Source organism: Conexibacter sp. DBS9H8 (assembly GCF_023330685.1).
In the GTDB taxonomy this organism is placed as follows: domain Bacteria; phylum Actinomycetota; class Thermoleophilia; order Solirubrobacterales; family Solirubrobacteraceae; genus Palsa-465.
Genome location: NZ_CP097128.1, coordinates 338,203 through 393,679, shown reverse-complemented (window position 1 = coordinate 393,679; position 55,477 = coordinate 338,203). Strand labels below are relative to the sequence as shown.

General features: G+C 67.6%; 57 protein-coding genes and 1 tRNA gene (2 of these 58 running past the window's edge). 34 read left to right on the top strand and 24 right to left on the bottom strand.

The window, feature by feature from the left end; translation table 11 throughout:
* Positions 1–385, bottom strand: partial view of a hypothetical protein gene (locus M3M55_RS01860; RefSeq protein WP_249011124.1) — the 5' portion only. Its footprint begins 17 nt before the window's first position; the window shows 385 of its 402 coding nt (coding positions 1–385); the start codon lies at positions 383–385; its stop codon lies off the left edge, out of view.
* A 108-nt stretch (positions 386–493) separates the two neighbouring features.
* Here M3M55_RS01860 and M3M55_RS01855 point away from each other — a divergent pair, with 108 nt between their 5' ends.
* The 4 genes from M3M55_RS01855 (at position 494) to M3M55_RS01840 (ending at position 2,634) form a co-directional block, all read left to right on the top strand.
* Positions 494–706: a twin-arginine translocase TatA/TatE family subunit gene (locus M3M55_RS01855; protein WP_249011123.1), complete on the top strand. Its 213-nt coding sequence runs from the start codon at positions 494–496 to the stop codon at positions 704–706.
* 24 nt (positions 707–730) lie between these two features.
* Entirely contained in the window at positions 731–1,723 is a 993-nt protein-coding gene (gene tatC / locus M3M55_RS01850; RefSeq protein ID WP_249011122.1) for a twin-arginine translocase subunit TatC, read from the top strand.
* Positions 1,724–1,762: 39 nt separating this feature from the next.
* Entirely contained in the window at positions 1,763–2,452 is a 690-nt protein-coding gene (locus M3M55_RS01845) for a hypothetical protein (RefSeq protein ID WP_249011121.1), read from the top strand.
* Between the two features lie 109 nt (positions 2,453–2,561).
* Positions 2,562–2,634: transfer RNA gene (locus M3M55_RS01840), tRNA-Lys, on the top strand.
* Positions 2,635–2,844: 210 nt separating this feature from the next.
* Here M3M55_RS01840 and M3M55_RS01835 read toward each other — a convergent pair.
* On the bottom strand, positions 2,845–4,302 hold the full coding sequence (locus tag M3M55_RS01835) for a hypothetical protein (RefSeq protein ID WP_249011120.1): 1,458 nt from the start codon (positions 4,300–4,302) through the stop codon (positions 2,845–2,847).
* Between the two features lie 132 nt (positions 4,303–4,434).
* Here M3M55_RS01835 and M3M55_RS01830 point away from each other — a divergent pair, with 132 nt between their 5' ends.
* On the top strand, positions 4,435–5,004 hold the full coding sequence (locus M3M55_RS01830) for a DUF6431 domain-containing protein (protein ID WP_249011119.1): 570 nt from the start codon (positions 4,435–4,437) through the stop codon (positions 5,002–5,004).
* Between the two features lie 129 nt (positions 5,005–5,133).
* Here M3M55_RS01830 and M3M55_RS01825 read toward each other — a convergent pair whose 3' ends face one another.
* Positions 5,134–5,667: a hypothetical protein gene (locus tag M3M55_RS01825; RefSeq protein WP_249011118.1), complete on the bottom strand. Its 534-nt coding sequence runs from the start codon at positions 5,665–5,667 to the stop codon at positions 5,134–5,136.
* Between the two features lie 264 nt (positions 5,668–5,931).
* Here M3M55_RS01825 and M3M55_RS01820 point away from each other — a divergent pair, with 264 nt between their 5' ends.
* Positions 5,932–6,435: a GNAT family N-acetyltransferase gene (locus M3M55_RS01820; protein ID WP_256469065.1), complete on the top strand. Its 504-nt coding sequence runs from the start codon at positions 5,932–5,934 to the stop codon at positions 6,433–6,435.
* 38 nt (positions 6,436–6,473) lie between these two features.
* Here the strand turns inward: M3M55_RS01820 and M3M55_RS01815 are convergent, their stop codons facing one another.
* Together M3M55_RS01815 and M3M55_RS01810 are read right to left on the bottom strand one after the other, a co-directional pair.
* Positions 6,474–6,896, bottom strand: coding sequence for an ASCH domain-containing protein (locus M3M55_RS01815; RefSeq protein ID WP_249011116.1), 423 nt, complete (start codon positions 6,894–6,896; stop codon positions 6,474–6,476).
* A 52-nt stretch (positions 6,897–6,948) separates the two neighbouring features.
* Positions 6,949–7,254: a helix-turn-helix domain-containing protein gene (locus M3M55_RS01810; RefSeq protein WP_249011115.1), complete on the bottom strand. Its 306-nt coding sequence runs from the start codon at positions 7,252–7,254 to the stop codon at positions 6,949–6,951.
* Between the two features lie 120 nt (positions 7,255–7,374).
* Here M3M55_RS01810 and M3M55_RS01805 point away from each other — a divergent pair, with 120 nt between their 5' ends.
* From M3M55_RS01805 to M3M55_RS17390, 3 genes are all read left to right on the top strand, one after another.
* On the top strand, positions 7,375–8,760 hold the full coding sequence (locus M3M55_RS01805; protein ID WP_249011114.1) for a hypothetical protein: 1,386 nt from the start codon (positions 7,375–7,377) through the stop codon (positions 8,758–8,760).
* A 567-nt stretch (positions 8,761–9,327) separates the two neighbouring features.
* A complete protein-coding gene (locus tag M3M55_RS01800; RefSeq protein WP_249011113.1) occupies positions 9,328–10,062 on the top strand; it encodes a hypothetical protein in 735 nt (244 codons plus the stop codon).
* An 816-nt stretch (positions 10,063–10,878) separates the two neighbouring features.
* Positions 10,879–11,010, top strand: a complete 132-nt coding sequence (locus tag M3M55_RS17390; RefSeq protein WP_256469030.1) for a hypothetical protein — start codon at positions 10,879–10,881, stop codon at positions 11,008–11,010.
* A gap of 443 nt (positions 11,011–11,453) precedes the next feature.
* Here the strand turns inward: M3M55_RS17390 and M3M55_RS01795 are convergent, their stop codons facing one another.
* A complete protein-coding gene (locus M3M55_RS01795; protein ID WP_249011112.1) occupies positions 11,454–11,651 on the bottom strand; it encodes a hypothetical protein in 198 nt (65 codons plus the stop codon).
* Between the two features lie 206 nt (positions 11,652–11,857).
* Positions 11,858–12,052 (bottom strand): hypothetical protein, encoded by a 195-nt coding sequence (locus M3M55_RS01790; protein ID WP_249011111.1) that lies wholly within the window; start codon positions 12,050–12,052, stop codon positions 11,858–11,860.
* A gap of 453 nt (positions 12,053–12,505) precedes the next feature.
* Here M3M55_RS01790 and M3M55_RS01785 point away from each other — a divergent pair, with 453 nt between their 5' ends.
* Entirely contained in the window at positions 12,506–13,969 is a 1,464-nt protein-coding gene (locus M3M55_RS01785) for an aldehyde dehydrogenase (protein ID WP_371878719.1), read from the top strand.
* A 541-nt stretch (positions 13,970–14,510) separates the two neighbouring features.
* Positions 14,511–14,699, top strand: coding sequence for an alpha/beta fold hydrolase (locus M3M55_RS01780; RefSeq protein ID WP_249011109.1), 189 nt, complete (start codon positions 14,511–14,513; stop codon positions 14,697–14,699).
* 16 nt (positions 14,700–14,715) lie between these two features.
* Here the strand turns inward: M3M55_RS01780 and M3M55_RS01775 are convergent, their stop codons facing one another.
* Positions 14,716–15,306 carry a GNAT family N-acetyltransferase gene (locus M3M55_RS01775; protein ID WP_249012436.1) on the bottom strand — a complete coding sequence of 197 codons (591 nt, stop codon included), beginning with the start codon at positions 15,304–15,306 and terminating at the stop codon, positions 14,716–14,718.
* A gap of 91 nt (positions 15,307–15,397) precedes the next feature.
* Between M3M55_RS01775 and M3M55_RS01770 the strand changes: the two genes are divergently transcribed.
* From M3M55_RS01770 to M3M55_RS01740, 7 genes are all read left to right on the top strand, one after another.
* Positions 15,398–17,146, top strand: coding sequence for a class I adenylate-forming enzyme family protein (locus M3M55_RS01770; protein WP_249011108.1), 1,749 nt, complete (start codon positions 15,398–15,400; stop codon positions 17,144–17,146).
* On the top strand, positions 17,146–17,934 hold the full coding sequence (locus M3M55_RS01765; protein ID WP_249011107.1) for an SDR family oxidoreductase: 789 nt from the start codon (positions 17,146–17,148) through the stop codon (positions 17,932–17,934). Before M3M55_RS01770 ends, M3M55_RS01765 begins: the two co-directional genes overlap by 1 nt.
* Positions 17,935–17,966: 32 nt before the next feature.
* A complete protein-coding gene (locus M3M55_RS01760; RefSeq protein ID WP_249011106.1) occupies positions 17,967–18,341 on the top strand; it encodes a hypothetical protein in 375 nt (124 codons plus the stop codon).
* 202 nt (positions 18,342–18,543) lie between these two features.
* A complete protein-coding gene (locus tag M3M55_RS01755; RefSeq protein WP_249011105.1) occupies positions 18,544–19,419 on the top strand; it encodes a hypothetical protein in 876 nt (291 codons plus the stop codon).
* A complete protein-coding gene (locus tag M3M55_RS01750) occupies positions 19,416–19,955 on the top strand; it encodes a GNAT family N-acetyltransferase (RefSeq protein WP_249011104.1) in 540 nt (179 codons plus the stop codon). The genes M3M55_RS01755 and M3M55_RS01750 overlap by 4 nt, the downstream gene beginning before the upstream one ends.
* Positions 19,952–20,911, top strand: coding sequence for an alpha/beta fold hydrolase (locus tag M3M55_RS01745; RefSeq protein WP_249011103.1), 960 nt, complete (start codon positions 19,952–19,954; stop codon positions 20,909–20,911). The genes M3M55_RS01750 and M3M55_RS01745 overlap by 4 nt, the downstream gene beginning before the upstream one ends.
* Positions 20,908–21,696, top strand: coding sequence for an SDR family NAD(P)-dependent oxidoreductase (locus tag M3M55_RS01740; RefSeq protein ID WP_249011102.1), 789 nt, complete (start codon positions 20,908–20,910; stop codon positions 21,694–21,696). The genes M3M55_RS01745 and M3M55_RS01740 overlap by 4 nt, the downstream gene beginning before the upstream one ends.
* Before the next feature lie 25 nt (positions 21,697–21,721).
* On the opposite strand, the gene M3M55_RS01735 is transcribed toward M3M55_RS01740, so the two are convergent.
* From M3M55_RS01735 to M3M55_RS01725, 3 genes are read right to left on the bottom strand one after another with little or no spacing between them, the layout of a single operon-like run.
* Complete coding sequence (locus M3M55_RS01735; RefSeq protein ID WP_249011101.1) at positions 21,722–22,489, bottom strand: SDR family oxidoreductase; 768 nt, start codon at positions 22,487–22,489, stop codon at positions 21,722–21,724.
* 54 nt (positions 22,490–22,543) lie between these two features.
* Complete coding sequence (locus M3M55_RS01730) at positions 22,544–23,284, bottom strand: SDR family oxidoreductase (RefSeq protein ID WP_249011100.1); 741 nt, start codon at positions 23,282–23,284, stop codon at positions 22,544–22,546.
* 23 nt (positions 23,285–23,307) lie between these two features.
* Entirely contained in the window at positions 23,308–24,264 is a 957-nt protein-coding gene (locus M3M55_RS01725) for an enoyl-CoA hydratase-related protein (RefSeq protein WP_249011099.1), read from the bottom strand.
* A 36-nt stretch (positions 24,265–24,300) separates the two neighbouring features.
* Between M3M55_RS01725 and M3M55_RS01720 the strand changes: the two genes are divergently transcribed.
* On the top strand, positions 24,301–25,989 hold the full coding sequence (locus M3M55_RS01720) for an NAD(P)/FAD-dependent oxidoreductase (protein ID WP_249011098.1): 1,689 nt from the start codon (positions 24,301–24,303) through the stop codon (positions 25,987–25,989).
* Here the strand turns inward: M3M55_RS01720 and M3M55_RS01715 are convergent.
* Together M3M55_RS01715 and M3M55_RS01710 are read right to left on the bottom strand one after the other, a co-directional pair.
* Positions 25,977–26,933: an alpha/beta hydrolase gene (locus M3M55_RS01715; RefSeq protein ID WP_249011097.1), complete on the bottom strand. Its 957-nt coding sequence runs from the start codon at positions 26,931–26,933 to the stop codon at positions 25,977–25,979. The genes M3M55_RS01720 and M3M55_RS01715 overlap by 13 nt on opposite strands.
* A 4-nt stretch (positions 26,934–26,937) precedes the next feature.
* On the bottom strand, positions 26,938–27,696 hold the full coding sequence (locus tag M3M55_RS01710; protein ID WP_249011096.1) for a cyclase family protein: 759 nt from the start codon (positions 27,694–27,696) through the stop codon (positions 26,938–26,940).
* Between the two features lie 78 nt (positions 27,697–27,774).
* On the opposite strand from M3M55_RS01710, the gene M3M55_RS01705 reads away from it, so the two are divergent.
* Genes M3M55_RS01705 through M3M55_RS01695 form a run of 3 tightly spaced genes read left to right on the top strand, consistent with a single transcriptional unit; the run spans position 27,775 to position 30,537 of the window.
* Entirely contained in the window at positions 27,775–28,962 is a 1,188-nt protein-coding gene (locus tag M3M55_RS01705; protein ID WP_249011095.1) for an acyl-CoA dehydrogenase family protein, read from the top strand.
* 31 nt (positions 28,963–28,993) lie between these two features.
* On the top strand, positions 28,994–29,767 hold the full coding sequence (locus M3M55_RS01700; RefSeq protein WP_249011094.1) for a hypothetical protein: 774 nt from the start codon (positions 28,994–28,996) through the stop codon (positions 29,765–29,767).
* The gene (locus M3M55_RS01695) at positions 29,764–30,537 is read left to right on the top strand and encodes a crotonase/enoyl-CoA hydratase family protein (protein ID WP_249011093.1); all 774 of its coding nucleotides are present in this window, start codon (positions 29,764–29,766) and stop codon (positions 30,535–30,537) included. The genes M3M55_RS01700 and M3M55_RS01695 overlap by 4 nt, the downstream gene beginning before the upstream one ends.
* 23 nt (positions 30,538–30,560) lie before the next feature.
* Here the strand turns inward: M3M55_RS01695 and M3M55_RS01690 are convergent, their stop codons facing one another.
* Positions 30,561–31,253: a TetR/AcrR family transcriptional regulator gene (locus tag M3M55_RS01690; protein ID WP_249011092.1), complete on the bottom strand. Its 693-nt coding sequence runs from the start codon at positions 31,251–31,253 to the stop codon at positions 30,561–30,563.
* A gap of 148 nt (positions 31,254–31,401) precedes the next feature.
* On the opposite strand from M3M55_RS01690, the gene M3M55_RS01685 reads away from it, so the two are divergent.
* Both M3M55_RS01685 and M3M55_RS01680 read left to right on the top strand, forming a co-directional pair.
* Entirely contained in the window at positions 31,402–32,979 is a 1,578-nt protein-coding gene (locus M3M55_RS01685) for a sugar ABC transporter ATP-binding protein (RefSeq protein ID WP_249011091.1), read from the top strand.
* On the top strand, positions 32,966–34,042 hold the full coding sequence (locus tag M3M55_RS01680; protein ID WP_249011090.1) for an ABC transporter permease: 1,077 nt from the start codon (positions 32,966–32,968) through the stop codon (positions 34,040–34,042). Before M3M55_RS01685 ends, M3M55_RS01680 begins: the two co-directional genes overlap by 14 nt.
* A 29-nt stretch (positions 34,043–34,071) precedes the next feature.
* On the opposite strand, the gene M3M55_RS01675 is transcribed toward M3M55_RS01680, so the two are convergent.
* Positions 34,072–34,317, bottom strand: coding sequence for a hypothetical protein (locus M3M55_RS01675; protein ID WP_249011089.1), 246 nt, complete (start codon positions 34,315–34,317; stop codon positions 34,072–34,074).
* A 22-nt stretch (positions 34,318–34,339) separates the two neighbouring features.
* Between M3M55_RS01675 and M3M55_RS01670 the strand changes: the two genes are divergently transcribed.
* The gene (locus M3M55_RS01670) at positions 34,340–35,293 is read left to right on the top strand and encodes a hypothetical protein (RefSeq protein ID WP_249011088.1); all 954 of its coding nucleotides are present in this window, start codon (positions 34,340–34,342) and stop codon (positions 35,291–35,293) included.
* 60 nt (positions 35,294–35,353) lie between these two features.
* Positions 35,354–36,124 carry an SDR family oxidoreductase gene (locus M3M55_RS01665; RefSeq protein WP_249011087.1) on the top strand — a complete coding sequence of 257 codons (771 nt, stop codon included), beginning with the start codon at positions 35,354–35,356 and terminating at the stop codon, positions 36,122–36,124.
* A 55-nt stretch (positions 36,125–36,179) separates the two neighbouring features.
* Here M3M55_RS01665 and M3M55_RS01660 read toward each other — a convergent pair whose 3' ends face one another.
* The 4 genes from M3M55_RS01660 to M3M55_RS01645 form a co-directional block, all read right to left on the bottom strand.
* A complete protein-coding gene (locus tag M3M55_RS01660; protein ID WP_249011086.1) occupies positions 36,180–36,995 on the bottom strand; it encodes a 3-keto-5-aminohexanoate cleavage protein in 816 nt (271 codons plus the stop codon).
* Positions 36,992–38,551, bottom strand: a complete 1,560-nt coding sequence (locus M3M55_RS01655; RefSeq protein WP_249011085.1) for a long-chain-fatty-acid--CoA ligase — start codon at positions 38,549–38,551, stop codon at positions 36,992–36,994. The genes M3M55_RS01660 and M3M55_RS01655 overlap by 4 nt, the downstream gene beginning before the upstream one ends.
* A 97-nt stretch (positions 38,552–38,648) precedes the next feature.
* Positions 38,649–39,500 (bottom strand): 3-hydroxyacyl-CoA dehydrogenase family protein, encoded by an 852-nt coding sequence (locus M3M55_RS01650; RefSeq protein WP_249011084.1) that lies wholly within the window; start codon positions 39,498–39,500, stop codon positions 38,649–38,651.
* A gap of 247 nt (positions 39,501–39,747) precedes the next feature.
* Complete coding sequence (locus M3M55_RS01645; protein ID WP_249011083.1) at positions 39,748–41,910, bottom strand: MMPL family transporter; 2,163 nt, start codon at positions 41,908–41,910, stop codon at positions 39,748–39,750.
* 239 nt (positions 41,911–42,149) lie between these two features.
* Here M3M55_RS01645 and M3M55_RS01640 point away from each other — a divergent pair, with 239 nt between their 5' ends.
* Positions 42,150–42,443 (top strand): SRPBCC family protein, encoded by a 294-nt coding sequence (locus tag M3M55_RS01640; protein WP_249011082.1) that lies wholly within the window; start codon positions 42,150–42,152, stop codon positions 42,441–42,443.
* A gap of 120 nt (positions 42,444–42,563) precedes the next feature.
* Here the strand turns inward: M3M55_RS01640 and M3M55_RS01635 are convergent, their stop codons facing one another.
* Both M3M55_RS01635 and M3M55_RS01630 read right to left on the bottom strand, forming a co-directional pair.
* Positions 42,564–43,391, bottom strand: a complete 828-nt coding sequence (locus tag M3M55_RS01635) for a heavy metal-binding domain-containing protein (RefSeq protein ID WP_249011081.1) — start codon at positions 43,389–43,391, stop codon at positions 42,564–42,566.
* A 12-nt stretch (positions 43,392–43,403) separates the two neighbouring features.
* The gene (locus M3M55_RS01630; RefSeq protein WP_249011080.1) at positions 43,404–44,336 is read right to left on the bottom strand and encodes a heavy metal-binding domain-containing protein; all 933 of its coding nucleotides are present in this window, start codon (positions 44,334–44,336) and stop codon (positions 43,404–43,406) included.
* A gap of 420 nt (positions 44,337–44,756) precedes the next feature.
* On the opposite strand from M3M55_RS01630, the gene M3M55_RS01625 reads away from it, so the two are divergent.
* Positions 44,757–45,065: a hypothetical protein gene (locus tag M3M55_RS01625; protein WP_249011079.1), complete on the top strand. Its 309-nt coding sequence runs from the start codon at positions 44,757–44,759 to the stop codon at positions 45,063–45,065.
* A 396-nt stretch (positions 45,066–45,461) separates the two neighbouring features.
* Here M3M55_RS01625 and M3M55_RS01620 read toward each other — a convergent pair whose 3' ends face one another.
* Positions 45,462–46,676, bottom strand: coding sequence for an endo-1,4-beta-xylanase (locus M3M55_RS01620; RefSeq protein WP_249011078.1), 1,215 nt, complete (start codon positions 46,674–46,676; stop codon positions 45,462–45,464).
* Positions 46,677–46,893: 217 nt separating this feature from the next.
* Between M3M55_RS01620 and M3M55_RS01615 the strand changes: the two genes are divergently transcribed.
* Complete coding sequence (locus M3M55_RS01615; RefSeq protein WP_249011077.1) at positions 46,894–47,544, top strand: class I SAM-dependent methyltransferase; 651 nt, start codon at positions 46,894–46,896, stop codon at positions 47,542–47,544.
* Positions 47,545–47,575: 31 nt separating this feature from the next.
* Here the strand turns inward: M3M55_RS01615 and M3M55_RS01610 are convergent, their stop codons facing one another.
* On the bottom strand, positions 47,576–48,349 hold the full coding sequence (locus tag M3M55_RS01610) for an MOSC domain-containing protein (RefSeq protein WP_249011076.1): 774 nt from the start codon (positions 48,347–48,349) through the stop codon (positions 47,576–47,578).
* Positions 48,350–48,412: 63 nt separating this feature from the next.
* Between M3M55_RS01610 and M3M55_RS01605 the strand changes: the two genes are divergently transcribed.
* A complete protein-coding gene (locus tag M3M55_RS01605; RefSeq protein ID WP_249011075.1) occupies positions 48,413–49,318 on the top strand; it encodes an NlpC/P60 family protein in 906 nt (301 codons plus the stop codon).
* On the opposite strand, the gene M3M55_RS01600 is transcribed toward M3M55_RS01605, so the two are convergent.
* Entirely contained in the window at positions 49,287–49,877 is a 591-nt protein-coding gene (locus M3M55_RS01600) for a GNAT family N-acetyltransferase (protein WP_249011074.1), read from the bottom strand. The two genes, M3M55_RS01605 and M3M55_RS01600, sit on opposite strands and share 32 nt — an antisense overlap.
* Before the next feature lie 46 nt (positions 49,878–49,923).
* Here M3M55_RS01600 and M3M55_RS01595 point away from each other — a divergent pair, with 46 nt between their 5' ends.
* The 4 genes in view from M3M55_RS01595 to M3M55_RS01580 are tightly spaced (at most 51 nt apart) and all read left to right on the top strand, a layout consistent with a single transcriptional unit that may run on beyond the window.
* Positions 49,924–50,886: a hypothetical protein gene (locus M3M55_RS01595; RefSeq protein WP_249011073.1), complete on the top strand. Its 963-nt coding sequence runs from the start codon at positions 49,924–49,926 to the stop codon at positions 50,884–50,886.
* Positions 50,883–51,527, top strand: a complete 645-nt coding sequence (locus M3M55_RS01590; RefSeq protein WP_249011072.1) for an iron transporter — start codon at positions 50,883–50,885, stop codon at positions 51,525–51,527. Before M3M55_RS01595 ends, M3M55_RS01590 begins: the two co-directional genes overlap by 4 nt.
* Positions 51,524–52,795, top strand: a complete 1,272-nt coding sequence (locus tag M3M55_RS01585) for a hypothetical protein (RefSeq protein WP_249011071.1) — start codon at positions 51,524–51,526, stop codon at positions 52,793–52,795. Before M3M55_RS01590 ends, M3M55_RS01585 begins: the two co-directional genes overlap by 4 nt.
* 51 nt (positions 52,796–52,846) lie before the next feature.
* Positions 52,847–55,477 carry the 5' portion of a protease pro-enzyme activation domain-containing protein gene (locus M3M55_RS01580; RefSeq protein WP_249011070.1) on the top strand. 18 nt of this gene lie beyond the right edge of the window, so the window shows 2,631 of its 2,649 coding nt (coding positions 1–2,631); its start codon is at positions 52,847–52,849; the stop codon falls past the right edge of the window.

Sequence of the window (55,477 nt, the reverse complement as noted above, 5' to 3'; positions counted from 1 at the left end):
GGATCACGTCGTGGCGCAGCGCGGCGACGAAGCTGTCCATCTCAGCGACCATGTTGGCGTGGGTGAGGCGGCGAAGGTCGTCGATCATCTCCTCGAGCCCGCTGTCGAGGCGGGCCTCGAGCTGCTCGACCGCCTCGGCAGGGTACGTCGCCGTCTCTGACCAGCCGCAGTTGGGACAGCCGAGCGTCATCCGCCAGCCGTGGTCGGCCGCCTCCGACCAGTCCGAGGGCTGTATGAGCTCGCAGGCACAGTCGGGGCAGACGTGAAGGGGGCGAACGCTCTGGTCGGTCTCCTGCTCAAAGCGGACGACCTCAATCGATCGTCCCGACGGCAGGAGGATGCGGCGGACGGCGTGACGGTGGGGGCGGGGGTGCGGGCGGGCCATGATGCTCTGCCCGAGGTATCGGCGTGGTGGCCGTCCGGCTTGAGCGCGCGGCCGGCGGGCCCGACGGGTTAGACTGGGCTGTCCTGGAAACCGCGAAGGAAAGCCGCAATGTTCCGTAGCCCGTTTGCCGACGGCATCATCATCTTGCTGATCATCCTGCTGTTCGTCGGGCCCAAGCGCCTGCCGATGCTGAGCCGGTCGATCGGAGAGAGCATCAAGGAGTTCAAGGGCGGGATCGCCGACGGCTCCGCCGACAAAACCCTTGACGCACCGTCGTCCCAGTCCGCTGAGACGACCGAGAAGCGCGAAACCGTCTCATAGGCCGCACGGCGGGGCGACCCTCCCATGAAGCTTCGCCCGATCAGCCATGAGGAGCGGCTCAGCGTCGTCGACCACCTCGACGAGCTTCGCAACCGCCTGATCGTCTGCGGCATCGCGGTCGTCATCGCGTTCTTTCTCTGCTTCTGGCAGAACAATGCGCTGCTGAACCTGCTCAACAACGCGCTGCCCCACGACGCCAACAGCGCGCTGACGAACACGGACAAGCAGAACCGGGTGGAGGAGAACCTCTTCTCGCGGATCGGCGCCGACGCCCAGTTGCTCAGCCGCGGCCTGACGGCCAGCCGTGGGGTCAGTCCGCTGGCGGTCGCCGGCGCCCAGGCCCTCGCCCATGATGCGACTCAAGCGGGGCGTCAGCTGCCGAAGGTGATCGCCTCGGAGAAGAGCAAGCCGCTGACGATCGGGGTCGGGGAGACCTTCACGTCCACCCTGACGGTCGCGGCCTACTTCGCTCTCCTCATCACTCTCCCGCTGATCCTCTACCAGATCTACGCCTTCGTCCTGCCGGCGCTGAAGCCTGAGGAGCGCCGGGCGGCGCTGCCGGCGATGATTGCCGCGCCCGTCCTGTTCACCATGGGCGTCGTCTTCACCTACTTCGAGGTGCTGCCGCCGGCGATCCACTTCCTCCAGGGCTACAACGCCAACCAGTTCTACGTTCTCGTCCAGGCCGGCAGCTACTACAAGTTCGAGGTGCTGCTGATGCTCGGCATCGGCCTCGCCTTCCAGGTGCCCCTGCTCCTGCTCGCCCTGCAGAAGCTCGGCGTCATCACCGCCTCCTCCCTCACCGGCAACTGGCGGTACGCGATCGTGATCATTGCGGTGGTCGTCGCCGCCCTGCCCGGGGTTGACCCGGTGACGATGACCGCCGAGACCGTGCCGCTGCTCGCCCTGTACCTCGCGAGCATCGGGCTGCTGCACTTCGTCGAGTACCGGACACGGCGCCGCGAGGCGGCCCTCCCGGCCGACCCCGAACCCGAACGCGACCTCGACCGGGTCTAGTCCGCGCTCCCTCCGCGCGACGGTAAGCTAGGCAGCGCAATGCTCTTTGACCTTCAGAGTCGCCGCCGCCGGACCGCGGTGAAGATCATCTACCTGTTCCTTGCCATCCTGATGGGCGGGGGCCTGATCCTCTTCGGTGTCGGGGCCGGCAACGGCAACGGCGGCTTCCTCAACTCCCTCACCGGAAACAGCTCGAGCGGCAACGCCGCTCAGAACAGCCTCGTCACCAGTGACCTCAAGGCGGCCGAGAAGAAGGTGACCGCCGACCCGAGCTCCCCCGCCGCCTGGCAGGCACTGATGCAGGCCCGTTACCAGGTCGCCGGGTCCGGGTCGAACTACAACTCGACGACCGCCACGTTCACCGCCTCAGGCAAGGCTGAGCTCGTCAAGATGCTCGCCGCCTGGAAGCGCTATGCGGCCCTCGTCAAGGGCACTCCGAATCAGAGCACCGCCCTGCTCGCCGCCCGCGCCTACTCGATCACCGGTGACTACGCCGGCGCGACGGTCGCCTGGCAGGATTTCATCGCCGGCTCCCCCGGTCAGCTCAAGGGCTATGAGTGCCTCGCCCTCACCGCCTACGCTGCCAAGCGGACGGCCCTCGGTGACGAGGCCGCCGCCAAGGCGGTCGCCCTCACGCCGAAGCTCGAGCAGCTCAACATCAAGCAGGCCTTCACCCAGGCCAAGTCGTCGGCTACGACCGCCCAGACCGCGGTCGCCGGCGAGTGCTGAGCTCGCCCGAGGTGGGTGGACCTGAGGCTGCATCGGCATCCCGCGGGCGAGGATGAGCCGGGTCGCTCCGAGGAAGCGTCGCGACGCCGCTAACATGCTCGTCTCCCTCGGGCCGTTAGCTCAATTGGCAGAGCAGGGGACTCTTAATCCCAAGGTTGCAGGTTCGATTCCTGCACGGCCCACTCCGACAGTTAGACGCAACTGTTTCCAATAGGCGTCTGAAGGTCACTCCACGGCGTGGAAGCGCCACCTGACACCTCGTGTGAGGCCGCTGACGATGGTGGTCTGCGCCGCGGAAGGGCGAGAACGGCGACGGCCGCCCAGGGGTGGTCCCCTCAAGCGGCCGGTCTGCTGGGTCTCGTTGTCGGTGTAGCTGCTCAGCGTCCCGGGGCTTACGCGTCCGGGATGTCGAGCGTGGTCTGCCCTACGGGTGCGCCACGCGGCCGGCGCGAGGGTGGGGTGCGCATCCCGAGCGCCAGCCGTTCGGCGGCCTCGCCGTAGGCACCCATGACGCCCATCCTGTAGCGCATCTCGGCGAGCCGGACCGCGATGCGTTCGGCGCGGGTCTTGAACTTGCGGGTCGCCTCGCGGGTGCGGCGGTCCGGATTGCCCAGCCAGCCGGCGACGTAGCAGATGCGTAGCCACTCGATGAGCGCGGCGGCGTTGGCGCGTAGGCGATGAAAGCCGATGTCGCGGACCTTGGGACGCAGGCCGAGGTCATCGGCGGCGACCTTGTAGCGGTCACGCCACCAGTCGTGTGCGCTCTCGTAGCTGCCGTGGGAGGCCCGGAGCTCGTGGTAGAGCTTGTCGGTGCGCCACAGCGGCACCAGCAGTCGGTAGTCGGTGGAGCAGGCGATGCTCTGGGTCTTGGCGCACGCAGGGGTGACGCCGGACATGCAGTTGAACCACAGCCGTGGGTGGCGCTGCTCGGCGGGCCGGTTGCGGTCGCCGGGGGAGAAGCGCACGAACGTGGTCGGTGCGCCGCAGTGTTTGCAGCGGGGGATGCCGTGGCGGTCGTGGGTCTCGTAGTCGTGGCGGACGCCGTCGGGGGTGCTGCGCCAGGGGAACACGGGCGCGGTCCCGTTGGTGGTGCACTTGCGGAACGCACTTTCGATGGACAGGCCTTTGTCGCCGATGGCGGTCTGCGGTGCGGCGCCGGCGAGCTCGCACACGAGGTCGAAGTGGCGGTCGAAGATGTAGTGCTCCTGGACGCTGGCGCTCTCGACGATGGGAATGACCCCGCCGGTGAAGTGACAGACGGCCTTGCCGGAGTAGTAGCCGTGCCAGAAGCGCTTGGCACCGCGCGGGCCCACGTAGGCGCGGATGCCGGCATCAGTGTCGAGGGTCCGGTACCAGCACTCCCCAACCTTCACGCGCTTGACCATCCGTCCGGCGCGCTCCACCAGTTCAGCTTCGGCGGGCTCTCGGGCGCTGCGCTCGCGGTCGGCCACTTCCGGGTCGAGGGTGTTGAGTTTTTGGCGGTCCTCCCGGAAGGTCTTGGTGCTCTGCCGGGTGGGCCGCGCGCCGGCGCCGGAGCGGCCACGCCCGGCGGCGTGCCCTCGGGCGCGTCGGGGGCAGGTGCCGGGTTCGCAGTCGTGTACGAGCGAGGCGTGGGTTTCGTCCTCGGTGTTGTCGAAGTGCACGTGCGCCATGACTCGCGGGTGTTGAGCGACACGTTCGATGGTGACCATTTGAGACGCGAACGCCATTGAGCGTGGTGATGCGGTCACCGGCTGATGTCGGTGGACGTCAGCGTCATAGTGATGATCGCCTGAATCGCGGTGTTCGTCCGCAATTTGCGTGCGCGGATCGCTGCCTGTCGCGTCACCGGGAATGCTGACGATCACCATCGTGGTGGCGCCGTTCACGGGTGCGGTCGGGGTCTGATATTGCTCCCAACACGAGTTGCCCCTGGCTGCCGCGCGGTGGTCGTGCGAGCCTGGACCAGGGGATGATCGAGGTGCGATGTGAGCGTGATGGCGATGACCGTGGAATCGGCGGTGGTCGAGGCCGATCTGGCCGCCGGGCGTCTGTGCTGCCCGGGCTGCGACGGGCCGCTGTCGCGGTGGGGGTTCGCGCGCGAGCGCACGGTTCGCCTGCTTCACGAGACCCGCTCGCTGCGCCCACGGCGGGTGTATTGCCGGCGCTGCGAGCAGACGCACGTGTTGCTGCCGGCTTGGGCGGTTGCGCGTCGGCGCGACGGTGCGGAGGTGATCGGCCGAGCGCTGCTGGCCAGGGCCAACGGGCAGGGGCACCGCACGATCGCGACCACGCTGCAGCGACCACCCGGGACGGTGCGCGGGTGGCTGCGGACCTTCGCGCGTCGCGCCGAACCAGTCGCCGCGACAGCCCGGCTCTGGACGCGTGCACTCGAGCCCTCAGCCGATCACCCATTCACGGCGGGGTCGCCGTTCGTGCAGGCCGTCGACGCGCTCGGCTGCGCCGCCCGAGCGTGCCGTCTGCGGCTCGAGATCACGGCGTCGCCGTGGGAGCTCGCCGTCGCGTTGACGGGCCTGTTGCACGGGCGCCCGCGCGACCCGCCCGGATTCTGAGGACACCGGGTCGCGGCCGCTACGCGCGAGTGGGTCGCATGCTCGCCAGACCGCTGCCGCCCACCAATGACGTCTCGCGAGCCCCCGGCCGCTGTCGCGGCGAGCATCACCAGCCAGAGCGCAGCGGTCTCAACGCGCGACGCACAACGACACGCCCATGACCCTTACCGTCTCGATGCTGTCGTTCCTCGGGACCCAGCCCCGCCGGAAGACCCTTTGGTCGTTTGGTCGTTCGTTCCCCAGATCATCGTCCTCGATGGCGCCGTCATCACCATCCAGCGTGTCCGTCAACAGCGGGTCCTTCGCCCGGGCGCGTCGGATGAGCTTGCCGGCAGCGGTGAGGAACTCGTCGGCGACGTCAGCGAGTTCACGCAGCCGACGCCACGTCGTGCGGTAGTGAGGCTTGGCATCAAAGCCGCAGGCTTGCCACAGCTCGTCGGTGCTGTTGTCATGCCAGGGCTGGATGTCCACGTAGTCAGAGACGACGAAGGCGACCGCGATGAGCTCCCAGTGGCCGCGCCGGCGCCGGCGCCCGTGCCGGTGGTCCAGGTCACACGCCCGCCGCAGCTCGTTCCACAGCCAGCGGTTCGCTTTGAGGAGCTGGACCATCTGGAGGCCGCCGCGCAGCGCGTCCTCTCGGGCGAACGCGGTGGAGCCGGGCATACGGTCCGGTGGTTGGAAGCGGGTCGGCGGCATGGAGTGCTCTTCAGATAGCTCCGGAGGAAGGTGCGACCGGAAGTACAGCCGCTCAATACCTTGACCTACAGCCAATCATATACGAACACATGTTCGCACCAGGTGCGGACGGACTGCTCCCAAGGTGTTCTGCCGGAAGGAGACCCCGGCTCTCGTTTCTCTTTGAGATGTGGATGAGAGCGCAGCCCGTGCGCCGGTCGTACGCTGCTTCGCGTGGGGTCAGCCGAGTACATGACGGCGGGGCGGCTTGAGTCAGAGCGGCTGGTCCTGGAGCCGCTACGGCCCGAACATGCGGAAGAACTCTCTCCCGTGCTGAACGACTTCGCTCTGCACGAGTTCACAGGCGGTAAGCCGGTCAGCACGGATGAGCTGCGGGTTCGGTTCGAGCGCCAAGCTGTGGGCCATTCGCCTGATGGTCGGGAAGGCTGGCTGAACTGGACGGTCCGCATGCGCCCGAGCGGTCAGGCTGTCGGCGCGTTGCAGGCGACACTCAGCGTCCGTGAACGTCAGACCGTTGCAGTGCTTGCGTGGGTTATCGGCGTCTCATATCAGCGACAGGGGTTCGCCACGGAGGCCGCCGCCCTCGTCGTGTCCTGGCTGCGCTCCTGCGGTGTCTCGCGCATGTCGGCCCGCATCCATCCCGGCCACCACGCTTCAGAGCGTGTGGCGCACGCCATCGGGTTGCGGGCGACAGATGTGGTGGAAGACGGCGAAGTGCGCTGGGAGTCCCTGTGAGACAGCGGCGCAGTGGCGTGCCCGGCACGGGCTGCTTCTCAGCGGCCGGGCCGGTCGGCAACGCGAAAGCGCTCGACCACGACTTCGGTGTCCGCGTCGAGTACCAGCGGCTGACGAAGTTCTGGAAGAACATCACGGCGCCAAAAGGCTTCGTGAGCGAGGCGCCAGTCCGCGGCTGACTCGAACCCCTCGCCTTCCTCATGTGCCAGCCGGTCGTCAGCGTCGCCGAGCTTCATGATGGAGACATCCACGATTTCCACCGTGGCGATGAACTCTCCTCGTGACCCAATCATGGCGCAGAGTTCGCCGGCGACAGGGAGCGGCTCCTGCTCATCCTCGTACTGTGCAAGCAAAGCTGATGTCGCCACCTTCTTGCCTGCGAGAACGGCACTTACGAGCTGGTCACGCATGGGGCCGGGCGACCCCAGTTCGAAAGGCTTCAGCTTTTCCGACTCGTTCACAGCGTCGAGCATAAGCACCCTCGGCAGCCGAAGACAGGATGTTGGCTGGCCGTCAAGGCCGGTACGGGCGGCGCCAGAACTCGTCAGGCATCGGCGGGGCGGGCCGCTGCTGGTCAAAAACCATCCACTCGCGCCACTCGTCTTCGATGAGCACGTCCAGGTCGGTCCCGAGCGCCAAGGCGGCGTTCATCAGGTAGCGCAACCCCGGGTTGTTCGTCTGCTTTCGCTCCAGCCGCCGGTAGGTTGGCAGCGATACGCCGATGGCATCCGCCAGCTCCTCCTGGGTCACGCCACGCGCCATCCGGGCGCGCGCGAGGCGCGACTCCGCCTTGGTCCCCGGGTCCCGGCGTGCTGGCATGCCCCCCACGCTACCCAGGCGAGGACGCCAGAGCATCGAACGTTCCTGCTCCGTGCGCAAAGAACCTGACCGGCTGTGCCTGGCGCTGCCGTCCCGGTTGGCCCCTACCTTCCGGGGTGTATGACGACTGCAGCGCCTCAGTCGCAATCGGCATCGGCCTTTGAGCCGCTGGTTCTCCTGCAGATGGTCTGCGACATCGCCGAGACCGGGGGCGGTGTGAGCCCGGAGCGCATCAGCACCCGGGCATGGGACCAAGCTCGGTCGCTCAGTGAGACCTTCCCGGATGCGCCTTCGGCGCGGCGCATTTGTGAGCACCTCGACCTCTCCTGGGAAAAGCTGCGCGAGCTCGCGTTCCTCCCGTCCGCTGCTCAGCGCATCGCCCTTGGCAAGGCGCTCAACGAGCGCCAGGGCTCGTGGCTCACCCCGGAATACAGCGACTACGTGCTCGCGCTCGTCGCGCGCCGTGTCGGGGTGCGGACGCTCAGCCCGAGTGCGTACCGGGTCGAACGGGCGCGGATGCTCGCCGCCGACCGCCGCTCCGTGCACGGCGGGGGGTTGCGTCTCCCGACTGAGGACCAGATTGCTGCCGTCGCGGGAAGCTGGGACCGTGCGCTCGGCCACGCCGGACTCAGCCCCCGACCCGCCCGCGGCCACCAGCCACCCCGCCAGCGACCGCTGAGCATCGTCGAGGCGCTCGAACGCTGCTACGAGCACTACGAGACCGAACCGACAAGCGTCGAACTGCACGCCTTCGCCAAAGCCAACGGCATCCCCCTCTCGCGTGACCGCACCCGCACCTGGGCCTCCTACATCACCGAGTGGAAGGACGGGCGCCGGGCCGCCGGCCTGCCTGTCCCCGACGGCCCTCCGCCCCGTCACCTGCGCTGGGACTACACCCAGAACATCGGCGCCGGACGCCCCGGCGAACAGCGCCGCCGTCGTGACCAGCCTCGGGACGACCTCATCGACTGGCTGGTCCGCTACCTCGACCAGCTCCGCCCGCGCCAGCACAGCACCGAGCGCGGCTACAACGACTGGGCTGCCGGCCAGACCGGGGCTCCCTCCTCCAGCGCCTTTGACAACCACGGCGGCTGGGCGGCCCTGCGCAGCGATGCCCAAGCCGAACTGCGCCGCCGGCGCCTGACCGGGGCAGCGGAGCCGAGAACACCCCCTATCAACCTTTCTGACATGCCGGGGCAACGACGCCGCCGACCCCCGACCTCGCTCGGCGGACGACAGGCAAAAGCAACTCTTGGCGACTTCGTCGCTGCTGGGCGACTGCGAGGGGACGAAACACTCATCGGCAGCTACAAAGGCCGTAGCTGGCGCGCCGCCTTCGACTCCCAGACCGGGGTCGTCCGCGTCCAAGGCGAAGGTGAGTTTGCGTCCCTCACGGGCGCAGCCGTTCACTGCCAAGGCGGCGGTGCCGTCAGCGGGTTCGCGTTCTGGGGCGTCGAGCGCGACGGACGCGTCATCAAGCTCGCCAAGCTCTGGAACCCGAACTGAACCATGCCTCGCGTGCGAGGCCCGGACCACAGCTCCGTCGCCCCCGTCGTGACGAACGACGATGCGCGACGTAGTCTTGTTGTCATGACCACGCGTCAGCCCTGTACCCACCTCCGCGCTCAGGCCATCGGCGTAGCCACATGCTTGGCCGCGGCAGCGGCCCTGGCGGGATGCGGCGCGAGTTCATCAAGCCCAACGACCTCAGTCGCGGCGTCGACGAACTGCGGCGTCCCGTACACGTTCACGGTCGGCGGCCGCAAAATCCCGTCAGGCTCCTGTGCCGGCCAGATGCCGGGGTCCCACCCACCGCAGGTCCAGGTCCATCCTGGGCAGCGCTTCACCGTGCTGGTGGCCGGCAACCGAAACGGCACCCAGGTCACCCGTGCCTTCCCGGTGCCGAAGCCAACCAACTCAGTCCTCGTCATCACCGACGTGCACGGACAAACAGTCCGCTACCAAGCCCGGACGCGCGGGACAGTACGGCTAAAGGTCAGGAGCCAGTACTGCCCGAGCAACCCGAAGGTGAGCACCTGCTCGGTCCTCGCCGTTTCCGTCCGCTGAGTCCCGATGAGCTTCGAGGTGGTGACATCCAACGAGCGACCGGACCTCGCGGGCGCTGCGGCCAGCGCTTTTCGTGAGCGGTGGCCGGAATTCATCTTCCACGATGAGATACCTCCGCAGTACATGCCCCGGGTCGAGGCCTACTTCGGGCACTTCGACATCCTGCTCCTGAGCGATGACCAAGTGGCCGCCGGCGGCTGGGGGGTTCCCATCGTTTGGGATGGAACCCCCGCCGGGCTCCCCAGTGGCTACAGGTCGGCGCTCGTAGCCGCCGTGGAGGACCACGAACACGGACGGAGCCCGACAGCCTTCAGCTTCATGGCCGCCGCGGTCGCTCAGGACTTTGACAAACAAGGGCTGGCTGCCCGTGTTCTGGAGGCTCTGACCTCACGAGCGACGGCGGCGGGGCTCGCACACGTGGTCGCCCCGCTTCGTCCGACATGGAAACACCGATACCCGAACGTGAGCATGGGCGAGTACGCAACCTGGAAGCGAACCGACGGACTCTCAATCGACCCGTGGATACGGACCCATCAGAGGCTCGGAGCAACCATTCTCGGCCCAGCGACGCACTCGATGGTGGTCACCGGCAGCGTCGAACAATGGGAAAAATGGGCCAACATGCCACTTCCGGTCACCGGCCAGTACATCGTTCCTGACGCACTCAACCTGCTCCACGTAGACCGCGAGGCCGACATGGCCACGTACGACGAAGAGAACCTCTGGGTTCAACACCGCTGACCCCAAGGGGCGCAACCCGCGGCCACCCATCCGCCTCGGGAGCCTCGCCCGATGGACAGTAGTGAGCGGGCGCCTGTACAAAGCGGCCGTTTCCTCAGCTGAAATCTCAGGCTCCACGGCTATTGGAAACTGTCCCACTCAGACAGTTAGACGTAGCTGTCCCCAAATCCGCCTCGGCAGTGAAACTCGAGCCAGGGCAGTCCCGGTGACAGCTCCGAGCTCGCCGACGACAGGCAGCAACACCGGCCCCTCCGGGGCCCCACCGGCTGGGCGATCGTCAGCGGCCACCTTGTCGGGGTGGCACCACCAGTTGTGTGCGCTCTCATCCGTGCCGTGGGTCCTTGAGCCCGTGGTAGGACGCCTCGTTGCGCCAGGGCTGACGAGCAGCCGATAGGCGCTCGAGCAGTGGATGCTGTCGGTTCTCGCGCAGGCCGGCACCGCGCTGGGACGGCAGCCCCGCCGTCAACGGAATGGGTCTGGTGGGGTCAGACTTGGCCTGCACCGACGGGCCGCCCGGGACCCACCCTGGATGCGATGGCACGCAGCCCGTCGGTTAGCGGGGCGGTGCGATGAGTCGGAGGCCGGGGATCCGTCTGAACTTACCGGTACTGCCGGTGGCGAGGCCCATTCCGTGATCCAACACGGTCACGCCGATCCAAGGGTCGTGCGCGCCGGTGGCTTCACCTCCCGCGGAGAGCCCGCGCCCATATGTCGGCGTGAGCGCAGCGACATGCTCGGTGATCTCAGGCGCCCGCGGTCCGGCGAGCCGATGCTCGACGCACACGCTGCGACGCGCACCTTCGCGCGGTAGGCCCCGTGCCGGAGTTCGCTGACGGTGATCACGCTCATGGCACGGTCCTCGTCGCCTATGGCGGCATCAACCTGCGGGTTGGCGATGCCGCGCCCGCGGTCCACGAGCAGGGCCGTGTCGAGCAGGACGGCCGCTGATCCTCAGGCGCCACGCCGGCTGCCGGATGGCCTCAACGTCGCCGACGAACCCAGCGTCAGGCATCGGCCTGCGGCGATCGACTCGCGGAAGCGAGCTGCTGACATCAGCTTGGCTTTGGGCGGCGAGATCACAGCAACAGGTGCGCCGCCGCGCGTGATTACGCTCTCTTCCCGGTCGCGACCCTGTTCAGCACGTCAGAGAAGCTCCTGGCGGCGTCGGTTGCGATCATCCGTCTCACAGCATCAATCTTTCAGAGAAATCTGATTAGTCGCAGCGCGGGTGATCTCAGGCGTCCCGCGGAGGACGCGGGTCCTGGCGTGCTCTGGCGTCGCTTGCTCTGAAGCCGCCGCTCGACGCTGGCCCGCGTCGGACGTGAGGCACGGCGCGGAGGTGGCGGGGTCAGTGCGGCCCGTGGCTTCGCGGCGAGCCGCTCGAGCGCGAACTACCGATCTCGTGCCTGGCTGCGCGTGTCCTGGCCGATGGCGCTCGCCCGCGCGCCGAAGCGTGCCTCCAAACGTGCGCGCTGAGCGTCGCCGAGGTTCTCGAGTGCGCGCAATTCGATGCTCGCCTCGATCCGGACGGCGGTCACCTCGGGGTACTGGCCGCCCGGTCCGGAGGAACGGCTGGCCCGAATGTGCACCAAGTCAGGCCGGGATGTTTTGCATTCCCGCGCCGATGCTCAGCTCGTCATCCATAGCTGTTGCTTGAAAGCGCCGATCCCGGGCACCGTTCCGGGCGATCGACCAAGCCGATGCTTGGTGAACGGGAGTTTGACGTCGCACCAATCCAGCCAACCCGACGGTCGCGCCTGTGCGTGGGTGCGGCAACGGTGAGGTTTGGCTCGGTTCACAGAGATGCATCATCTGGGAAGGCGCTGCCAGCGAGTCGCGTACCGAGAGCCCAGGCGGCGAGCCTGCGAAGAAGTCGCTCCACCGGGTGGCCAGGCTCACGGACCGTGCCGCCGTACTGATCATTGAGTTCTTCGACCAGCCACTCCTCTTCGACGGTGAGCAGAGTCGACGAGAACAGCTCCTCTGACATCCAGCCCTCGGTTTGGTTCAGTGTCTCTGCCTGGAGGCGGAGCTCGCGGTAGGTGGCTTCGGACGCGTGTGCTCTGTACCTTTGTGAGGCGGTCCAGGCATCTTGTTCAAGTCGGCGTAGCGCACGCAGCGTGGAGTCATCCATTCCCATTCACCCAGCCCGGGGATGGCACGTCGTTCACTTCAAAATCGGCATTGCCCAAATCCTGTGCGTAGGCTAACGCGTGGCAGTCGCCGCACGTGGCATCTGCCAGGTGCAGATCGGGCTCCGGCATCCATGTACGGCGGGGCGAGGTACGTAGGGGCGTTGGCTGCTGTCTCCTGCCGCGCTTGCGTGATCTGCATCAGCAGGAAAGAGCGCGGCTCCGGAGCCAACCACCGTCAACACAGTAGTTGACTTGCTCGGCCGTTCGCTGTAACGTCGACGCGCCGCGACAGAGACAGAGGAGAGGGAATGACTACGACGGCCGGAGTGCACGCGGTAAGGAGCTTTTCGAAGCTGTTGATCGGAGGCCGATGGGTGGAACCCTCCAGTGACAGGGTCATCGAGGTGGTCTCGCCGATCACGGAAGAGGTCGTGGCAACGGTTCCCGAAGCTCAGAACGCCGATGTGGACGCCGCCGTCGCCGCTGCTCGCGTCGCGTTCGACGAGGGCCCATGGCCGAGGCTGACGCCGGCCGAGCGCGGTGCCGTGCTGCTGCGGGCTGCCGCTGAGATCGAAGCGCGCCTGCCGGAGCTGATCGCGACCTGGACCGTGGAAATGGGCGCCCCACACATCATCAGTGAGTCATTCCACACGATCGGCGTCGGCAACTGGGAGATGGCCGGCACGCTCCACGAGCGAGTGAGCCTCGAGGAGACGCGGCGGTGGAAGGATGAAGCGGTACGGGTGATCAAGGAGCCGGTTGGGGTCGCCGCAGCGATCATCCCGTGGAACGGTCCCGTGGCCACAGCCGGATGGAAGATGGGCCCGGCGCTCGCTGCCGGGTGTCCGGTGATCCTGAAGCCTGCCCCGGAGGGCCCGGTCAACGTGATGATCCTCGCCGAGGCCCTTGAGGCAGCGGGTTTCCCCGAGGGAGTCGTCAGCGTGTTGCCGGCGGGACGCGAGGTCGGTGAGCATCTTGTTCGTCACCGTGACGTTGACAAGGTCAGTTTCACCGGCTCCACAGCGGCCGGCCGACGGATCATGGCATTGTGCGCGGAGCGGATCGCTCGTGTGACGCTCGAGCTGGGAGGCAAGTCCGCGGCGATCATCGCGGACGGGATTGCGATGGAGGACGTGCTGCCGATCATCATTCCAGGCGGTATCGCCCACTCTGGACAGGTCTGCGCCGCGCTCACGCGGATTCTTGTGCCGCGCTCACGACATGACGAGATCACGGCAGCCGTAAAAGCGATGATGGAGGGCTTCAAGGTGGGGGACCCGTCTGAACCGGACACCTTCATCGGTCCGCTGGCCGCTGAACGGCAGCGCGCGCGGGTGGAGGAATACATCCGGATTGGCCGGGAGGAGGGCGCAACTCTCGTTACCGGCGGCGGGCGTCCAGCCCATCTCGAACGCGGCTTTTACGTCGAGCCAACGCTGTTCGCCAACGTCGACAACAGTATGCGGATCGCCCAGGAAGAGATCTTCGGACCTGTTTTGACGATCATTCCCTTTGACTCGACCGACGAGGCTGTGCGGATCGCCAACGATTCGCCGTACGGCCTCTCCGGCGCAGTTTTTGCGGAGGACGTCGAGCTCGCCGAGAGTATCGCGCGGCGGGTGCGAACCGGTCAGATGTCGGTCAACTCCTGGGCCATCTGCTCCAGCCAGCCGTTCGGCGGTTTCAAACAGTCCGGGATTGGTCGTGAAGGTGGGATCGAAGGGATCGAGCCGTACCTTGAAACCAAGGTCATCCAGGGCCTCGACTCCTGATCGGCCGAGCGGAGTGAACAGGGAGAAGCGAGCTGCCGTCGGAGACGTTGAACTCGACTACCGAACGCTTCGGCGTCCACGGTGATCCGCCCGTGATGGGCCTTGGACGACAGCTGCACTATTGGCACGAACAGTTCTGCGAGCAGCTTTCCGGACGCGGGCTGTTCGTAGGGTGATTGGACAATCGTGACGTTGGGCATTCGACTCATTTAGGACTGGAGGTCGACCACGGCAGGCTCGGGCCTGACTCCGAACTGCCGTAATCGATCGCGAACATGGCAGCTGATGTGCCGGCGTTGATCGCGGCGCTCGGGTTCGACTCGGCGCACCTTGTGGAAATCTCATTCGGTGGCATGCTCTGCCAGACGCCGCCATAGATCATCCTCGCCGGGTTCGAGCTCCATAGCAGTGGCTGACCCGGCGTGCGGGGCATGCGTTTGATCGCTGCTATGACCCGGGGGGCATCTTGCGTCAGGCGGCTGCGGTCGCCACAGCCCCGGGTCGAACCCCCGGCCTGCGCAAGCTCCGGATCCCCGCTCTGGTGATCCACGGATCGGACGATCTGCTCGTCGACGTGAGCGGCGGGAATGCGACCGCTGCCGCGATCCCTGATGCCGAGCTGATGGTCATCGACGGCATGGGCCACGACCTCCCCCGGGACGTATGGCCGCACGTCATCGACGCAATCGAGCGGACCGTTCGTCGCGGTGAGACGGGCAGTTCGACCTAGCCGAGTCGGTCGCTCATCATCCGGGCCGGTTCGAGGATCCCAGCGCGCGCGGGTGTAACGCGCTCCGCAGACGCTCACCGATGCCGGGCAGAGCGGGCAGTTCGACAACCATCTCGATAACCCCATGATCGACCTCACTGACCGATTGCCCCAAGTGGGCGAACAACGAGAGCGCTCCGGGATTCTCGCCAAGCACTTGCGCGCTGAACCGACGAATGCCCTCCTGCCGTGCCCGGCAGACGAGCCTGTCAAGCAGAGCGGCTCCGACGCCTCGGCCGTGCCAGGCGTCAACGACGGTGACCGCGATTTCAGCCGTCGTGGCATCAGCACTCAGACGGCCGTAACGAGCTACTCCGAGTACCTCGCCCGTCACGGGAGCGACCGCCAGGATCGCCTCCCGATCGTGATGGTCGACGTCGATGAGAGCCTCGAGCACGCCGGGAGGGAGCTGTTGCAGGCGCAGAAAGAACCGTCGGTAGCGCGACGGCTCGCTCAGGCGGTCGAAGCTGGCCGCAATGAGCGGCTTGTCCGCGGCCGATAGCGGCCGCAGGATGATCGGCTGACCGCCTTTGAGTCCGACCGTCCACGATTTTTGCCTTGTGCTCATCCACCTCAACCATAGGCGTGTTGAACGGGGCGCCGGGACGGGTGTAGTGTCCTGTCAACGCGGACGTTGCCAGCGAGCACAAGGAGACAGCATGACCCAGGGAAACAGATTGGCACCCGCCGCTGAGCGAAGGGAGCGCCTGCAAGCCCGCTACGCCCCGTGGATCCCGATGACGCTCGCGCAGGCGCTCGATCGGGCGGCAGCTGAATTTCCTGAGCGTCCGTTGGTGATCACCGATGAGCGCGTATACACCTACGCCGAGGTGCAATCGTGGTCTGAGCGTCTCGCCGCTGGTCTGATCGAGCTTGGTGTCGGCGTGGGCGACCATGTCGCGCTTGTGATGGCCAACCATCCGGAGTTCGTTCCGATCAAATTCGCGATCGCGCGAGCCGGTGCAACCTGCATCCCGATCAACTTTCTCTTCCAAGCCGCCGAGCTTGGGTATGTCCTGCGTCAGTCAGACGCGAAGGTCCTGATCACGATGGACCGTCACCGCGACCTGGACTACCTCAGCCATCTTGATTCGCTCGTACCGGACTGGGAGAACGCCGGGTTCGGCAGTGATTTCCCCCAGCTCCGGCGGATTGTGGTGTTCAGCCCCGAGCGGATCCCGCCCAGCCGCGAAACGCTTTCGCTCGAACAGCTCGAGTCGCTCGGGCGTGAGACCTCGACCGTGGAGCTCAGAAGCCGTGCTGCGACGATCGACGTCAGCTCGTACTCGGACATCCTCTACACATCCGGGACGACCGGCAGCCCCAAGGGCGTGCTGCTCAAGCACGATCAGGTCGTGCGCGAGTCTTACGCCGCCGCCTACCAGCGGGCGTTGGAGGACGGCCGGCGGATTGCCTTCCCGATGCCGATGTATCACGTGTTCGGGTATATGGAGGGCCTGATGGCTGCGCTTTTCGTGGGCGGCGCGATCATCCCTCAGGTGGCTTTCAACGCCTCCCACATGCTCAAGCAGATCAGTCGACATCAAGTGCATGAGGTGATGGCCGTGCCGGCCGTAGCGCTGCCGTTGATCGCGGAGCATCGCCGCGGCGGCTATGACATCTCGACGGTGCAGACGGTCTTTGCCAGCGGCGGCGCGGCGCCCCCGAGCGTGTGGGACGACATCCGTGACGTGTTCGGCCCCGGTGTCGAGCTGATCACCGGTTACGGAATGACCGAGACGACCGCCACCACGACCTGCACCAATCCGGAAGACGACGAGTGGTTCGTTCGCAACACCAACGGACGCCTCCGCGCAGGCGGATTGGCGGGCGACCCAGAGCTTGATTACCGGGTGGCGGCGTACAAGGCCGTTGATGTCCAGACGGGCGCGGACCTTGCCCCCGGTGAACGCGGTCACCTCCTCGTCCGTGGAATGGTCGTAACAGACGGCTATTACAAGAAGCCGGAGGAGACGGCACTGGCGTTCACGCAGGACGGCTGGCTCCGGACCGGGGACATCGGTTCGATCGATGCTGACGGGATTCTGCGACTCACGGGCCGGCTGAAAGAGAGCTTCCGCGTTGGCGGGGAGATGGTGATGCCAAAGGAGATTGAGAACGTGTTGGCTGAGCACCCGGCCGTTGCCGAGGCGCATGTGGTGGGAATTCCTCATGATCGGATGGGCGAGGTTGCCTGCGCGTGGGTCGTGCCAGTCGACCCGGACGGCCCTCCGGTACCGGAGGAGCTTGTCGCGCACTGTCAGGCGCGGCTGGCGGGGTTCAAGGTTCCCAGGAGCGTCATCGTCGCCGCCATCGAGGAGTTGCCGGTGACGGCCACCGGCCGCGTGCAGAAGTTCCGCCTGGTCGAACTCTCGGTCCAGCGCCTGAGCGAGCGCATCGAGGCCTGATGGACCTCAGAGGATGCACGGCGCTCGTCACGGGCGCCAGCCGGGGAATCGGCCTGGCTCTGGTCGCCGAACTGGCGAAGCGCGACATGAAGGTTGTGCTCGCGGGGGTGCGTGAGCCGGAACGGTTCGAGCCGATGACGGATCGCGCCTCCGTGGTGCGTCCGGTCCACCTTGACCTCTCGAGCCGGGACTCGATCGAAGAGTGCTGCGCCGCGATGGGCGAGGAGCTGAATCAAATCGATCTGCTCATTCACAATGCCGGGCTCATGACAGGCGGCCTGATCGAGGAGCAGGACACAGAAGCGTTCTACGCCCTGTTTCAGGTCAATCTCGTGGCCGTCGCCCATCTGTCTCAGAAGGTGATCCCAGGGATGCTCGCGCGCGGTCGCGGCAAGATCGTGATGAACGGATCGATCGGCAGTTATGCGGTGTTCCCGGCGGTCAGCACATATGCCGCAGCCAAAACGGGAATGGTCGTGCTCAGTGAGGCGATGCGGCGCGAGCTTCGGGATACGGGCGTCGAGGTGATGCACCTGGTCACCCCGAGTGTCGACACCGTACTTCTCGACGATACGGAGGCCATCTTCGGGCGATACATGGATACATCCAAGTGGGAACGGATGAGTCCCGCGGACTGGGCAGTCGAAGCGGTCACGGGCATCGAGGCAGATGAGCACGTCGTTCTTCCAAAGGGAGCCACAGCGATTGCGCGATTGGTGCGGCGCGAGGGCGTCTTTCCGCTTGATCCACTATCGGACCGCACCTTCAACCGTCAACCGCGGTGTTGACAATGTCCGTACCGTCCTCTTAGGATTGCATCGTGAGCACGGGGAAACCTCCTTGGTGGCGCGCCTTTGACAAGGTGGAACGAGCGATCGCGGGGCCGCTCGAGGAGATCGCCGCGTCCAGCCGCTATGTCGACGTGATGGTGCGTGGCCTCAAGGTCCAGCGATCCGTCGGTGGAGGCGTGGGTCGAATCGTCGGTGGCGTCAGTGAGCGCGTGCTCAAGGTCGCCAATATTCCCACGCGATCAGACATCCGGCGTCTCAACAAGCAGTTGGCGGTGCTCACCAGCGAAGTGCGGGAGCTCTCTGTCGTCCAGAGGGAGATGAAGCTCGCGCAAATGAGCGCTCAAGCCAACGAGCCGGTCCGTGGGTCACGATCTGGAACGAACGAGTTCGACGATGTCACCTGAGACGGAGCAGAGCGGACTTCTGGGCGCCGTTCGTCGGGAGGTCCGGCGCGGTGCGACACGGACCAAGAACGGAGTCAAGTACGCAAGGGGGGCGGAGTTCGCGCCCCCGCATCCGACGGCCAGCGACGTCATCTGGCGCCATGGAAACGCGCACGTGCGCCACTACAGGTCCGATGCTCCGCGTCGGTTCAGGCAGCCCGTCGTGGCCTACCTTGGGCTGGTCGGACGCTCCTACATCTTCGACCTCTACAAGGGCGGCAGCATTGTCGAGATGCTGATGGATTACGGCTTCGACGCGTATGTGCTCGACTGGGGTGTCCCCGACACGGTCGACTCTGAGAACACACTGGAGACGTACCTCCGCGGCTATCTTCCAGCAGCGTTGGACGCAATCGCCGCCGAGGCGAACGCCGACAGCGTGAACATTTTCGGCTACTGCATGGGTGGAATCATGAGTGTCCACGCCCTGGCGGCACAGCCTCACTTGCCAGTTCACACACTGACCACACTCGCGTCACCGTTTGACTGGAGCGACCTAGGGGCCTTTGTCAATGCAATGAAGGACGGCAAGATCGAGCTCGAAGAGCTGCTCGACGACAGCGGCAATCTACCGGGCTCGGTGATACGCCAGAGCTTCAAGGCGCGCAAGCCCACCGGCGACATCGTCAACTACGCGAACCTCTGGCAGCACATGTGGAACGACCGCTACGTGGAGGGATATCAGGCGATCAACCGCTTCTTGTCCGATCACATTCCCATGGCACGCGGCGCTGCCGAGCAGATCCGTGACCAGTGGATGCGGGACAACGCGTTCATCCACGACACGTTGCGCTTCAACGGCCGCCGAGTGAGCCTCGCCAATATCACGACGCCGGTGCATGCCGTGATCGCGGAGCGCGATGACATCGCGCCGGTCGCGTCCGCCAGCATCCTGAAGGAGATCCTGCCCAACGCGACGGTCGACCTGCTGCAGATCGATACCGGCCACGTGAGCCTGTTTGCGGGACGCCAGTCGGTGAAAGAGGTCATGCCGCAGGTGTTCGATTGGATTGGAAAGCACAGTGAGGAGATCGGATGAGACCAGACGTGCGGGACCTGACCCAGGCTGATGGCCCGGCGCTCAGTGCGTTCTTTGCCGAGATGCCCGCTGAGGACAGGACGTTTTTTCAGTTTGATGTCGACGACCCGGCGGTGATCGACGCGTACGTCTCAGACGACAAACGGCTGCGCAAGGCCGTCGTCGACGACGACGGACGTCTCCGGGCGCTTGCCGCGCTCGATCCCGGGCTCGGGTGGTCAGCTCACGTCGCCGACCTCGTGCTGCTCGTCTCCCCTCGGGCCCGACGCCAGGGTCTCGGCAAAGTCCTCGCCCGGACGATGCTGATTGAAGCGGTGAACCACGGCTATAAGAAGGTGACGGTAACGATCGCGTCAGACAATGAGTCAGCGGTGGAGATGTTCCTCCGGCTGGGCTTTGAGGGCGAGGCGCTCCTTCGTGACCAGCTCCGCAATCCCGGCGACGGCGAGTTACGCGACACCGTCATCCTCGCGCACCTCGTCGACGACACCTGGTCGACGATGGTGACGGGCGGCTTTGAGGATGCGGTCGCATGAGTGCGGTCACTGACCGCAAGCTGCGGTTCCCTGAAGGGAGGGTCCATGTGCGTGCGGTCGGCGACGGACACCCGCTGCTTCTGATCAACGGTCTTGGCGCCCACACGGGGATGTGGGAGTCGCTCGAGCGTGAACTCGAGGGCTTTCAGATCGTTGAGTTCGATTTGCCGGGGGCGGGCCAGTCTGACGTGCCGTGGCTGCCCATGCCGATCAAGCGCGTGGCCAGCCTAGCGGTGTCGGTGATGAACAAGTTCGAGATGGGGCAGGCAGACGTCCTCGGCTACTCGATGGGAGGTGTCGTCGCTCAGCAGCTCGCGGCCGACGCGCCCGAGCGAGTCCGACGGCTCCTGCTCGTCTCGACCACCCCTGGGCAGGGTGCAATGCAGGGTCCCGTGAAGGCGATGATCAACATCATGACGCCGATTCGGTACATGTCTCCCGCCACATACGCCAAGACAATCGGGTCGCTGGTTGGCGGTCGCGCGCGTTACGATCGGACCTGGATCGCCGAGCAGGCCGAGCTGCGCTTCAACCAGTCGCCGCCATGGAGGGGTTACCTCGGACAGCTCGCGAGCATGGCAGTCTGGAGCGGGTTGCCCCTGCTTCCCCGTATCCAGAGCCCGACGCTTGTGCTGACGGGGGATGACGATCCTCTCACGCCGGTGGCCAACTCGATGCTGATCACCCACCTGCTTCCCCAGGGACGGCTGTGCGTCATTCCGGGCCAGGGCCACCTGATGGTGCTGGATGAGCAGAGCGGCGTCGGCGCGCTCGTCAAGGAGTTCTTCAGCGTCGAGGCACTCGAGCACTCTGACGTTTGGACCAACGCCTCCACCGTCAGCTCCGTTGAGTTGACGGCGGCACTTGACGGGGTTGGGTTTCAGCTGCCGCCGTGGAGTCTCGTCAACGCGAGAGCGCGGAAGCGCTGGCTCCCCGTCAACGGGCACGTCGCATGATCGAGTCCGGGCCGGCCGCGTCCGGAGAGGCGATCTTCCGCCTCGACGGAAAGGTCGCGATCGTCACCGGCGCCAGCAGTGGTTTGGGGGAGCGCTTCGCTCGGGTACTGTCCGCGGCCGGGGCGCGGGTCGTGCTCGTTGCTCGCCGGCTGGAGCGGTTGGAGGGCCTCGCCGCCGAGCTCGACGGCTCGGTTCCCGTGGCGTGCGACCTCGGCCGCAGCGAGGATCTCGAACTCCCGGTGCAGGCTGCGATCCGGTCGCACGGACGCGTCGACATCCTTGTCAACAACGCCGGAATCGAGCGGAGCCGGCCGGCGCTTGAGGAGACCGAGGAGGTATTTCGTGAGGTGCTCGGGGTCAACCTCGTGGCGCCGTTCGTACTGGCCGCGGCGGTCGCCCGGGACATGCGTTCACGCGATGCCCCAGGATCGATCATCAACATCGCCTCGATTCTTGGGATCGTCGGGGTCGGCCGTCCCCCACAGGCGTCCTACACGGCCTCAAAGGGGGGGCTCATCAACCTGACGCGTGAGCTTTCAGCCCAGTGGGCGCGCTATGGGATCCGCGTCAACGCGATCGCTCCCGGCTTCTTCGCCAGCGAGATGACCGATCAGCTCTTCTCGGACGAGAGTGGCTATAGGTGGGTGGCGCGCCACACGGCGTCCAACCGCCACGGTCATGGTCACGAGCTTGACGGCGCGCTGCTGTTCCTGGCGAGTGAGGCGGCCTCCAGCTATGTGACCGGTGCTGTTCTCCCGGTCGACGGCGGCTGGACGTCGATGTGAGCGACCTTTCGCGCCCGACGGCCGCTCAGTGCGCGGCCCAGATACCGCCGTCGACCGGGATGATCGCTCCGGTCGTGTAGGCACCCGCCCGACTGGCCAGGTAGATGGCGGTGCCCGCGACGTCATCGGGGCGTCCGATCCGCCCGAGCGGCGATCTCGCCGCGATGATGTCGCCGAACTGCTCAAGTGTGGCGGCTGTCATCTTCGATTGGAAAGGTCCCGGGGCGATCGCGTTGACCGTGATGTGCCTTGGTCCCAGCTGCTTGGCGAGCACTCGGGTGAGCTGATGGATTCCGGCCTTGCTGGCGGAATATGAGTAGGTCTCAAGATCGGGCACGCGCAGTCCGTCGATCGATCCGATGTTGATCACCCGGGCCGGATCATCGGCGCTGGCTGCGGTCTCGAGCATCGGCAGGAAGGCCCGGGTGAGGAGAAACGGCGCCTTCAGGTTGAGCGCGAGCACCTTGTCCCACGCAGATGCGGGGAACTCCTCAAGGGGAGCGCCCCAGGTGGCGCCAGCGTTGTTGACCAGGATATGAAGGTTGCGCTCGTGGTCGCCAACCTCCGCGGCGAGCCGTTGGCACTCGGTCTCGCTCGAGATGTCGGCGGGAATCGATATCACGTCGCCGTGGGGGGAAAGTTCGGCGACCGCCGCTTTTCCAGTCTCGGCCTTACGTGAACTGATGTAGACCTTCGCACCCGCATCCAGCAGGCCCCGTGCGATCATCATTCCGATCCCGCGTGTTCCGCCGGTGACGACTGCCACCTTCCCGGTCAGGTCGAACAGAGCCATTGGGAAATTTCCTCTCTCTCGGAGTGACGGGGTCGTGCGTGGCAAGGCCTGGATTCAGCCCCGCGGCCCGCCGGCGACGTACAGCACTTGGCCAGAGACGAAGCCGCTTCGCGGGTCCAGGAAGAACGAGACCGCTTGGGCGATGTCCTGGGGTTCGCCGGCGCGGCCGACGGCGATTTGGGAGACCTGGCTGGCGACCATCTCATCGAAGTCGATCCCAACGCGAGCAGCTGTTCCTCTCGTCATGTCGGTGATCGTAAACCCGGGGGCCACCGCATTGACGGTGATGTTGTGGCGGCCCAACTCCATCGCCAGGGTCCGGGTCAAGCCCTGGAGGCCTGCCTTGGCCGCAGAGTAGTTGACCTGCCCGACGTTCCCGAGGGCGGCCGTTGACGAGATGTTGACAATCCGGCCCCACATCGCCTCTCGCATGTGTCGCTGGGTCTCACGGCACATGAGAAAGGCGCCACGCAGGTGCACCGCCATCACGCTTTCCCATTCGGTGACGGTCATCCTGGACAGGATCCGGTCACGCTGGATTCCCGCATTGTTGACGAGCGCCACGGGTGGCCCCAACTCGGCAGCAATTCGCTCCACAGCCCGGGTGACGGCTACTTCGTCACCGACGTCGGCCCCGACCGCGACGCTCCGCCGGCCGCAGCCGGTGACCGCGGCCGCGGTTTCTTCGCAGGCGCCTTCATCAAGGTCCAGAGCTGCGACATCGTATCCATCCTCAGCCAACCGTCGGGCGATCGCTGCCCCAATGCCGCGGGCGGCACCGGTGACAACCGCCACGTGAGCGTTTGGGCCGGATGAGCTCACGCGCCTGCGGTTCCCCCGGGGCCCGGCTTCCCCCCGGTGCTGGTGTTGTTCCGGGAGGCTTGGTAGGCCTCCCAGTAGGTGCGATGCTCTTTGAACTCGCGGTCGCGGAACCGTACGGCGGGGCGGACACCGCCCTCGCGCCAGATCTCGGTGAACTCGTTCAGGGCCGGACCGGCGATGCCCATCGCGTCGAGGTCATTGGCCGCGGCCATGCCGGCGTGCATCCCCTGCGCCTCGAACCAGCGGTTCGTCACCTCCTTGTGCGAGTAGAGCGCGTCGAGCGGCACATTGGCGACCCGCTCGGCGTAGGCGCGACCGACCGCCTCCAGTTGGTCCCGCGGAACCGACCGGTTCACCAACCCGAATTCAGCTGCCTCGAGGCCGTTCATGTTGTCGCCGGTGAACAACCACTCCTTTGTCTTGCGCATGCCAAGGTGGATCGGCCACAGCCCGAAGACATGAATCTCGCCCATCGCCCTGGCCTCGGGCTGCCCGAACAGCGCGTCATCTGCGCAGAAGGCGACATCGCACACGCCGAGCAGATCGAGGCCCCCTGCGATGCAGTGTCCGTGCGCAAGGCCGATCGTCGCCTGGCGTAGGCGGAACAGTCGCATCCAGCGCTCCCGGCTGAGATGAAACTCGCGGCGTGACCAGACCGGCGAGCGCCGGTGAGGCCGGCGCTGCACGTCGTTGATGGCGCTGTCGGCATCCCACAGGTACGAGAATTCGGTGAGGTCGTAGCCGGTGCTGAAGTGGTTGCCGGCGGCTTTGATGATCAGCACACGCGTGTCGTCATCCAGATCGAGGTCGTCCATGACCAGGTCAAGCTCGTCCCGCAGCTTCCGCGAGAGGGCGTTGCCCTTCTCCGGCCGGTTGAGCGTGACGGTTGCGATCCGTCCGTCCTTCTCGTAGATGAGCGTCTCCAATTCCACGGGCCTCTCCTCGACCTTCACCGTAACGTTTGCATCTGAGCGCTGTATGCTATCAACATGAGCGTTGAAACCGAACCCGCTGAAGTTCCCTACGTGGATGTGGTCGTCGTAGGAGCCGGTTTCGCCGGGCTCCGTGCGCTGTACACGCTGCGTGAGTGCGGTTTTACCGTTGCCGTCTTGGACGAATCAGATGACATCGGCGGCGTCTGGTACTGGAATCGCTACCCTGGCGCCCGCTGCGATGTTGAAAGCTTCGATTACTCGTATGCATTCTCAGAGGAGCTCGAGCAGGAGTGGCGCTGGAGCGAGCGCTACGCGACCCAGCCTGAAATTCTTCGCTACATCAACCATGTCGCCGATCGCTTTGGTCTGCGCTCCGACATCCATTGCAGTCAGCAGGTCCGGCGGGCCGCCTACGACGATGAGGCGCATCTCTGGACCGTGCAGACCGACACCGGCGGTCACTGGATCAGCCGCTTCCTGATCCTCGCCGTCGGACAACTCTCGACGACGAAGGCACCGGATCTCCCGGGTACAGACGACTTCACGGGAGCGATCTACCACAGCGCCCGCTGGCCGCAGGAAGGGGTCGAGTTTGCCGGCAAGCGCGTGGGCGTGGTCGGCACCGGCTCGTCTGGAACCCAGATGATCCCGATCGTCGCGCAGCAGGCCGAGCACCTCACGGTTTTTCAACGGACCCCGAACTACAGCATTCCGGCGAACAACGCGCCGATCACCGATGAACGCGACGAGCAGGTCAAGGCGGGCTACCGCGAGCGGCGGCGCAAAGCGCTGGACACACCGAGCGGCCTCGGCTTCACGCCGAACAAGACCTCCGCGCTTGAGGCGACCCCAGAGGAACGTGAGCAGACCTTCGAGCAGGCCTGGCCGACGGCGGGCTTCGGCTTCGTTCTCGCCTTCCCAGACCTGCTGATCAGTCAGGAGGCCAACGACCACGTCTCGGAGTTCGTGCGCAAAAAGATCGCCGAGAAAGTTCGCGACCCTGTCGTTCGCGAGAAGCTGATGCCGCGCGATCATCCGTTCGGCACCAAGCGGCCGCCGGTCGACAGTGGCTACTTCGAGACCTTCAATCGCGACAACGTCGAACTCGTCGACATCCGCAAGGATCCGATCGACGCGATCACCGCTACCGGGATCCTTACTGCCGGCGGCCATCACGACCTCGACATCATCGTCTTCGCCACCGGGTTCGACGCGATGACCGGGTCCCTGCTGCGCCCTGAGATCATCGGTTCGGGGGAGCGAACCCTCGTCGAGAAGTGGGCCGATGGCCCGCAGACATACCTCGGGCTCGGCGTTCACGGCTTCCCCAACATGTTCATCATCGCCGGCCCCCAGAGCCCATCGCTCCTCAGCAACGTCCTGCTGTCGATCGAGCAGCATGTTGATTGGCTTGCGGCGTTGCTCGTCCACGCCCGGGATCATGGGATCGAGGAGATCGAAGCCGAGGCCGAAGCTGAGCGCCGATGGGTAGAGCACGTGCGCGAGCGTGCCGAGCAGACGCTCTACCCCAAGGCCCGTTCCTACTACATGGGTGACGATGTCGCCTCCAAACCTCGGGTGTTCACACCCTACGTCGGCGGGGTCCGTGGCTATCGCCGCACCCTGGAGCGCGTTGTCGCGGACGGGTACGACGGCTTTGCGCTGAAGGAACGCACCTCCGGATCAGAGACCAGCTCCGCCGATGCTGCCGCCCTCGCGGCACAGGGTCTTCAGACCCGCTGACCGATCGCTCGGAGCATGCCAGCGAGCGTGTCGGTCAACTCTGCCGCCTGGCTCAGCTCGGCGTCCAACCACCAGAATCCGTGCGCGGCTCCGGCGTACACGATGGTCGTCACTGGCACCGCTGCTGCGCGCAGCCGCTCAGCGTAGGCGAGGCCCTCATCACGGAGCGGATCCAGTTCGGCCAGGATGATCGTGGTGGGAGGCAGGCTGGAGAGGTCCTCGGCTGCCAGCGGCGCGGCGCGTGGGTCCGTTTGGTCGGCATCGGTGGCGAGGTAGAGATCCCAGAACCACTCGAGCTCCCGGCGGGACATCAGCGGCCCGTTTGCGCGGTCGCAATAGGAGGCGAACGGACTGTTGCGGGCGGGAGCCAGACAGGGGTAGAGCAGGATCTGGCCAACCAGTCGCGGACCGTCGGCGCGCCCGGCCAGATCACCTGATGTGGCGGCCGCGAGGTTGCCTCCGGCGCTGTCGCCGAGTAGTACGACGGTGTCCGGGTCGGCGCCGAGATCGGCCGCGCGCGCGACAAGCGACTCTACGGCTGCCACGCAATCCTCGAGGGGGCCTGGGAACCGCGTCTCCGGCGCGCGCCGGTATTCGACGGAGGCGATCACGCAATTACCGGCCACCGCCAGACGACGGCAGGGACGATCGGCTGCGCGCACGCTACCGAGCGCCCAGCCTCCGCCATGGAAATAGACGACCAACGGGAGCGGGCGACTGGGATCGGGATCGTAGATCCGCACCGGGAGCAGACCGGCGGATCCCGGGATGAGGATGTCTCGCACTGCGGCGACCGTGATCGCGGGCAGCTGCGAGCGCGTGACGTTCTCCAGGATCGCACGGGCCTTGAGGACACCGATCTGGTCGTAGCTCGGAACGCCGGCCGCTCGGAACTGCTCCACGAGCCTCGCCACGTCCGGGTGCGGCTCGCCTGTGCCCGTCACGCTGTCAGTCATCCAGGATCGCCACCACCCGAGCGGGTGCCGCACTCGCGCGGGCCACCCGCAGCGGAAAGCAGGCCACGCTGAAGCCGTCAGGTGGGAGTTGGCTGAGGCCGAAGAGCCGTTCGATCTGTGAGTAGCGCAGGTCCGTCTGGTGGGCCTGCCAGTAGATTCCGGGACGCTGCTCTCGCAGCGCCTCCTCGGCCTGGAGGGGGAGGGGACGGTCCCAACCCCAGGCGTCGATCCCCATCACTCGGATCCCACGGTCATAGAGCCAGTGGGTCGCGGCAGCTGAAACTCCCGGACCGCGATTGATGTAGTCGGCATCGCGATAGAACGCGTCGCGGTCGGTCCGGATCAGGACGATCTCCCCAGGAGCAAGATCGTGGTCGATGGCCGCCAGTCGATTGACGAGATCGGGGGCCTCGATCACCTCGCCGTCGGCTCGGTCACCGAAGTCGAGGACGACACCGGCGCCGAAGAACCATTCCAGAGGCAGTTCGTCGATCGTCTCGGCCCGCTCGCCGCCGATCAGCGAGTTGTAATGCCACGGTGCGTCGACGTGTGTCGAGTTGTGGGTACCAAGGGTCAGGGTTTCACGGGTCCAGCCTTCCCCGTCTCGTAAGAGCTGCCGGGGGACGCCGTGGAGTTGCTCGATCTCCGCGGCGCCTTCTGCGTGACTCACGTAGTCGATCAGTGTGCGCTGGAACGCCGGAGTCTCCGGTGGACTTGGTTCGATCGGAGCTGAGAGGTCGACGATTCGCATCAACCGAGCTTAATGGGGCCGAACACCTTTGTCAGCACCGGCGTTGACGCGATCGCCGGGGATCGCGATAATGGCAGCGTGATCAAGACCAAAAGCCTTAGCGTTTCAGCGCTGCTGGCGCCGACCGACGAACGCCGTGACCTCCGCGACAGCGTGGCCAAGCTGACCTCGCGGTACGGGCGCGCGTATATGCAGAAGCATGCTCGCGAAGGGACGCGACCCGACGAGTTCTGGCAGGCACTGGGTGCCGCCGGTTTCTTGGGGGCACACATCTCCGAGGCGTACGGCGGCGGTGGTGGTGGTTTCACCGATACCGCGATCGTTCTCGAGGAGACCGCTGCTCAGGGATGCCCCCTTCAGTACATCGTGATCTCACCCACGATCTGTGGCACGATCCTCGATCATCACGGGTCGGATGCGCTGAAGGACCGCTGGCTGACCGGCATCGCTGAGGGCACGATCAAGATGTGCTTTGCCATCACCGAGCCCGACGCCGGCACGAATACCCATCGGATCTCCACTACCGCCACGCCTGATGGGAACGCCGGCTGGCGGTTGAACGGCGCCAAGTACTGGACGTCGGGGGTTGATGAGGCCGACGCGATCCTCGTCGTCGCTCGCGATGCTCAGCCAGGTCCAAGTGGCACGCCCACGCTCTCTCTGTTCGTCGTCGAGGCCAATGCGCCCGGCATCACGACCCAACCGATTGACTCGGCCTCCGATGCGCCCGAGACGCAGTTCATGGTCTTCTTCGACGATGTTCCGGTCGCTCCGGACGGTTTGATCGGCGCTCAGGGCCAAGGGTTGCGAATGGTGTTCAGCGGTCTTAATCCCGAGCGCATCGCGGCGGCGTCGATGGTCAACGGGATCGCTCTGTTCGCGCTAGAGAAGGCGGCCGCCTACGCGCGCGAGCGCGTCGTGTGGTCGACGCCGATCGGTGCCCATCAGGGCCTCGCCCATCCGCTCGCGAAGGCCTACATCGATGTTCAGCTCGCCCGCCTGATGACGATGCGGGCTGCGGAGATGTTCGACGCCGGCCTCGACGCCGCTGAGGCGTCCAATATGGCGAAGCTCGCCGCCGCGGATGCCTGCCTGCAGGCGCTCGACCAGTCGATGCAGACTCATGGGGGAAACGGCCTGTCAAACGAGATCGGTCTGGCTGACCTCTGGTTCACGGCGCGGACCGTCAAGGTTGCACCGGTCAGCCGCGAGATGGTCCTCAACCACATCGCACAGCACAGCCTCGGCCTCCCCAAGAGCTATTGATCGCGCCTGGTCGGCGGTGTTCATGGATCCGATGGTAAGCCTCGTGCGCCGTTGGGCGGTGGAGTGGATCGCCGCCGCCGATCCCTCGGTCTGCGCAGAGATCCTCGCTCCCGAGTACCAGATTCTGATCGGGGGCTACGTGCTGGGACCGCGGGAGCGCTACATCGAGGGCACGGTCGAGCAACTCGACCGCTTCCCAGGGCTTGGGCTCACGGTTCACGAACTGATCCGATCGGAGGGTCGGCTCGCCGTACGGTTCACCGAGCATGGGGCGTCTGTCAAGCTCGACGACCGGGCGGCTGCGTGGGGCGGGATCGCGCTGTTCCGCTGGAACGGCGAGCAACTCACGGAGTGCTTTGCCGAGGAAGATTACCTGGCCCGGCGCCGACAGTTGGCCGGTGAACGCTGCGATCCGATCGACCGCCCGTCACCCGCTCCGTGGAATGCGACCCACGTCGAGCCGGACCCGGAGGCGGAGGCGGTTGTACGAGCGTGGCTGGCCACCGGAGGTTTCGCTGGGGCGGAGCTCGACGACGCATGGCTGGGGAGACCTGCACCGCTGCTCCTGGACGATCCGGAGACGGAGTTGACCGAGCTGTTCTCAGCCGGTCCGCGGGTTGCCTTTCACGGTCTGCAACGGGGACGCTATGCAGGGGGGTTGGAGGGCATCGATGCCGCGCCTGGATCGGAGGCGGCCCACCACCTTGTGGGTCTCGTGACGGTCGCTGACGCTCGCGTGAGCGAGGGTCGGGTGATCCGTGATCGCTTGGGGATGCAGCGAGCGCTGGCGGGAGCGCGAACGTGAGCCGGTCGGGCGCTGAGCTGCTCGTCGAACGGCGTGGCCCAACACTGGTGATGACGCTCAACCGGCCTGAGGTCCGTAACGCTGTCAACGCCTCACTTGCCGAGGCGCTGGCATGCGCGCTCGCGGATCTGGACGCGGATGAAGCATTGCGCGTCGGCATACTCACTGGGCGGGGGGCCAGCTTCTGCTCGGGCCTGGACCTGAAGGCATTCCTCGCTGGGGAGCCTCGGAGCGTCGAGGGCAGAGGGTTCGCCGGACTCACCGAGGCGCCCCCGGCCAAGCCGCTGATCGCGGCCGTCGAAGGTGCCGCGATGGCCGGCGGATTCGAGATGGTGCTGGCGTGCGATCTCGTCGTCGCCGGTGACGGTGCGTCCTTCGGCCTGCCCGAGGTGAGACGAGGGTTGATCGCGGGTTCTGGGGGCCTGATTCGGTTGCCTCACCGGATTCCCCCGCAGATAGCGATGGAGTACGCATTGACGGGTGACATGATGTCAGCGGCCGAGGCACACCGTTGGGGGCTCGTCAATCGGCTAGCTCCTACCGGAGAGGCGCTGGGGACAGCCCAGGCGCTCGCCGCTCGGATCGCCGGCAACGCCCCGCTCTCGATCGCCTTCAGCAAGGAACTCATCACCGGCGCGGCCACGTGGACGGAGGCTGAGGCGTGGGACCGCCAGCGTCAGCGACTCGACACGGTGATCGCGTCGGCTGATGCCCGCGAGGGTGCCGAGGCGTTCGTGCAGAAGCGCCCGGCGGTCTGGTCTGGCGAGTGAGGCCTGAACGCGGACGTCAGCGATCAGGCAAGCAGGCCGCCGAGAACCATGTCGGCGAAGGTTGACCCAATCTCCTCTGCGCTGACGGGCGCCTTGTTCGGATCGAACCAGCGGTTGGTCCACCCGACCATACCCATAATGCCGTAGCTCTGAAGCCACGCCGGAGCAGCGCTCGACAGGGTCCCGTCTTGGTGGCCAGCCTCGATGATCTCGATCAACACGTCAGTGAAGTCGTGATTGACCTGTTTCATCTCCTGCGCCCAGGTGTCGCGCTCGGGGGCGACATGGTCGAGGTTCTCCTGGATCAGCACGTAGAGCACTGGGTAGAACTCGGCGTAGGAGGCCATCACGCTGACGATCAGTTGCCGCACCTTCTCCGGAGCGGTTCCCTCCCCGTCGCGGATTGAGATCGCGGTGGCCAAATTAACCCCCACGGCCTCACGGACGATCTCCTGAAAGAGGTCTTCCTTACTCCCGACGTAGTAGTAGAGCGTGGCGCGGTCCGTGCCAAGCGCATCGGCGATGTGGTTCAGCGTCGTGCCACGAAAGCCGCGTTCCTTGAAGACGGAGGCCGCCACGCGGACGATCTCCTGCGTGCGGAGGACATAGGCATCGCGGCCGCCACCCCGTGCTGCGGCTCTGCGCTGGGCGATGTTGCTGGATCTGGGCGGGATTTTTCCTGCCGTCGGTCGCTGCGGAGGTTCCCGGCGCGTCACTGAGCCTCCGATGGTACCGGCCAGCGCATCAGCGCTCGATCAGATCGAGGTTCCTTGAAGAACTGTGAGACCAAAATCAACTCCAGCGTTGATGTTGACATCCGGCGAGCGGTCTGTAAAGCTGCGACCGGAGGAGAGGATGAAGTTGGTGAGAGAACCCGCGACAGCGAGCGATCGCCTGGCACTTAAAATCAGAGGGGTAGCGAAGACGTTTCCAGGTGTCCGCGCTCTGGTCGACTTCGATCTCGACGTGCGGGCTGGATCGGTTCACGCTCTGCTCGGCCACAATGGCTGCGGGAAGTCCACGCTGATCAAGGCCCTCGCTGGCGTTCATGCTCCGGACCCGGGAGCCAAGGCGTGGATCGACGACGAGCCACTCGAGATCGGTGACGCCGTGGACGCGCAACTGAAGGGGTTGCGGTTCGTCCACCAGGAGCTCGGCATCATCCCGGAGATGGGCGCGGTCGACAACGTCGGGTTCGTCCTCGGCTTTCAGCGGGGGCGCTTCGGTCGAATCGACTGGCGCGCGCAGGCGAGGGTGACCACCGAACTGCTTGAGCGCTTCGGCTTCAAGCTCGACCCACATAAGCCACTTGCCGCTGCATCACCACCAGAGCGTGCGGCCGTTGCGATCGTCAGGGCGGTTGCCGGGTGGAAGGCCGGACGGGGCGTCTTGATCCTCGACGAACCGACCGCTGCCCTGCCCGCTCACGAAGTGGACGAGCTGTTCCGCCTGGTGCGGGAGGTCAGCGGCACTGGGACCGCCGTCATCCTCGTGTCACACCGTTTGGACGAGGTGATGGCGATCGCCGACCATGCCACCGTGATGCGGTCTGGCGCAAAGGTGTGGGACGGTCCCCTGTCGAGCACGTCGCTCAGCGGGCTCGTTGACCTCATCTCCAACACCGAAGCGTCCGATTCCACTGCGACAGCCGGTTCGCACGCGAGCGGGCATCGCGTCAGGAATCACACGACCTCCAGCGAGACGCCGATCGCACTCGAGGCCCGTGGGATGTATGGGCGTTATCTGCGAGGGGTGAGTTTCCGGCTTCGCGTCGGTGAGGTTCTTGGCGTGGCAGGGTTGCTGGGTTCTGGTCGCGAGGAACTGCCGTATCTCATCGGCGGCAACCAACGCTCGGGGGCCGAGGGTGCGGTCAGCGTCGACGGCCGGGAGTCGCGTTGTCTCACTGTCACCGAAGCGCATGAACTTGGGATCGTGCTTGTTCCGGCTGATCGAGCCCGGGAGGGGATCTTCGCCGATTTCACGACGCGCGAGAACGTATCACTCGCAGCGCTACCGACGATCGCATTGCGTGGGCTCTTCACGCCGCCCGCTGAGAAGGCGTTCGTCAGCCGCTGGCTCAACGCCGTCCACGCCGATCCGGGCTTTTCCGAGCGTCTGATCTCGACCCTTAGCGGCGGTAACCAGCAGAAGGCGATCCTAGCGCGCTGGCTATCCGTGGGACCGAAGGTTCTGCTGCTGTCTGAGCCGACGGCAGGCGTCGATATCGGCGCCCGCAACGTGATCTATCAGGAGTTGCGTCAACGAGCCGCCGATGGCCTCGCGATCCTGATGGCCTCGTCAGATGTGGAAGACCTGCTCGCATCCTGCGACCGCGTGATCGTGCTGCGAGACGGTGTGATCGCCGGCGAGTTCGCCGGCGATCACATGACCAAGGCGGCAATTGCCTACGCAATGGAGGGTGCGCACAGTGAGCACGGTTGATCGTGTCAGTGAGGGTCCCGGGGCCGCCGGAACGAGCCCCCTCGCGCCGGACGGGGAGAGCCGCCCGTCTTGGCGTCGGCACTTGGGCTTCGCCAACATCGGCGTCGTGTACGTGGAGATCGCGCTGATCATCGTCTTCTCGATCCTCGCGCCGTCGACATTTCCAACCTGGATCACGGTCAAGTCGGTGCTCAATGAGAACGCTGTCGCTGGCCTGATGGCGCTCTCCCTCGTGGTGCCGCTCTCGGCACAGGTATTCGATCTTTCGATCGGTAATGCGATGGGGCTGGCCAACGTGGTGATCGCCTGGCTGCTTGTCAACAAGGGCGTGGCGGTCGTCCCGGCAATCCTGATCACCCTCACGCTCGGCCTCCTCATCGGTCTCCTCAATGGCCTTGTCGTCGTCACGGCGAAGATCGATTCATTCATCGGAACTCTGGCGACGGGATCGTTGATGGTGGCGGCGATCTCACTGGTGACCCACGACCAGCAGATCACCGGCAATGCGCTGAATGGCTCGTTCGGGAACATCGCGACGACCAGCGTCGCCGGTATCGAGCTCCCAGTGATCTTGATGCTTCTCGTCGCCATCGTGCTGTATGTGATCCAGAAGTACACCGTGCTCGGGCGTCGGATCTACGCGATCGGCTTCAACGAGCGCGGTGCGGTGCTGGCCGGAATCAAGACCGGCCGAATCAAGTTCGCGACACTGATCGTCTCCGGCACCGTCGCGGCGATTGCCGGCATCCTGCTTGCCTCCGGTGTCAGTTCGGGGTCACCCGGTATCGGTCCGCCTTATCTGTTGAACGCCTTTGCAGCGGCGTTCCTCGGGGCAACCCAGTTTGGGGGTCGGTTCAATGCCTGGGGCACCATCATCGCGGTGATCCTGCTCGGGACGGGCACGACCGGTCTCGTGCTGGTCGGGGGGGCACCGTGGACGCAGAGCATGTTCAGCGGCGTTGTCCTGCTGGTGGCCTTGGGAGCCTCCAGTTTCGAACGGGCAGTCCAGGCGCGGGCCTGGGTTCGATCGCGACGCGTTCGGCGGCCCGCACCCGCAGAGTGATCCAGCGATACCGCCACAAGTCAGACCAATCAAATCAACGCAGTAGTGGAGAGAGGCACGTCCGTGAGTACATTTAGGTTCAGATCGTCGGTGCCGGCCGCGGCAGCAGTAGCTGTGTCGCTGGCCCTCGCCGTGGCGGCCTGCGGGAGTTCCGCCAGCACGCCGAGTTCCAGCAGTTCACCGAGCGCATCGAGCAGTTCGACATCGTCCAGCAGTGCGTCCTCGACGGGCAATTCAGGGTTGGCGGAGGCCAAGGCGTTCGTCAGCGCGCACATCACCAACCCGACCCAGATTCCCGTGACGACCCCGGTTGGCAAGAAGATCCCGACCGGCAAGCTCGTCGACATCCTCAACTGCGGACCGGCTGGATGCACATACGCGACCAACGCGTTCAAGCAGGCGGCGGCAGTTCTGGGTTGGAGGGTGAAGGAGTACACCCCCGCTGAACCGACCCCACAGCTCGTCCAGAATGACATGACACAGATTGTCAACGACCATCCTGCTGCGGTCGTCGTCACAGCGCTGCCGACGATTGAGTATCCCCATCAGGCCGCGGCGCTGAAGGCCGCGCACATCCCATTGATCGAGCTCTACGGGACAGATCCCACCTCGGGCACCGCGCCGTTGGAGATCGATGGCGTCGGGTTCGACGATGCCTTGGCCCAAGCACTCGCCGACAAGACCACGGTCGACCTCGGTGGTAAGGGGACCGTCGCCGACGTGATCCTCAGCGGCTACCCAATCATCGCGGCCTACACCGCCGCCTACAACGCGCAGCTGAAGAAGGTCTGTCCGGCGTGCAAGATCATCTCGACGACGATTGCGCCAACCAGTTTGGGAACGACGGACGGAACTGACATCGTCAACTTCCTTCGTGCCAACCCGGGGGTCAACGCGCTCTTCCTCTCCTATGAACAGGTTGGTGAGGACCTGGCGAGCGCCGCGAAGGGGGCCGGTATCACGCTGCCGAAGACCTACTCGGAGGCACCGACGATCGCCGGGGTTCAAGCCGCAGCGGCTGGCGTGCGGACGGCGACGGCGCCCGTTGACTACAACGAGAACGGCTGGCAGGTGGCTGACGCGCTCGCTCGCCTCTTCACAGGTCAGAGCACCGCGCCCGACGAGAACAGTGGCCCGCCAGTGATCTGGGCCAAGGAGTACCACAACATTCCCGCTGCGACGTCGAGCACTGTGTTCCCGACCGACAATCCGAACTACCAGGCGCAGTTCAAGAAGCTCTGGGGCAAGTAGGCCAGGAGTGGCGTCCAACAACGATGGCGGCGGTCTTCGGGCCGCCGCCGACGCTGTCCCATGCTGACATCAGCAAGCTTCCGCCTCGACGGGTCGACGGCCCTCGTCACCGGCGCGGGCGGTGGGATCGGAGCTGAGATCGCGGTCGGCCTCGCTGAGGCGGGCGCAGATGTCGGTTGTCTCGATCGTCCGTCCACGCATCTGGACGACACCGCCGCTCGGATCCATGCGATGGGAAGGGGCGCGGTCGCGCTCTCCGCCGACGTCACAAGCCCCGACTCCCTCGCGGCAGCCGTTGCCACCGTCGAGTCGGAGTTGGGGCTGCTGAGCTCAGCCGTTAACTGCGCAGGGATTCACAGCAACGCGCCGGCCGAGGAGATGGAACTCGGGACGTGGCAGGCGTTGATCGACGTCAATCTGACCGGGGTTTTTCTCAGCTGCCAAGCCGAGGGCCGGGCGATGCTCCGTAACGGCGGTGGCCGGATCGTCAATGTCGGTTCCATCTCCGGCACGCTGGTCAACCGTGGCATCAACCAGATCCACTACAACGCGAGCAAAGCGGGAATCCTCCAGCTATCACGCAGCCTCGCGATTGAGTGGGTCGACCGCGGTATCCGCGTCAACGTGCTCAGCCCTGGCTACGTGCGCACGGGAATGGCACGAGGCGTTCAGACGGCGCGCACGCTCGACGATTTTCTCGACGACATCCCCATGCGGCGGATGGCGACACCAAGCGAGCTTGTGGGGCCGGCCGTGTTCCTTCTGAGCGACGCCGCGTCGTATTGCACCGGCTCGGAACTGCTCGTCGACGGGGGCATCACCCGCTGGTAGGTTCCGGCCGGCGAGGGTCCCGTCACGCCCGCCCTCCGTTCCCCGGCGGCGGCTCTCAGTCGGACAGGCCGAGGATGCTTCGCGCTTGTTCGACGTCGGCGACCGGACGCTCAAGGGCTCGTGCCACGTCGGCGAGACGCGTCACGAGCGCCGCGTTGCCTGGAGCCGGCACGCCGCGTCGGAGCATCAACGTGTCCTCCATACCGGTCCTTGCGTTACCGCCCATGGCCAGCCCGATCGCCGTCATCGTCAGGTTGTGCCGGCCGATACCGATCGCCTGCCAAACCGCATCAGGCGGCAGGCGGCGAACGAGGTGGACGATGCTATCCGCAGTCGCGGGCATACCGCCGCGAACGCCGAGGACAAGGGAGAACTGGAGGGGCGCCTCGAGCAGATCCTCCTCGAACAGCGCGAGCGCCATCTCCACGTGCCCGGTGTCGTAGAGCTCAAGCTCGGGCTTGACGCCGAGCTCGCGCATACGGGCAGCGAGCCGGCGGACGCCGTCTGGCGGGTTGAGAAACTGGGCATCATTGAACGTCATCGAGCAGACGTTGAGTGTCGCCATCGCCGGGCGGGTCTCCACGAGTTGGGCGCGCGCTGCGAGCGGCACACCGAGGCCGACGCCGGTTGAGAGCTGGATCAGGGCGGGGCACACTTCGCCGATCAGTCCGACCACGCGGCGTGCTACGTCAAGATCGGCGGTGGGCCGCCCCTGACCGTCGCGGAGGTGGATGTGGACGATGCTCGCACCCTGCTCCCATGCTGCCTTGGCGTCTGCCGCGATCTCCTCCGGGCTCGTCGGCAGGTTGGGATTGTCCGCCTTGCCGGCGATCGGACCGGTCAGCGCTGCGGTGAGAATCGCGACGCTCACGAGGCACTCGGAGTGAGCGACTGGGTGTAGGTATCGCGCAACACCTTCTTGATGACCTTGCCCGAGGGGTTGCGAGGAAGTTCGGCGATGAAGTCGATCGAGGTCGGGCACTTGTAGTGAGCGAGCCGCTCTCGGGTGAAGGCGATCAGCTTCTCTGGTTGGGCCGCGCCGCCGGGCCTGATCACGACGATCGCCTTGACGGTCTCGCCCCATTTGTCATGGGGGACCCCGATCACGGCCGCTTCGGCGACGTCCGGGTGGGCCGAGAGAACGTTCTCCACTTCTGCCGGATAGATGTTCTCTCCTCCGGAGATGATCATGTCCTTGATTCGGTCGGTGAGGTAGAAGTAGCCGTCCTCGTCGCGGTAGGCGCCGTCGCCGGTTCGGACCCAGCCGCCTTCCGTGAGCGCACGGGCGGTCACGTCTGGCTGGTTGAAGTATCCCTTCATGTTCATCGGCGACCGGACCCAGATCTCACCGATCTGGCCGGGCGCTGCCTCCTCCGCGGTGAGAAGATCGACGACCCGCACGTCGTGCCAAGGCAGCTCTTTACCGACCGAGCGCAGAAGTCGGACCGCCTCGCCGTCCGGGAGGTGATCCTCGGGAGGGAGGGCGATCACTGTGCCGGCCGTCTCTGTCATGCCATAACACCCGATGAATCCACATCCGAGGGTGTCCAGAGCCCGGCTCAGGAGCGTTTCGGTCATCGGTGCCCCGCCGTAGGCGATGTAGCGGAGGCTTGACAGGTCACGCTCGCGGGCCTGCGGAGACTCGATAAGCCGCTGGATCACCGCCGGGACGAAGAACGCATGCGTGACGCGCTCGCGCTCGATCGTCTCGAGCACGTCATCGGCCTTCACCTCGGTCAGGACGATCGTCCGACCGCCAAGCGTGGTGGTTGTCAGTCCAGTTCCGGCTCCACCGATGTGAAACAGGGGTGCGACGACGAGATGCACCGAGTCCGGCGTCATCCGGAACAGCTCTCTGGCCATCACCTCGATGTAGGCAAGATTGGCGTTGGTCAGCATCACCCCCTTGGGGCGGCCGGTCGTGCCAGAGCTGTAAAGCACCAGCATCACGTCGTCCGGAGCGGAGGACACACACGGATCCTCGGGCCGGGATGCCGCCAGCCAGGCCTCATATTCGGGTCCGAGTGTCACAACCTGCATTTTCGCGGCCCGCTCGTTCACCGGCGGGACCTTTGCCGCGAACTCCGGATCGACGACCAGCAGCGATGGTCGGGCGTCCGCAAGGATCGCCGCGAGTTCGAGCGCTGACAGTCGCCAGTTGAGCGCGACCATGGTCGCGCCGGCCTTGCTGACGCCGAAAGCGACCTCGAAGAACTCGATGCCGTTTCCGACGAGTACCGCCACCCGATCACCCGGCTCGACATGGGCGTTGATCAGTGCGTTGGCGATCCGCGAGCTCCGCGCGTGAAGGCCGCCGAAGGTCAGCCGCCGGTCACCGGAGACGAAGGCCTCATGGTCGGGGCGCTCGGTCGAGAGGTCCCGCAGGACACCGGCCAGCGTCCAGTCAGCTGTTGGATCGCTGCCCATTCGCTTCTCCTTCCACTCACTGGGTCGGCCGGGAGGGCCGTCAGACCGGAAGCTTAGCCCGACCGCGGGCTATCAGCAACTGTGTTGACGACACTCCTCACGACCACTCATAGAACCCACGTCCGCTCTTCTCCCCCAGTTCGCCGGCGGCGACCTTCGCCCTAAGGATCTGGGGCGCGGCAAACCGCTCCCCGTAGACGCTGGAGAGCGATTCGGCGATGTCCAACCGAACATCGAGACCGACGATGTCGGACAGGCGGAGCGGTCCGACGGGGTGCCGGTATGCAAGGGTCACCGCTCGGTCGATATCCTGCACGGAGGCGACTCCCGACTCGACCATCCGCATCGCCTCGAGTGCGGCGATCAGGTCAAGTCTGCTGGTGGCGAACCCGGGTACGTCGCGAACGACCACAGCCTCCTTGCCGATTGCGCTGACGAGCCGCTGAGCCGCGGCCACCCCGCGGTCAGGGGTCTCCGCGCCGCGCACCAGTTCCACCAGCCGCAGTGCCCACACGGGGTTGAAGAAATGCATGCCGATCAGTGCCGCCGGGTTCGCGAGATCTGCCGCGAGCGCGTCGATCGAGAGCGAGCTGGTATTCGTCGCCAGGAGGGCGGGGCGCCGCTCAAGGGCAGCGGCCAGCACCTCGCGCTTGAGCTCCAGTCGCTCGGGGACCGACTCGACGATCAGCTCCAAACCGTCCGGCAGTGCGCCGACCGTGCGAAGGTGACGCACCGCGCACGGCAGCGCCGCGAGCCGCATGGCACTGAGCTTCCCGCGTGCGTGACCGGCTGCGCCCTGTGTGGCCACTGTGCGAAGCAGCGCCGCAGCGCGTTCGTCGTCGGGCTCCACGACGAACGTCTCGAAACCGGCCGCCGCGAACACATAGGCGATTCCAGCTCCCATCGTGCCGGCGCCGATTACGCCAACGCCACCGTTGACAACGTTCATGAGGCCGCGAGTCTACTCAAGCGGAGGCAGGCGCCGCGCGACCTCTGCAGGCGCCGCACGACCCGCGTGCGCGGGACCGAGTTCGCCGGCACCGTGCATCTGCGCCGCCGGCGCCGCGGGATCGCCATCCTCCCGCCGGGACAGGCGCGGGCCTGTCGAACTGGGTGGATCTCAGCCTGTGACTGCTGACTGTGCCGGGTGATGGTGCAGGCCGCGTGTGCAGAATGCACCGGCGGCCTAGCGGTCGTTACCGTCCGGCGCCGACAACCTCCCGCGGCTCGCTCGCCGGCGGCTCCGCCGGCCCGTCGAGTCCCGTGGAGGCGGCGCCCTCCACGTTGAGGCGCGGCAGGACCCGTTCGAGGGCGCGGGGAAGGGCCCAGTTGGCCGCGCCGATCACGAGCATCAGGGCCGGCACGATGATCGAGCGGACGATGAGCGCGTCAAGGAGAACCGCGGCGGCGAGCCCGAGGCCGAACATCTCAATCGTCACCTGGCCGCCGAAGATGAAGGAGCCGAAGACGAGGATCATGATCGCCGCTGCGGCCGTGATCGTCCGTCCGGTGGCGGCAAGACCCCGGGTGACCGCGAGGCGGTTGTCCCGGGTGCGGTGCCACTCCTCGTAGATCCGTGCGAGCAGGAACACCTCATAGTCCATCGACAGGCCGAACAGGATCGCGAACATCATCACCGGGATGAACGCCTCAATCGGACCGGTGGAGATGCCGAACACGGAGCTGAGCCAGCCCCACTGGAAGACGGCGGTGACGACCCCGAAGGCGGCCCCGGCCGACAGCATGTTCATCACCGCCGCCGTGGCCGGGATGACGAGGCTGCGGAAGACGGCGGTGAGCAGCAGGAAGGACAACAACACGACGACGCCGATGAACAGCGGCAGCTTGGCGGACAGCACGCTGGCGAAGTCGGCGAAGATCGCGGTCTGGCCGCCGATCAGCACGTGCAGGCCGCTACGGGCGCTCGCTCGGGGCACGACGGTGTCGCGGAGGGTGCTGAGCAGCGCGCCGGTGGACGCCGCCTGGGGGGACCCGACCGGGTAGGCGTCGGCGCTGATCACCGCCGGGGCTCCGCCGGCGCCGGGAAGGAGATGGGGCGGGGTGACCCGGACAACCCCGGGGGTGTGGGCGACGGCGGTGAGGACCCGGCTGAAGGCGGCCTGTTGTGCCGATCCGCTGGCCTGGGCGACGAGCTGGAGCGGACCGTTGTAACCCGGGCCGAACCCGCGGGCAAGCAGGTCATAGGCCTGGCGGGTGGTCGACCCGGCCGGGTCTGAGCCCGCGTCGGAGGAGCCGAGGCGCATGGAGAAGAACGGCACCGCGATCAGGGCCATCACGAGCACGCCCGTCGCCGCGATCAGCGCCGGCCGGGCCTGCAGGACCCCGGTCCAGCGGACCCACGGGCCGCTGGGTGTGCCGCTGCTCGTCGGCTGTGCCGCGAGGGCCCGCCGGGCCCGGCGACTGAGGATGCGTGGCCCGAAGAATCCGAGCAGCGCGGGCAGCAGCGTCAACGCGGAGAAGACGGTGAAGGCGACGACGACGGCGGCCGCCACGGCGACGCCGTAGAGGAAGCTGACCCCGAGGGCGAACATGCCCAGCAGCGCGATGCAGACGGTGATCCCGGCGAACATCACCGCGCGACCGGAGGTATCGAGCGCCTCCACGATCGACGCCTCGACCGACTTGCCCTGCTGCAGTCCCTGCCGGTGGCGGGTGACGATGAAGAGGGCGTAGTCGACGCCGACCCCGAGGCCGATCAGCAGCGCCAACTCGGAGCTGAAGGAGGCCATGTCGAGCAGGTGGGAGAGCAGACCGACCACCGCGGTGCCGACCCCGAGGGCGAACCCGGCGGTGATCAGCGGGAGCACGGCGGCCAGGAGGGACCCGAACACGAGGAAGAGCACGATCAGCGCGGCGATCGCGCCGAACCCGGCACGCGAGACGTTGTTGGTGACCGTCTGCTCGGCGACCTGCCCTTCAACGGCGACGCTCAGGCCGCCGCCCGCGCCCGCTCGCACGGCGGCGACGAACCGTTTGGCCTGGCTGACGGTGAACGTGATTCCCTGCTTGTCGAGGATCACGTTGGCAAAGCCGATTCGGCCCGAGCTGGAGATCTGCGCGGCGTTGCCGGCGGCGAACGGGGAGGCGACCGAGGACACCTCAGGAAGCGCGCCGATGCGGGCGAGCAGCGCCTGTACGCGTGTCCGTGCGGCTGGGTCGGTGATCGCTCCGTGCGCGACGCTGAAGACGACCTGCTCGACATCCCCGGCGGCCCGCGGGGCGGCTCGCTGGAGCAGCGCGAGCGCCTCAAAGCTCTGGGTTCCCTTCAGCGAGAAGCTGTTCTTGTAGGCGCTGCCGACGCTCTGGGCGATCGCCGCGAAGCCGATGAGCCCCGTCAACCATCCTGCGAGAACCAGCCTGCGGTGTCGCACACACCAGGTCGCCATCAACCGCATCACGTTCTCCGTTCAGGTCTCCGCCGGGGACCCCGACGTCGTGAGACGGTCGCGGTATCAGCGCCAGCGCTCCCATCACCGAAGGAGCAGACACGCTGACGGTTCGAGCCAGCAGCCTACCAGCCGCCCGATCCGAGCCCGTGGGCCGGGAGCGGCTCGGGCGCCCGGTAGGCTCACCTCCAGTGGCTTTCACCTACACCGCCGACAGCTCCGCGCCGCCGGCGGCGGTGTGGGCGCTGCTGGCCGAGCCGGGCCAGTGGCACCGCTGGGCGCCCCACATCCGGGGCGTCCGCGGGTTCGGCGGCGCCCGGGTCACCAGCCCGAGCGCCGGTGTGATCCTGCTCGCCGGGGTCGTCCCGGTCCTCGCCCTGATCACTGAGGCCACAGCGACGTCCTGGACCTGGCGGATCGGTCTGGTCCGGGTCCGCCACTCCATCACCCCCCACGGTCCGGCAGCCAGATCACCGTCGAGCTGAGCGCCCCCTGGCCGGTCGAGCCGGTCCTGGAGACCCTGTATGGCCCGATCGCCTACGAGGCGATCTGCCGGCTCGGCGCCCTCGCCGCCGGGGCCGCCGACCGCTGAGGCGCTACGCCCCTCAGCGGTCGTTGATGTCGAGCGTCGGGGTGATGTCGGGGAGCTGGTGGTCGGCGTCGACGTGCTCGTTCGGGACGACCGCCGTGCCGAGTGCGAAGAACTCGATCGTGTGGCTCCCCCAGCCGTGGCTCTGCTCGCGGAGCTTGACCTCGACGATGCCGAGCACGCCGTCCCCGATCGCCTCGGCCTCTGCCTGCATCCGCTCCATCGCCAGTTCGCGGGCGTCATAGAGCGCCTGTGTGTACTGCTCGAGCTCGACGTTGCGCCCGGCCTGCTTCATCGACTGGAGGATTCCGCGGTGGGCGACGTGGTAGACGCAGCTGCCCATCACAAGACCGACCGGCCGCTTCCCGGTCTGCATCAGCGTCCAGAACGCCTGGCCGGAGAGGTCGCTCGTGAACGGCCGCCCGTTGGGGGCGCGGTGGAGCTTGCCGCCCTTGTGCTTGATCGCCGTCCCGATGGCGATGAACTCGGCCATGTCCGCGCCCCACTCGTACCGGCCGATCTCCAGGCGGACGCCGACGACCCCGTCGGCACCGAGCTGGTCGGCTTCCTCCTCCATCCGGGTCATCGCCAGCTCGCGGGCGTGATACATCGCCTGGCTGAGGACGGTCAGCTCCTGGTTCTGGCGCAGAGCTGCGAACTGGTAGCCGACGTGGTAGATGCTCGAGCCGACGACGAGGCCGACCGGTTCAAAACCGGCCTTCTCGACGCACAGGTACTCGTTGACGGACAGGTCCGAGGTGAACAGCCCGCGGCGGTTCATCTCGAGCCGCTCCGTCGCGTGGAGGGCGAGCCCCTCCGTGCTGTTCGGGTCGTAATCAGCCATACCTGACCTCCGTCAGCTGCCGAGGTTGATGGACATCATCGGCGCCTGCAGTGGTGCCGGATGGGGTGGGTGGGCGTCGAGCTTGATGGCGGTGCCGAGCACGTTCATCGTCACGTAGAAGAGGTGGTAACGCATCCCGACCGCCTGCTCGTACTCACGATGGTCGATCGAGTGGCGCAGGGTGGAGACGACGATCGTGTTCGCGCCCGCGACCGCCGCCTGGCGGTGAACCTCCGCCATCGCGCGGCTGCGGGCGGCGGCGACCCCGTGGGAGATCTCGCTGATCTCCATGTTCTGGGCGCCGGCCCCACCGAGCCAGCCGCTCGAGTTCATCACCCAGTTCGAGGTCATGCTCAGCTGGACGCACAGCACCGTCGTGTGCCCGACCACGCCACACACCTCCGCCCCGATCCGGCGCAGCTTGTCGACGTCCTGGCCCGACAGGGTGCAGGAGCCGAATCCGGCTGCGCGGCGGGGCAGGGCACGGTCGCGCACGGCGGTGCCGAAGACGACGAGCTCGACGTTGTTCGGGTCGCCGATGGCACGGTGGGACATCTCGATCCCGATCACCGCGTCCGCCCCGGCGAGCCGCGCCTCCTGCTCGAGCCGTCCGAACGCGCGGTCGCGAGCCAGGTTCCACGGGTCAGACAGGGCGGTGATCTCGCCGGAGTAGTAGTAGGTCTGGCCGACCCCCCAGCCGTGCTGGACGACCGAGGAGCCCATCACCTGGGAGACCGGCTGCAGCCCTGAGGCCTGCGCGAGCGCGTACTCCTTACTGGAGAGGTCGCTCGTGAAGAACGGGTCGGTCTGCTCGGCGACGCGCCTGAGGCGTTGCTCGGCCCCGAGCGGGATTCCGCCCTGACGGATCCGCTCGAGGTCGACCTCGGCGGCCCGGAGTTCGGCGTCGCTGGGCCCCGTGGGTTGGTTGGAGCGAAACAGGGGCACGCCTGAGTCTCTCACACTCGCCCGACCGGCGAGGCCCGGATGCCGGCCGCGGATCGCTCGCGTCACGTAATGACTTCCTTCGGGTGCTTCGTCCCCTTCGCTCTCCGCCGGCCCTCATCACCATCGCCGCAGCGATCGCGGGGTGTGGCGGCACCCCACCTCGACCGCGGACCGCCCCGTTCCCGCCTCGGCCAGCCCCGCGACCGGCATCCCGCGACCGGCATCCCGCGACCGGCACCCCCCGCCCGGCCAGCACGGGGGTGGCCACCTCGGCGGCCACGGCGGCAACCCCCGCCGGCGGGCCGGTGCCCGCCGGCGTCCGGGCGACGAGGATCACCTTCATCTCCGCTGAGATCGCCTTCGTCCTCGGGACCACCCCATGCGCCCTGCTCGGCGATTCTCAAAAGCACCGACCGCGGGGTGCCCCGCGTCGGCCTGCCCGCCCCCCGGGAGGCGGCGAGCGGCCTGGCCGGCAACGGCCTCTGGGGCCTGCGCTTCGCCACCGCTCATGACGGCTACGCCTTCGGGGACGGGCTCGGGCAGACGACCGACGGTGGCGCCGACTGGGTGCACGCGCCCGCCCCGGCGCGGGACATCGTCGACCTCGAGCCGGTTCTCGGCCGCCGCCGGCTGGCCATCGGCGCCCCTGCCCCGCCTCCGGCGGCGGGCGCTGTGGCCCCGAGGCGCTCTACCGACGCGGCCTCACGGCGGGACCGTGGGTGCGGGTGAGCGCGCTGCCCCGCGCAGGCTTCGGGGCGACGATCACCGTGCACGGGTCCTCCGTGTGGGTGACCGGCGGCAGCGAATTCGGGGACACCGCACTGCTGCACTCCAGCAACGGCGGGCAGACCTTTCGGCCGGTCGCCCAGCCCGGTCTGAACCGCGGCAGGAACCCCTACGGTCCCGCCGGCGTCGCCGTCGCCGGCACCACCGTCGCCCGCACGCCCTCGTCGTCAGCGCGAGCAGCGGGGCGACCCTCCTCTCCTGCAGCGGTGACGGCAACCGGACCTGGTCAAGCGCGCTCGCCCTCGACAGCGGCGGCATCCCCTGGAGCGACCTCGGCTTCACCACGCCGGCGGACGGGGTCGTGATCGAGGGCCCTGCGGCCGTCTCTTCCCCGGCCCGCTACTCCCCGGGTCGGGTCTGGCTGACCGAGGACGGCGGCCGCCGCTGGGCTCCCGTGCGCTTCTGAGCTCGCGACGGCGAACCGGCGCGCCCGTGGCCGCCCCGGCATGACCGCCGCCGGCGTGCGCGCGCTCGGTCGCGTCGCCGACACCCCGCGAGCCGGGGCGCGCCGGTGGCCCGGCCGCCCGGGGCGGGCTGCCCGGCGAGGGTCGCGGCGACGACCGCCGCGGCGGGGGTCGGCCGGAAGCCGGGGTCGTAGAGAAGCGCGTCGGTCTCGGGCCCGAGCCAGGAGTAGCTGTCGGCGACCCCCCAGACGGTGTATCCGGTGCAGTTGGGGGCAAGCTGGCAGGCGGTGGCGTAGCGCTCGAACACCGCCTGCTTGGCGGCGGGATCATCGAGCCCGCCGGGCAGGTTGTTGACGTCCAGTTCGGTGACCTCCACGTTGACGCCGATCAACGCGTACTGTCGCCAGAGAGACAGCAGCTGGCGGAGTGACGGGGCATCGGCCGTTGTCACGTGGGCCTCGAAGCCGACAGTGTCGAGCGGGACGTTCTCGCGTTTGAGCCCGGTGGCGAGGTTCAGAAGCGCCGTGGTCTCCGGTCCCGGCGCCCCGGAGCCTTCGCTGTTGATGACGAGGTTCGCCGCCGGATCGGCCTCGTGCGCATCGGTGAGCGCCGCCGCGATGTAACCGGGTCCAAGTACCTGCTCCCAGATCGAGGTGATCAGCGTCCCCGTCTGGGTGAGTGGCTCGTTGACGACATCCCACTCACTGACCAGTCCGGGGAACGCTCGAGCGAAGTGGCCGACGACCGTTCTGATGTAATCGTCCATCACCGCTCGTAACGCGGGTGCGGTCCACCGCAGCAGCGGGTTACTGAGCCACGCGGGCTCCTCCGCCCACCACAGCAGGCTGTGACCGCGGATCGTGAGGTGGTGCTCAACCGCGAACCGGGCGATCTGATCTGCGACGGTGAAGTTGAAGTGGTTCTGGTACGGCTCGAGGTACTGCATCTGAAATTCGTTCTCAGGTGTGAAGCGCTGGAAGCCGGCGAGGAACGTGCTGAGGTACTGCGGCGTGTACGGCTGCGGGCAGGCCAGTTGGGGCGGCCCGGCGAACGACGGTTCGGTGCAGGCGAACCACAGGGCGGCGCCCTCCGGAATCATCCGTGCTGACGCGCTCGCCACCGCCACCGACGCGACCAGCCACGCGGCCACGAGGCACGCAGTAAGCAAGCGCCATCGGTGATGTTCTCGGGTGACGGAGGTCATGGTCGGTCCCAGCGGACGGGCATGGCACTGCATGCCCGTCGCCTAGAACACCGGTGAGCGCCGAACGGTGCGCTGCGCCCAGAAACGATGTGCGGCCGCTCAGGCGGTGTTGATCCCCGCCGCCAGACTGCCGGGTCGGCGCCGGCTCCGTCACAATGACCCGGTGACGACGACATTGGGTCCATCGCCGGTCCATCATCCAATCTTCGCTCGGCTGTGGTCGGCGCTGAGCCGGTTCGGCGATGAGGGTTTTGCCCGCTACCGTGCCGAGCTCGTCGCCGGCCTCAGCGGGCGGGTGCTCGAGATCGGGGCCGGCAACGGCCTCAACTTCACCCACTACCCGACGGCGGTGACGGAGGTCGTCGCCGTCGAGCCGGAGGAGTTCCTGCGCGGCAAGGCGATGGCGGCGGCGGCCGCCGCCCCCGTCCCGGTGCGGGTGATCGACGGCCAAGCCGAGTCGCTGCCGTGTGAGGACGGCAGCTTTGACGCGGCCGTCAGCTGCCTTGTGCTCTGCTCGGTCTCCGACCAGCGCCGGGTGCTGTCGGAGCTGCACCGCGTGCTCGCCCCCGGCGGGCAGTTGCGCTTCCTCGAACACGTCCGCTCAAGCTCCCCGCGGATGGCGGCGGTCCAGCGCGGGCTCGACCGTTCGGGCGCCTGGCCGCTGATCGGCGGCGGGTGTCACTGCTCGCGTGAGACGCTCGCCACGATTGCCGGGTCGCCGCTGCGGATCGAGGCCCAGCGCGAGAAGGTGTTCCCACCCGCCTGGCTGCCGGTCAACCCAATCGTGATCGGGACCGCTCGGCGGTCCGGCTGACCCGCCCACCCCGTCGCGCTGAGCCAACCGCTCAGCCGGGGTCGACGACGTCGCCGACCCGGACGGCTCCGGGGACGGTCACCTCTCCGTAGATGCCGAAGGCAAGTGGCTCGGTCGTCGCCAGCCCGGACCGGTAGGCGAGCAGGTCAAGGGTCGCCAAGGTGACCGCGCCGCTGTCAGGATCAAGCGTCGTGATGCGACAGCGGCCGACGTGGCCGTGGAAGCGGACGGTCGCCTCCCCGATCCGAACCTGTCTGCCGACCCAGGCGTCCTCGCCGTGGGCGGGGACGCCCTCGACGCCAAACAGCATCCGGAAGCGACGCGGGTCGACCGGCTCGCCGGCCCGGGCGCTGAGGTGAGCGAGGGAGCCGTCCGAGAGCAGCGACACCGACCCGCCCCGGCCGCGGTCGTTGCCGGTCGCTTCCGGGTCGGCGCGGACGAGCCGGACGTGACGGCGACAGAAGTCCGACAACGCCGCCGACAGGCCCGGACAGACCGGTTCGGCCGGCGGGGACCGGGAGAAGAACCGTGTCGGTTGGGCCGGCCCGGGCTCGATCCCCTCGATCGCGTCACTGCCGTCGGGGAAGCGCAGGCGGAGCGTCGCCGCCGCAGGGTCCAGTTCGGCGCGGACGGCGGAGAGGGCGTCGACGCGCTTGGCGTTGAGGAGGACGTCCCGCTCGTCGATGAGGTAGAAGCAGCGGTTGTCGGCCACGCCGGCCGGTCCGAGCTCGACCTCCTCACGGGCATGCAGGGCGAGACCCTTGACCGGGGTCGTCGCGATCGTGCTGATGCGGACGCCGTCCATCGCCGACAGGCTAGAGACCGCCGCCGTTGGCCTCCCGCGGTTCGCGCTCAAGGTTTGGCACGGGTGGCCGTTCTCTCCGGGGTGATGTCGACCCAGCCGATCGGACTCGACGGGGTGCTCACCCGGATCCAGCAGATCGAGGCCCAGCAGCAGCAACTGCTTGCGCTGCCGACATCTCCGGCGGCCGTGAATACCGGCGCGGCTGCGGGAGCCACGACGACCGTCGCGTCGACGGGAATGGGGTCAGCCGCCTCCGGGGCGACGGCGTCCGCGGGCGGATCAGCGTTCGCGACGCTGCTCTCATCGCTCGCCGGTAGCGGAACGGGCAGCTCGGCCAGCTCCGGACCGGCGGCGTTCACGGGCACCAGTGCCGGGACGAACAGCACCCTCCCGCCGGCGCTGACCGGCACCACTGCCGCGAGCTTCGGTACCCAGAGCGCCTTCGGTGCCCTCAGCTCCCTCGCCGGTAGCGATCCGGCGCTGCTCGGGGTCCTCGCCGGCCTCCCGACCGGAACCGGCGCCGCAGCCGCGGCGGGGGCGGTCGGTGCGGCGGACGCCGCGCCTGCCGCCGTGAGCGCGATGACCGCGGAGGCGAACGCGCTCGTCGGCAAGCCCTACGTGTGGGGAGGAGGGCACGGCGGGTGGGGGCCCCAGCCCGGTTATGACTGTTCCGGGTTCGTCTCCGCGGTCCTCCACGCCGGCGGTTATCTCGCCAGCCCCCAGGACACCCAGACCCTCCCGTCGGCTGCCGGGATCGAGGCCGGCCCAGGACAGTACGTGACGATCTATGACCGCACCGACGCGGGCCTCGGCGCCGACCACGTGATCATCGACCTCAACGGGCAGTTCTATGAGTCCGGGGGCGAGGCGGGCTCCTGGGGCGGTGGGGGTGGGGTGCAGCGGATCGCCACCCCGCCGGCGAGCTACCTGGCGACCTTCAACCAGATCCTGCATCCGGCCGGACTCTGAGGTCGGCCGGGCGCCGCTCGGGCCACTGCTCGCGCGTCATCCGCCACTGCCACTCGAGGCCCCGCTCCCCCGGTGCGGTCCGCGGCCCGGTCAGTTCGCCGACCCGGGAGAACCCAAGGCGGCGGGGGATTGCCGCGGAGGCGAGGTTGGCGGCGTCGTGGTGGATCTCCACCACGGTGATCCCCTCCAGGCCGAACGCCGTATCGGTGAGCAGAGCCGCGGCGGTCGACGCGATCCCCCGGCGCAGGTACCCGACATGGACCCAGTAGCCGATCTCCAGCGCGCCCGGACCGAGGCGCCGATGCAGCCCACAGCTGCCGACCGGCGCCCCATCGAGGAAGATCCCGTAGATCCCGTCGCCCGCGGCACGGCGGTCCTGCTCCCACTCCCCGAACCGGGCGGCGTGCTCGGCCGGGGTTCGGGCCGGCGCGTTGGCGAACCCCATCCACGGTGCGAGGTGGGTGCGGCTGGCGGCGATCGCCTCCGCGAGCCCGGTGGCGTCCTCAGGCCGCCAGGTGCGGAGGGTGAGCGGGCCAGCCGCAGCTACGTCTGTGGGCATCATCACACAGAGACTGTACCGGCGCCCCGGTAGGCTGAGTGGCGTTGTGAGCACCTCTGCGGCACCGGTCGCCGTGCACACCGGGTCCCGTCTCGCGAGCGTCAGCCAGATGCGCGGCTACTTCCTCGGCGAGCCCGCCCGGGCCCTGCAGACCGGGCTCGGCCTGCTGTGGCTGCTCGACGGCGGTCTCCAGTTCCAGGGCTTCATGTACTCGCGCGGGTTCATCGCGATGATCAAGGCCCAGGCGGTCGGACAGCCCGGCTGGGCGGCGCACTCGATCATCTGGGCGGCGAACCTCGCCGGCGGTGACCTCGGCGTGTTCAACACGGGCTTCGCCGTCGTCCAGGTGCTGATCGGCGCCGGACTCCTGCTGCGACCGACCGTCAAGGGAGCGCTCGGGCTCAGCTTCGCCTGGGCGCTGGTGGTCTGGTGGTTCGGGGAGGGGTTCGGGATGATGCTGATGGGCTCCATGGCCTCGCCGCTCAGCGGCGCGCCCGGTGCGGTCGTCCTCTACGTCCTGATCGGCCTGCTCGCCTGGCCCAACGGCCGGGCCGGCGGCCTGCTCGGCGTGCGCGGCGCGAGGGTCATGTGGGCGAGCCTGTGGCTCGTGATGGCCTGGCTGTGGCTGGGGGCGGGTTCGGCCGCCCCCAACGCGATCCACGACATCATCGCTGCGGCGCCGTCGGGCATGAGCTGGCTGTCGAGCCTGCAGGACGGCGTCGCGACGCTCCTCCGTGACAACGGCGTCGCGGTCGCGCTCATCCTCGCCGGGACCTCCGCGCTGATCGGGATCGGCGTCGCCACCGGCCAACGGGTGCGAGAGCTGCTCACCCTCGCGGTTCTGCTCAACCTCGCCTACTGGCTGCTCGGGCAGGGGCTCGGCGGGATCTTCCAAGGCGGGGCGACCGACCCGAACGCCGGGCCGCTCTTCCTCCTGCTCACCTACGGCATCGCCCGCCTCGACACGTCCCCTCCGCCCCTCGCCTCGACCAAGGAGCTTCCCGCGTGAAACGCCCACTCCTGCTCGCCGCCACCTCGCTCGCCGTGGTCGCGATCAGCGGCTGTGCCGCCGCGAACAAGAACGCCGCCGACCCCACGTCGGTCACCGCCCCGGCCGGAGCGTCCGCGACGGCGGGTGCCGGCAGTGCCGTCGGGTCCTCCGGGGCAGGGATGTCAGGCATGAACATGCACACGACGACGGTGCTCAACGCCCACGGCGTGCCGACCCCCGTCCCGATCAAGGTCCTCGGCAGCGGCGACTGGAAGGACATGAAGATCACCGCGGAGGAGATGACCCCGGTCCCCTTCTACGTCTACAACGGCACGAGCTTCAGTGAGGAGAAGCCGGCCAGGAACGCGAGCTTTCACCTGATGGTGATGCTCAATGACCGCCACACCGGGGTCGCGATCCCGTACGCGACCGTGTGGGCGACGATCAAGAAGGGCAGCCAGACGATCTTCAACCAGCGCCAGTGGCCGATGATCTCCGAATACATGGGCCCCCACTACGGTGACAACGTCACCCTTCCGGGCCCGGGCACCTACCGGCTCACCGTCCTCGTTTCCGCCCCCGTCGCCGCGCTCCATGTCGAGTACGCGCACATGTGGACCGGGACCCACCAGCTGACGACGACCTTCACCTGGAAATGAACGCGCCCGAAGAGACCTCCGGCCTCTCCCGCCGGCGCTTCCTCACCGGGGCCGGCGTCGCCGCCGGGGCGGTCATCACCGGCGCGGCGATCGACGGGTGCGCGACCACGAGCGCGCCCGCCGCGGCCGTGCTGCCCCGGGTCACCCTCCCTCCGCCCGTCCCCGGACTTCCCGTCCGCCAGCACGCCTGGAACGCCACCCTGCACACCGACCGCTACGGCAACGCTCTCCCGCCACGCTTTGACCGGCTCCTGTTCTTCGACGTCAAGGGCGGCCCCACCCCGGCGCACGCCCGGATCCTCGAGGCGGGCCTGCGCGCGCTCGAGCATCGCTACCCCTGGGGCCCCGGTGGTCTGTTGATCACCGCCGGGTGGGGCCCGCACTACTTCACCGACCTGCTCAAGCGCACGAGCCCGGTCCCGCCGGCACGGGCCCTGTCGGACTTCGAGGCGCCGAGCATCGACCACTACGACCTCTGCCTCCACCTCGCCTGCGACGACGAGCGCCGGCTCGGAGAGGCCCAGGTCGCGCTCCTGCGCGGGCCGGAGGCGATCACCCCCGCGCTGCAGTGGCGCGAGACCCGCACCGGGTTCACCGGCTCCGGCCTGCCGGCCGCCCATCAGCACGTGCAGGGCATCCCCGCCGGCGATCCCGTCCCCGCCGACGCACCGCTCTACATGGGATTCAAATCGGCGCTGAAGGGCAACCAGGCGACCGAGGATGCGGTGACGATCCCGAGCGGCCCGTTCCGCGAGGGGACGACGATGACCGTCTCCTACATGACCTTGAGCCTCGAGAACTGGTACGACAACCTTGACGAGGCTCAGCGGATCGCCCGGATGTACGCGCCGCAGATGACCGTCGCCGACCAGCGCGCGATCACCACCGACGCCGAGTCGGACCCGAACCTGATCGGCCAGGCGATCCGCCGTGACGGGGTGATCGGGCACTCCCAGGCCTGCGCGCGGGCGCGCCGGAACGGAAAGGCGATCATCCTTCGGCGGGACTTCGACACGACCGACGGCGGGCAGGCGGGCCTTCACTTCGTCGCCCTCCAGCGTGACATCGCCGACTTCGTCACTACCCGCACCGCGATGAACCAGGCGGGCGCTCAGCTGATCAACCCGGCGATCACCGCCACGACGAACAACGGGATCAACGAGTTCATCTTCGTGCTCAAGCGGGCCAACTACGTCCTGCCCTCCCGCCCCGAGCGGGCCTTCCCACTGCTGCCCGGCCGCGCGGCCGCCCTGCAACAAACGTCTTAGCCACGACGTTTAGGCTCCATGCCCGTGCGATCGAACCGGAGGAGAGCGCAGGTGGTCCGTCGTCGAAGCGTCGCCGCCGTGGCGGGGACGCTCGCGGTTCTCTCCGTGGCCGCGGGCCCGCTCGCGCCCGCGCACGCCGCCCGTCTCACCTCCGACCGTCCCGCCGCTGTGCCGGTGCACCGCGGCGCCGCCCGTCGGCCTGGGCACGGCGCAGCGAATCATGCTCAGCTGATCCGGATCGGATCCGCGCCGCTCCTGCCGCTCGGCACCCAACCACTCGCCGGGGTGAGCGCTGCGATGCCATTGCGCGTCACCGTCGCCCTCCAGCCCCGCGACCCGGCCGCGCTCAGCGCCTACGCGGCGGCGGTGTCGAACCCCGCCTCCTCACGCTACGGGCACTACCTCACCCCGGCGCAGTTCGCCGGTCGGTTCGGCGCGAGCGCGGCGGCGATCGCCACGGTGCGCGGCGCCCTCCAGCGCGCCGGCCTCCGGCCCGGCGCGCTGGAGGCAAACCACCTCTCCCTCGACGTTGTCGCCCCCGCCGGGGACCTCGAGCGCGGCCTCCACGTCGAGCTTGGCCGCGTGCTGCTGCCCGACCACCGGGCCGCCCTCGTCAACTTCGACGCGCCCGCCCTTCCCGCACCGGCCGGCCGCGCCGTCCAGGCGATCATCGGCCTCAACGGTCTGGCGACGATGCGCGCGAGCCTGGCGCGGCCCGCCACCCGCGTCCACGCCGCCACGGCCCTCGGCCGGGCCGTGGCGGCCCCGGACCGGTCGACCACCGCGACGCACCGTCGCACCCGGCAGATCCCCGCCCCCTGCGCGGCTGCCTCGGGTGCCGCGGCCGCCCAAGGCGCCTACACGGCCAATCAGATCGCCGGGGCCTACCGGTTCAGCGGGCTCTACGGCGCCGGGGATGAGGGTGCGGGTGTCACGATCGGGGTCTACGAACTCGAGCCGGACGCGCCGAGCGACATTGCCGCCTACCAGGCCTGCTACGGCACCGATACGGCGGTCAGCTACGTGCCCGTCGACGGGGGGGTCGGCTCCGGTGACGGGTCGGGGGAGGCCGCCTTTGACATCGAGCAGCTGATCGGACTCGCCCCCAAGGCGAACCTGCTCGTCTACCAGGGGCCCAACTCCAACAACGACAACCCCGGCTCGGGCCCCTACGACACGTTCGCGGCGATGATCAGCCAGGACCGAGTGTCGGTGATCACCAACTCGTGGGGGGAGTGCGAGGCTCAGGAGGGCATCACCGACGCTCGCGCGGAGAACACCCTGTTTGAGGAGGCGGCGATCCAGGGTCAGACCGTTCTGTCCGCCAGCGGCGACAACGGCTCAGAGGACTGCCTCTCCTCCTTCTCCACCCCGGACGTCAACCTCGCCGTCGACGACCCCGGCAGCCAGCCCTACGTCACCGACGTCGGCGGCACGTCCCTGACCGCCCTCGGGCCGCCCCCGACCGAGGTCGCCTGGAACAGCGGCGGCAGCGCCCTGTTCGGACTCGGCCTCGCCGCCGGGGCGGGTGCCGGCGGGGGCGGCATCTCGAGCTTCTGGCCGATGCCCGCCTACCAGTCCGGTGCCCCCGCGAGCCTGCACGTTCTCAACGCCCTGTCGAGCTCGAGTCCGTGTGGCAACAGCAGCGGAGATTGCCGGGAGGTGCCCGACGTGTCCGCGGACGCCGATCCCGCCCACGGGTACGCGATCTACTACAACGGCAACCACGCCGAGGCGGGCCAGCCGGCCGGCTGGCAGGCCACCGGCGGGACGAGCGGGGCCGCGCCGGTGTGGGCGGCGCTGCTCGCCCTCACCGACGCCGACCGCGCCTGCGCGGGCGAGCCGATCGGGTTTGCCAACCCCGCCCTGTACGCGGCGGCAGCCACCGGTGAGGGAACCCTCTTCAACGACGTCACCTCCGGCAACAACGACTTCACCGACTCCCACCACGGGCTCTACCCGGCGACCGTCGGCTACGACATGGCGACCGGCCTGGGCACCCCCAACGCCACCGCCCTCGCCGCCGCCCTGTGTGCCGACAGCCTGCGCGTCAGTGTCCCACGCTCGCTGCAGAGCTTCGTCCACGTCACCCGATCCCTCGCGGTCCGGGCGAGCCCGGGTGCCGGCGGTCGCGTCACCCTCACCGTCCGCGGGTTGCCGCCCGGCGAGCGCTTCGACACCACGGATGACCGGATCAGCGGCACCCCGAACCGCCCGGGCACCTACATCGTCCGGGTGACCGCGACGGACCCGGCCGGAACGACGCGACGGTCCGCGTTCGTCTGGGATGTCGCCGGTCGCCCGAGTGTCAGTCACCTTCGCCTCCGGTTCACCGGGACCCGGCCGACCCTGTCGTTGCGGGTGAGTGCCGGCCGGGCTGAAGCGGGGCTCACCGAGATCGAGCTGAGCCTGCCGCGCGGGCTCACCTTCGCCGGGAAGCGGCGCCTGTCGCTGACCGACCTCGCCACCCGTCGGGGTCTGCGCTACCGGCTCGCCCACCACGGCGCGACGCTCACCCTCCGCCTCGCCCATTCAGCCAGCCCCGTCTACGTCGCCTTCGCGGCCGGGTCGCTGCGGGCCAACTCCGGGCTGCTCGCCGCCGCCCGTCGCCGCCGACCCGCCCTCCGGCTGAGCCTTGGCGTCGAGGTGACCGACGCGACCGGCGCGCGCAGCGGTCTGCGT

What these genes read in the sequence shown, in the direction of transcription:
- M3M55_RS01855 (WP_249011123.1), top strand. Translation starts at nt 494, where the DNA reads ATGTTCCGTAGCCCGTTTGCCGACGGCATCATCATCTTGCTGATCATC.
- tatC (WP_249011122.1), top strand. Translation starts at nt 731, where the DNA reads ATGAAGCTTCGCCCGATCAGCCATGAGGAGCGGCTCAGCGTCGTCGAC.
- M3M55_RS01845 (WP_249011121.1), top strand. Translation starts at nt 1,763, where the DNA reads ATGCTCTTTGACCTTCAGAGTCGCCGCCGCCGGACCGCGGTGAAGATC.
- M3M55_RS01835 (WP_249011120.1), bottom strand. Translation starts at nt 4,302, where the DNA reads ATGGTGATCGTCAGCATTCCCGGTGACGCGACAGGCAGCGATCCGCGC.
- M3M55_RS01830 (WP_249011119.1), top strand. Translation starts at nt 4,435, where the DNA reads ATGACCGTGGAATCGGCGGTGGTCGAGGCCGATCTGGCCGCCGGGCGT.
- M3M55_RS01825 (WP_249011118.1), bottom strand. Translation starts at nt 5,667, where the DNA reads ATGCCCGGCTCCACCGCGTTCGCCCGAGAGGACGCGCTGCGCGGCGGC.
- M3M55_RS01820 (WP_256469065.1), top strand. Translation starts at nt 5,932, where the DNA reads ATGACGGCGGGGCGGCTTGAGTCAGAGCGGCTGGTCCTGGAGCCGCTA.
- M3M55_RS01810 (WP_249011115.1), bottom strand. Translation starts at nt 7,254, where the DNA reads ATGCCAGCACGCCGGGACCCGGGGACCAAGGCGGAGTCGCGCCTCGCG.
- M3M55_RS01805 (WP_249011114.1), top strand. Translation starts at nt 7,375, where the DNA reads ATGACGACTGCAGCGCCTCAGTCGCAATCGGCATCGGCCTTTGAGCCG.
- M3M55_RS01800 (WP_249011113.1), top strand. Translation starts at nt 9,328, where the DNA reads ATGAGCTTCGAGGTGGTGACATCCAACGAGCGACCGGACCTCGCGGGC.
- M3M55_RS01790 (WP_249011111.1), bottom strand. Translation starts at nt 12,052, where the DNA reads ATGTCAGAGGAGCTGTTCTCGTCGACTCTGCTCACCGTCGAAGAGGAG.
- M3M55_RS01785 (WP_371878719.1), top strand. Translation starts at nt 12,506, where the DNA reads ATGACTACGACGGCCGGAGTGCACGCGGTAAGGAGCTTTTCGAAGCTG.
- M3M55_RS01775 (WP_249012436.1), bottom strand. Translation starts at nt 15,306, where the DNA reads ATGAGCACAAGGCAAAAATCGTGGACGGTCGGACTCAAAGGCGGTCAG.
- M3M55_RS01770 (WP_249011108.1), top strand. Translation starts at nt 15,398, where the DNA reads ATGACCCAGGGAAACAGATTGGCACCCGCCGCTGAGCGAAGGGAGCGC.
- M3M55_RS01765 (WP_249011107.1), top strand. Translation starts at nt 17,146, where the DNA reads ATGGACCTCAGAGGATGCACGGCGCTCGTCACGGGCGCCAGCCGGGGA.
- M3M55_RS01750 (WP_249011104.1), top strand. Translation starts at nt 19,416, where the DNA reads ATGAGACCAGACGTGCGGGACCTGACCCAGGCTGATGGCCCGGCGCTC.
- M3M55_RS01745 (WP_249011103.1), top strand. Translation starts at nt 19,952, where the DNA reads ATGAGTGCGGTCACTGACCGCAAGCTGCGGTTCCCTGAAGGGAGGGTC.
- M3M55_RS01740 (WP_249011102.1), top strand. Translation starts at nt 20,908, where the DNA reads ATGATCGAGTCCGGGCCGGCCGCGTCCGGAGAGGCGATCTTCCGCCTC.
- M3M55_RS01735 (WP_249011101.1), bottom strand. Translation starts at nt 22,489, where the DNA reads ATGGCTCTGTTCGACCTGACCGGGAAGGTGGCAGTCGTCACCGGCGGA.
- M3M55_RS01720 (WP_249011098.1), top strand. Translation starts at nt 24,301, where the DNA reads ATGAGCGTTGAAACCGAACCCGCTGAAGTTCCCTACGTGGATGTGGTC.
- M3M55_RS01710 (WP_249011096.1), bottom strand. Translation starts at nt 27,696, where the DNA reads ATGCGAATCGTCGACCTCTCAGCTCCGATCGAACCAAGTCCACCGGAG.
- M3M55_RS01700 (WP_249011094.1), top strand. Translation starts at nt 28,994, where the DNA reads ATGGTAAGCCTCGTGCGCCGTTGGGCGGTGGAGTGGATCGCCGCCGCC.
- M3M55_RS01675 (WP_249011089.1), bottom strand. Translation starts at nt 34,317, where the DNA reads ATGTGCGCGCTGACGAACGCCTTGGCCTCCGCCAACCCTGAATTGCCC.
- M3M55_RS01665 (WP_249011087.1), top strand. Translation starts at nt 35,354, where the DNA reads ATGCTGACATCAGCAAGCTTCCGCCTCGACGGGTCGACGGCCCTCGTC.
- M3M55_RS01655 (WP_249011085.1), bottom strand. Translation starts at nt 38,551, where the DNA reads ATGGGCAGCGATCCAACAGCTGACTGGACGCTGGCCGGTGTCCTGCGG.
- M3M55_RS01650 (WP_249011084.1), bottom strand. Translation starts at nt 39,500, where the DNA reads ATGAACGTTGTCAACGGTGGCGTTGGCGTAATCGGCGCCGGCACGATG.
- M3M55_RS01635 (WP_249011081.1), bottom strand. Translation starts at nt 43,391, where the DNA reads ATGGCTGATTACGACCCGAACAGCACGGAGGGGCTCGCCCTCCACGCG.
- M3M55_RS01610 (WP_249011076.1), bottom strand. Translation starts at nt 48,349, where the DNA reads ATGGACGGCGTCCGCATCAGCACGATCGCGACGACCCCGGTCAAGGGT.
- M3M55_RS01600 (WP_249011074.1), bottom strand. Translation starts at nt 49,877, where the DNA reads ATGCCCACAGACGTAGCTGCGGCTGGCCCGCTCACCCTCCGCACCTGG.
- M3M55_RS01585 (WP_249011071.1), top strand. Translation starts at nt 51,524, where the DNA reads ATGAACGCGCCCGAAGAGACCTCCGGCCTCTCCCGCCGGCGCTTCCTC.